This is a genomic window from Nocardia sp. 2TAF39, from assembly GCF_052114905.1.
Classification (GTDB): Bacteria; Actinomycetota; Actinomycetes; order Mycobacteriales; family Mycobacteriaceae; genus Nocardia.
The window spans coordinates 1-57671 of sequence record NZ_JBFRFQ010000031.1 but is presented as its reverse complement, the minus strand read 5'-3'; the positions used below and the strand labels follow the sequence as shown (position 1 = coordinate 57671).

General features: G+C 67.5%; 37 protein-coding genes and 1 pseudogene (1 of these 38 running past the window's edge). 10 read left to right on the top strand and 28 right to left on the bottom strand.

What is annotated here, in order from left to right:
• Positions 1-644, top strand: the final stretch of a protein-coding gene (locus tag AB4Z47_RS19820; RefSeq protein WP_441952728.1) for a M13 family metallopeptidase. 1405 nt of this gene lie to the left of the window's left edge; only the last 644 of its 2049 coding nucleotides appear in the window; the start codon falls outside the window, past its left edge; the stop codon is at positions 642-644.
• 124 nt (positions 645-768) lie between these two features.
• On the opposite strand, the gene AB4Z47_RS19815 is transcribed toward AB4Z47_RS19820, so the two are convergent.
• On the bottom strand, positions 769-1647 hold the full coding sequence (locus tag AB4Z47_RS19815) for a type IV toxin-antitoxin system AbiEi family antitoxin domain-containing protein (RefSeq protein ID WP_441952726.1): 879 nt from the start codon (positions 1645-1647) through the stop codon (positions 769-771).
• A 257-nt stretch (positions 1648-1904) separates the two neighbouring features.
• Here AB4Z47_RS19815 and AB4Z47_RS19810 point away from each other — a divergent pair, with 257 nt between their 5' ends.
• The 3 genes from AB4Z47_RS19810 to AB4Z47_RS19800 all read left to right on the top strand — a co-directional run bounded on the left by AB4Z47_RS19810 (position 1905) and on the right by AB4Z47_RS19800 (position 3800).
• Positions 1905-2222, top strand: coding sequence for a hypothetical protein (locus AB4Z47_RS19810; RefSeq protein WP_441952724.1), 318 nt, complete (start codon positions 1905-1907; stop codon positions 2220-2222).
• A gap of 142 nt (positions 2223-2364) precedes the next feature.
• The gene (locus tag AB4Z47_RS19805) at positions 2365-2805 is read left to right on the top strand and encodes a nuclear transport factor 2 family protein (protein WP_441952722.1); all 441 of its coding nucleotides are present in this window, start codon (positions 2365-2367) and stop codon (positions 2803-2805) included.
• A 188-nt stretch (positions 2806-2993) separates the two neighbouring features.
• Positions 2994-3800 carry an ABC transporter substrate-binding protein gene (locus AB4Z47_RS19800; protein ID WP_441952720.1) on the top strand — a complete coding sequence of 269 codons (807 nt, stop codon included), beginning with the start codon at positions 2994-2996 and terminating at the stop codon, positions 3798-3800.
• A gap of 13 nt (positions 3801-3813) precedes the next feature.
• On the opposite strand, the gene AB4Z47_RS19795 is transcribed toward AB4Z47_RS19800, so the two are convergent.
• The 15 genes from AB4Z47_RS19795 to AB4Z47_RS19725 all read right to left on the bottom strand — a co-directional run bounded on the left by AB4Z47_RS19795 (position 3814) and on the right by AB4Z47_RS19725 (position 37044).
• Positions 3814-5601: an MFS transporter gene (locus AB4Z47_RS19795; protein WP_441952718.1), complete on the bottom strand. Its 1788-nt coding sequence runs from the start codon at positions 5599-5601 to the stop codon at positions 3814-3816.
• Positions 5602-5677: 76 nt separating this feature from the next.
• The gene (locus AB4Z47_RS19790) at positions 5678-6442 is read right to left on the bottom strand and encodes an ABC transporter permease (protein ID WP_441952716.1); all 765 of its coding nucleotides are present in this window, start codon (positions 6440-6442) and stop codon (positions 5678-5680) included.
• On the bottom strand, positions 6439-7254 hold the full coding sequence (locus AB4Z47_RS19785; protein ID WP_441952714.1) for an ABC transporter permease: 816 nt from the start codon (positions 7252-7254) through the stop codon (positions 6439-6441). The genes AB4Z47_RS19790 and AB4Z47_RS19785 overlap by 4 nt, the downstream gene beginning before the upstream one ends.
• The gene (locus AB4Z47_RS19780; protein WP_441952713.1) at positions 7251-8213 is read right to left on the bottom strand and encodes an ATP-binding cassette domain-containing protein; all 963 of its coding nucleotides are present in this window, start codon (positions 8211-8213) and stop codon (positions 7251-7253) included. The genes AB4Z47_RS19785 and AB4Z47_RS19780 overlap by 4 nt, the downstream gene beginning before the upstream one ends.
• Before the next feature lie 58 nt (positions 8214-8271).
• Positions 8272-11325 carry a nocobactin polyketide synthase NbtC gene (gene nbtC, locus AB4Z47_RS19775; RefSeq protein WP_441952711.1) on the bottom strand — a complete coding sequence of 1018 codons (3054 nt, stop codon included), beginning with the start codon at positions 11323-11325 and terminating at the stop codon, positions 8272-8274.
• Positions 11318-12640, bottom strand: a complete 1323-nt coding sequence (locus AB4Z47_RS19770) for a polyketide synthase (RefSeq protein ID WP_441952709.1) — start codon at positions 12638-12640, stop codon at positions 11318-11320. The genes nbtC and AB4Z47_RS19770 overlap by 8 nt, the downstream gene beginning before the upstream one ends.
• Positions 12637-13395 (bottom strand): thioesterase II family protein, encoded by a 759-nt coding sequence (locus AB4Z47_RS19765; protein WP_441952778.1) that lies wholly within the window; start codon positions 13393-13395, stop codon positions 12637-12639. The genes AB4Z47_RS19770 and AB4Z47_RS19765 overlap by 4 nt, the downstream gene beginning before the upstream one ends.
• A 19-nt stretch (positions 13396-13414) precedes the next feature.
• A complete protein-coding gene (locus AB4Z47_RS19760; RefSeq protein ID WP_441952776.1) occupies positions 13415-19585 on the bottom strand; it encodes an amino acid adenylation domain-containing protein in 6171 nt (2056 codons plus the stop codon).
• A 44-nt stretch (positions 19586-19629) separates the two neighbouring features.
• A complete protein-coding gene (locus AB4Z47_RS19755; protein WP_441952708.1) occupies positions 19630-23088 on the bottom strand; it encodes an amino acid adenylation domain-containing protein in 3459 nt (1152 codons plus the stop codon).
• A gap of 228 nt (positions 23089-23316) precedes the next feature.
• On the bottom strand, positions 23317-27705 hold the full coding sequence (locus tag AB4Z47_RS19750) for an AMP-binding protein (protein ID WP_441952706.1): 4389 nt from the start codon (positions 27703-27705) through the stop codon (positions 23317-23319).
• Positions 27702-29396, bottom strand: a complete 1695-nt coding sequence (locus tag AB4Z47_RS19745) for a condensation domain-containing protein (protein ID WP_441952704.1) — start codon at positions 29394-29396, stop codon at positions 27702-27704. The genes AB4Z47_RS19750 and AB4Z47_RS19745 overlap by 4 nt, the downstream gene beginning before the upstream one ends.
• Before the next feature lie 45 nt (positions 29397-29441).
• Positions 29442-30458: an ABC transporter substrate-binding protein gene (locus AB4Z47_RS19740; RefSeq protein ID WP_441952702.1), complete on the bottom strand. Its 1017-nt coding sequence runs from the start codon at positions 30456-30458 to the stop codon at positions 29442-29444.
• Positions 30455-34684, bottom strand: coding sequence for an amino acid adenylation domain-containing protein (locus tag AB4Z47_RS19735; protein WP_441952700.1), 4230 nt, complete (start codon positions 34682-34684; stop codon positions 30455-30457). Before AB4Z47_RS19735 ends, AB4Z47_RS19740 begins: the two co-directional genes overlap by 4 nt.
• An 81-nt stretch (positions 34685-34765) precedes the next feature.
• Complete coding sequence (locus AB4Z47_RS19730; protein ID WP_441952699.1) at positions 34766-35707, bottom strand: methionyl-tRNA formyltransferase; 942 nt, start codon at positions 35705-35707, stop codon at positions 34766-34768.
• A gap of 50 nt (positions 35708-35757) precedes the next feature.
• Positions 35758-37044 carry a SidA/IucD/PvdA family monooxygenase gene (locus AB4Z47_RS19725; RefSeq protein WP_441952698.1) on the bottom strand — a complete coding sequence of 429 codons (1287 nt, stop codon included), beginning with the start codon at positions 37042-37044 and terminating at the stop codon, positions 35758-35760.
• Between the two features lie 195 nt (positions 37045-37239).
• Here AB4Z47_RS19725 and AB4Z47_RS19720 point away from each other — a divergent pair, with 195 nt between their 5' ends.
• Both AB4Z47_RS19720 and AB4Z47_RS19715 read left to right on the top strand, forming a co-directional pair.
• Positions 37240-37710 carry a hypothetical protein gene (locus AB4Z47_RS19720; RefSeq protein WP_441952696.1) on the top strand — a complete coding sequence of 157 codons (471 nt, stop codon included), beginning with the start codon at positions 37240-37242 and terminating at the stop codon, positions 37708-37710.
• A gap of 115 nt (positions 37711-37825) precedes the next feature.
• Positions 37826-38527 (top strand): siderophore-interacting protein, encoded by a 702-nt coding sequence (locus AB4Z47_RS19715; RefSeq protein WP_441952695.1) that lies wholly within the window; start codon positions 37826-37828, stop codon positions 38525-38527.
• A 4-nt stretch (positions 38528-38531) separates the two neighbouring features.
• Here AB4Z47_RS19715 and AB4Z47_RS19710 read toward each other — a convergent pair whose 3' ends face one another.
• Both AB4Z47_RS19710 and AB4Z47_RS19705 read right to left on the bottom strand, forming a co-directional pair.
• Entirely contained in the window at positions 38532-40268 is a 1737-nt protein-coding gene (locus AB4Z47_RS19710; protein WP_441952694.1) for an ABC transporter ATP-binding protein, read from the bottom strand.
• Positions 40265-42118: an ABC transporter ATP-binding protein gene (locus tag AB4Z47_RS19705; protein ID WP_441952692.1), complete on the bottom strand. Its 1854-nt coding sequence runs from the start codon at positions 42116-42118 to the stop codon at positions 40265-40267. The genes AB4Z47_RS19710 and AB4Z47_RS19705 overlap by 4 nt, the downstream gene beginning before the upstream one ends.
• Before the next feature lie 160 nt (positions 42119-42278).
• On the opposite strand from AB4Z47_RS19705, the gene AB4Z47_RS19700 reads away from it, so the two are divergent.
• The 4 genes from AB4Z47_RS19700 to AB4Z47_RS19685 all read left to right on the top strand — a co-directional run bounded on the left by AB4Z47_RS19700 (position 42279) and on the right by AB4Z47_RS19685 (position 47828).
• Entirely contained in the window at positions 42279-42731 is a 453-nt protein-coding gene (locus AB4Z47_RS19700) for a TIGR03667 family PPOX class F420-dependent oxidoreductase (RefSeq protein ID WP_441952690.1), read from the top strand.
• 170 nt (positions 42732-42901) lie between these two features.
• A complete protein-coding gene (locus AB4Z47_RS19695; protein WP_441952688.1) occupies positions 42902-43831 on the top strand; it encodes an RluA family pseudouridine synthase in 930 nt (309 codons plus the stop codon).
• Between the two features lie 169 nt (positions 43832-44000).
• Positions 44001-44744 (top strand): CPBP family intramembrane glutamic endopeptidase, encoded by a 744-nt coding sequence (locus tag AB4Z47_RS19690; RefSeq protein ID WP_441952686.1) that lies wholly within the window; start codon positions 44001-44003, stop codon positions 44742-44744.
• A 540-nt stretch (positions 44745-45284) separates the two neighbouring features.
• Positions 45285-47828 (top strand): helix-turn-helix domain-containing protein, encoded by a 2544-nt coding sequence (locus AB4Z47_RS19685; protein WP_441952684.1) that lies wholly within the window; start codon positions 45285-45287, stop codon positions 47826-47828.
• Between the two features lie 244 nt (positions 47829-48072).
• Here AB4Z47_RS19685 and AB4Z47_RS19680 read toward each other — a convergent pair whose 3' ends face one another.
• The 10 genes and pseudogenes from AB4Z47_RS19680 to AB4Z47_RS19635 form a co-directional block, all read right to left on the bottom strand.
• Complete coding sequence (locus AB4Z47_RS19680) at positions 48073-50274, bottom strand: MMPL family transporter (RefSeq protein WP_441952682.1); 2202 nt, start codon at positions 50272-50274, stop codon at positions 48073-48075.
• 42 nt (positions 50275-50316) lie between these two features.
• A complete protein-coding gene (locus tag AB4Z47_RS19675; RefSeq protein ID WP_441952680.1) occupies positions 50317-50787 on the bottom strand; it encodes an EXLDI protein in 471 nt (156 codons plus the stop codon).
• Positions 50788-51238: 451 nt separating this feature from the next.
• Positions 51239-52051, bottom strand: a complete 813-nt coding sequence (locus tag AB4Z47_RS19670; protein ID WP_441952678.1) for a phosphatase — start codon at positions 52049-52051, stop codon at positions 51239-51241.
• A 419-nt stretch (positions 52052-52470) separates the two neighbouring features.
• On the bottom strand, positions 52471-52920 hold the full coding sequence (locus tag AB4Z47_RS19665; protein ID WP_441952676.1) for a type II toxin-antitoxin system VapC family toxin: 450 nt from the start codon (positions 52918-52920) through the stop codon (positions 52471-52473).
• A complete protein-coding gene (locus AB4Z47_RS19660; RefSeq protein WP_441952674.1) occupies positions 52917-53141 on the bottom strand; it encodes a ribbon-helix-helix protein, CopG family in 225 nt (74 codons plus the stop codon). Before AB4Z47_RS19660 ends, AB4Z47_RS19665 begins: the two co-directional genes overlap by 4 nt.
• A 127-nt stretch (positions 53142-53268) precedes the next feature.
• Positions 53269-54090 (bottom strand): YceI family protein, encoded by an 822-nt coding sequence (locus AB4Z47_RS19655; RefSeq protein WP_441952672.1) that lies wholly within the window; start codon positions 54088-54090, stop codon positions 53269-53271.
• The gene (locus AB4Z47_RS19650; RefSeq protein WP_441952775.1) at positions 54090-55079 is read right to left on the bottom strand and encodes an MSCRAMM family protein; all 990 of its coding nucleotides are present in this window, start codon (positions 55077-55079) and stop codon (positions 54090-54092) included. The genes AB4Z47_RS19655 and AB4Z47_RS19650 overlap by 1 nt, the downstream gene beginning before the upstream one ends.
• Positions 55080-55145: 66 nt before the next feature.
• Positions 55146-56639 (bottom strand): annotated as a pseudogene (locus tag AB4Z47_RS19645) (MDR family MFS transporter); the annotation flags it as partial.
• A gap of 37 nt (positions 56640-56676) precedes the next feature.
• On the bottom strand, positions 56677-57174 hold the full coding sequence (locus AB4Z47_RS19640) for a MarR family winged helix-turn-helix transcriptional regulator (RefSeq protein WP_441952670.1): 498 nt from the start codon (positions 57172-57174) through the stop codon (positions 56677-56679).
• 350 nt (positions 57175-57524) lie between these two features.
• Positions 57525-57671: small ribosomal subunit protein uS17 (locus AB4Z47_RS19635; RefSeq protein WP_441952773.1), on the bottom strand; the 147-nt coding region annotated here is incomplete at its 5' end.

Here is a 57671-nt window from a genome sequence, read left to right as displayed (position 1 = left end):
AGTCCGAATGGGGAATGTCACCGCAGACGGTGAATGCCTACTACTCGGCGACCTCCAACCAGATCGTGTTCCCCGCCGCCTATCTCCAGTCGCCGTTCTTCGACAAGGATGCGGAGCCCGCCGTCAACTTCGGCGCGGTCGGATCCACCATCGGCCACGAGATCGGCCACGGCTTCGATGACCAGGGCTCCAAATACGACGGCGACGGCAACCGCCGCGATTGGTGGACTCCCGAAGACCGAGCCGCTTTCGACGCCAAAACCAAACAGCTCATCGACCAGTTCAACGTGCTGGTGCCCGAGGGGCTCGACCCGAGCCAGCACGTCAACGGCGAACTCACCGTCGGCGAGAACCTTGCCGACCTGCGCGGACTGCAGATCACATTGGCCGCCTTCCGCATTGCGGAGAAGCGCCGCGGGATCGACAACCCCGACTATCACACGATGTTCCTGTCCTGGGCCCGTAGCTGGCGCGAGAAGCAGACCAAGGAACTCACCGTCCGCTATCTCGCCGGCGACACCCATTCCCCGGCCGAATTCCGCTGCAACCAAGTCGTTCGAAATCTCGCGGAGTTCTACGACACCTTCGAGGTGAAGGAAGGCGACAAACTCTTCATGCCCCGAGACCAACGCGTCACGCTGTAATCTGCGGCGATCCACAGCGGTTCGAAGGTGCTGTAGCCCGGCCACACCGGCCGGGCTACAGCCTTGATTCCCCGCCGAGCGGAGTCACATGGTGGCTGAGCAAAGAGCCGCAGCCGACAGTTCGCTACGTTCGATCGATCGCGCGGCGGATGGGCGCGGTGAAGTGGTGCGGGTGGTGGTAGACGTCGGCCGCCGTGGCGTGATAGATGGTCCAGCCTTCGGTGCTGAGCCAGTCGTGGCAGGGGTTGTCACGGAGCGCGGCGGCCTCCCTCGAATGCCGTGCGGCGCTGTCGTATTCCAGGCCGATTCGCCAGCGCCGCCAGCCCAGGTCGATGCGGCGGAGTCCGTTCCGGGTCGGCACCACGACTTGCGGTTCCGGCGGTGGCAGCCCCGCGTCGATGCAGCACAGCCGGGTGCGCGACTCCATGGGTGACTCGGCGCGGCCGTCGGCCAGCGCGATCAGCTGGGCAGCCTGTCGGCGGCCGCGACGTCCGGTGTGCTTTTCGAGCTCGACGGTGAGCGCGGGGAACGAGAGTCCCATGCGCAGCGCGGCATCCAGTGTTGCCAGCGCGTCCATTCGGGTCAGGGTGCGAGCGACATCCACCGCCGTACGGACGGCATTCGTGGTCGCCGTGCCATGTACCAGCTGCAATTCCTGCGGATCCACTCGATCGCGGTGCACGACCAGGCGATGGGAGCGCGACGCCTGCACGCCGAGCACGTCCGTCGGCTGATTCGCCAGGACGGAGAACCCGTGCAATTCGGCGGCGGTGTTGTAGGCCGCGGCGAGCGATGTCGTCCCTATCGACAGCCGTGCGGCCTCGACGCGCAACGCGGGTGATAGTGGGGTCGCCGACTCGCGGTACACGCTATGGAAGACCCGCACCCACTCACCGCGATCGAGCCGAGCGCGCAGCTCGGCTCGCGTGTACTCGCGCAATGCCTGCCGCGCGGTGAACACACCGAACTGCTTGCTCCGCACCTGGTCCAAACCAACTCGCATGAGCTCAGCATGATCCGGCCGCCACCCCTTGCCCCGGCACCGACCTGGCACTTTGCCACCCCTGTGCATAACACGCAGGGTGTGGATCTCCGACGAACGCGGCGACATGGCGACCCCCGACCGGCCTTGGGCTCAGGAGGTCGATGCAACAGCTCGATGAGAGTCGAGGTGTTGCACCGACCATCTGAATCCGCCTGCGCCCGGGTCGACTCCGCTCACGGTGTCTGGAGCAGGCCGGTCACCAGAGCGCGGAGGCCGTGGACGTAGGTGTCCTGGCTGGCGAGGGTGAGGTAGCGGGGCCCGAGGGAGGCCAGACGGGGGAAGGTTTCGGCGTCCAAGTCTGCGAAGACCTGCGCGCGGAAAGTGGGGCGGTTTTCGGCGGCGCGGCGGGCGGATCGGTGACGAATGATCAGATCGAGGAGGAGTCGATGGTGCGACTGACCCCGGGCACGGCGTACGTCGTGCCGCGCGGCCGGTGGCACCGCATCGAACTCGACGAGCCCTCCGACCTCATGTCGATCGGCGTGCGCGACGGCAGCCGCCGGGATCCGGTCGCCACCCCGACCGCACGCTGATCGGCTCCGATTCCCGCATATGCCTTGATTTCCGCACACCGGATCGGGATGCGAACTGGTGTGCGGGAAGTCGTGGATACCGTGGAAAGCGATGTCAGATTACCGCCGGTCTCGGTCGGTGTGCGCTGGGCAGACTGGCTGCATGACGCGATCCACCACAGATCCGATGACCGTGTTGACCGGGATGTACGCGGCCGAGGCGGAATACCTGGCAGCGGGCGGTCCGGGCAGTGCCTCGTTCGAGTTGCTCGCACCTTTCTTCGCCCCCTGCGTGGTGTTGAATCAGGCAGACGGGCTGCCCTACGGCGGAACCTGGCGCGGTCACGAAGGCATGGAACGCTTCTTCCTCGCCATGAGTCGCACCTGGGAATCGTTCGACCTGCTGGAACAACATTTCCTGGCGACGGGCGAAACCAGCGTGGTGCACACCCGCGTGCACGCCCGCGCACGCACGACGGGCCGCGAACTCACCTTCCCCATCCTGCAGACGATCACCGTCACCAACGGCCGCATCGGCGAGGTGCATCCCTTCTACTGGGACACAGCGGCGATCGCGGAGGTGTGTGGCCTTCCAGAGGATTAGGCTGGCCCCTGCTCCCGCGAGGAGTCGGCCGCGACGGTCTCGGCGAGAAGGGTCTGGCGGTGAAGTCTTTTCTGTCTCGTTCGGCGGCGCTCGTAGTAATTGTCGGCGCAGCGCTGGTCGCGGTCGCCGCCTGCACTTTGCCGACCAGGAACTCAACAGACAGATATGAAGCCGTCACGGTCGGTCACATGTTCGGCACGACTACTGTCGACAAGTTGCCGAAAAAGGTCGTCACCCTCGGCAATCAGTGGACGGACAACGCGCTGGCGCTGGGAGTGGCCCCGGTCGGCTTCATCGCGCCGCCGCCCGGCGCCGCCGCACCATGGGCACCCGCGACACTCGAATCGGCGAAAACCGTGGACACGAGCGGCAAGCTGACCGACCAGATCGCGGCATTGCATCCCGACCTGATCCTGGTGGACGGCTTCATCGCCGACCGCAAGACCTACGACGAGCTCTCGGGCATAGCCCCTACCGTTCCCGCCCTCAGCACGGAAGCGCCTTGGCAGGACCAAGTGCGGATGCTGGGCAGAGTCCTGCACAAGCAGGATGCCGCCGACACACTGATCAGCGATGTGGACAAGACGATCGCCGCAATCACCCAGGCCGCCCCGACGCTGCACGGCAAAACCTTCGTCACCACCTGGCTGGCCAGCGACGCCCAGCTCATCGTGCTGGCGGCGCCGAACCACAACCCGACCCTGTTCACCCGGCTCGGCCTGCGCACCCCCGAACACCTCGACGCACTCCCCATGTCCCTCCCGCCGGACCAGGTCGGCGAACTCGACGCGGACCTACTCCTGGCCGGCTACTCCCCCGGATTGGACGAAAAGTACCGCATGCTCCCCGGATACCCCGAGCTACCGGCAGCGCAGAAGAACTCGGTCATCTTTCTCACCACTCAGGAGCTCAGCGGGATAGCTCAGCCGACCGCCTTATCCGTCCCCTACCTACTCGAAAAGCTGACACCCGCCCTCGCCAACGCGGCGAAGTAGCGGGACTTTCTGGTCAGCGGGCGGGAACCGGGGCAGCGTGCTCGACGAGTTCATCGGCCGCGGCGAGTTCGGCCCGCTCGTCGTGCACATACTTGTCGCCCGCGAAGTAGGAAGCGGCGGCGGCCAGGAACATCATGACCGCGGCGGCAACGAACACGACGATCAGACCGGAGTGGAACGGCCCGGTGAGCAAGTGCGGGAAGAACTCCTGTCCGGTGAGGGTGTCGGCCTTGACGCCCGGCTCGGCCAGCGCGCCGGTGGGGCCGAGCAATTCCTGGATGGGATCGAAGCCGAGGAAGGCGGCGAACATACTGGCCACAGGTGGCATTCCGGCCACACCCGCGGCTGCTTCCGCGGAAACACCCTGGGCGCGTAAGCCGGAGTCGAGTGCTGACGGAAGGCTCGCGGCGAGGCCGACGACCATGAGGGAGAAGAAGATCCCCATGGATAGCGCGTTGCCGCCGTTGAACAGCGTGCCGCGCATGCCAGATGCGGCTCCGCGTTGCGCGGCGGGGACGCTGGACATGATGGCCGCGGTGTTCGGCGAGAAGAACAGGCCGCTGCCGATGCCGTTGACCAGGATGATCGCGGCGAACACCCAGTACTCGAAGTCGACGGGCAGAACCAGGAGCAGCAGGAACGTCACGGCCGATAGCAGGGCGCCGCCGGTGGTGAACAGGCGAGAGCCGTATCGATCGGACAACCAGCCCGAGAGGGGTCCGGCGGCAAGAAATCCCACGGTCAACGGCAGCAGATAGATCCCTGCCCACAGCGGTGTCGACTCGAAGTCGTAGCCGTGCAGCGGCAGCCAGATGCCTTGCAGCCAGATGATCAGCATGAACTGCATGCCGCCGCGACCGATGGAGACCATCAGGTTCGCGAAATTGCCGAGACCGAAGGCGCGGTTGCCGAACAGCGCGAGGTCGAACATCGGGTCGGCGACCTTGGTCTCGACCACACAGAAGGCGACGAGCAGCGCGAATCCGCCGACCACCGAGGCGAGCACCCATGGGCTGGACCATCCGGTGGCGTGCCCGCCGTAGGGCTGGATGCCATAGGTGATGCCGGTGAGCAGGGCGGTCAGCCCGAGACCGAAGGTGACGGTGCCCACCCAGTCCACCTTGCCCGCGGTCCGCACCCCCACTTCGTGCAGGAAGCGATAGGACCAGACCGCGCCGAGGATGCCGATCGGAACACTCACCCAGAACACGGCGCGCCAGTCCCATTCCGACAGCACACCGCCGATCAGCAGACCGAGGAACGAACCCGCCACGGCGGCCACCATATTGATGCCGAGCGCGGTTCCCCGCTGGTTCGACGGGAACGCGTCGGTGAGGATCGCCGAGGAGTTGGCCATCAGCATGGCGCCGCCGACGCCTTGGACAATCCGCCAGACGATGATCCACATGGCCCCCGCTCCGGCGTGCCACGGATCGAAGGACAGCGCGATTGCGCAGATCGCGAACACCGCGAACCCCAGATTGTAGATCCGCACGCGGCCGAAGATGTCGCCGAGCCTGCCGAACATCACCACCAGCACGGCGGTGGTGAGCAGGTAACCCATCAGCATCCACAGCAGATAGCCGACGTTGCTCGAATCGAGTGGATTCAGTCCGATACCCCGGAAGATCGCGGGCAGCGAGATGAGAACGATCGAGGAATTGATCGCGGTGAGCAGGACTCCGAGAGTCGTATTCGTCAGGACGATCCACTTGTAGCGGGGATGGTCGCGGTCATAGCGCAACCGACGGCGGATGGTCCGGACGTCGCTCAGATCGAGATCGGTGGATGCATTCGTCACGACAGCCCTTCGCAGAAGTTACCTCTGCGAACTATATAATTAGCCGATATAACGATCAAATGGGTGCCCGATCCGATCAGCTCTCGGCTGCCTTCCGGTATCCACGCACCGCGAGCAGCCCGAAGGCGGCCACCAGCAGCACCGACCACGCCACGGTCTGCAGCAGCGGCGCGGCAATGGGGCCGCCGCTGGTGAACCCGCGCATCGCCTCGATGGCGCAGCTCATGGGTTGGCCCCGCACAACCGGCTGCAGCCAGCCCGGGTAGTTCGACACCGGGGCGAATCCGGAATTGAAGAACATGCCGACCAGCACCACGGCCGCGAAGATCTGCGCCACCTGATTGCCGATCCGGCTGACCCCGACCATGATCACCATCGGAGTGAACCCCGCGATGACGATCACCGGAACCGCGAGCGCGCCGAGCACGCCGAGCACGCCCTGCTGGAATCGCAGCCCGAGCAGCACGCCGACCACCATCACCACGACGGTCGCGGCCAGCGCGCGGGCACATTCGGCGAGCAGCCGACCGACCAGCCCCGCCGACCGGTGGATGGGCAGCACCCAGAATCGCCGCAGCAGCCCGCTCTGCCGCTCGCCGAACAACGAGATGCCGGTCCCCATCGCGCCGTACATCGCGCCGGAGACGGCGATCATCGGGACGAAACCGTATATGGGCTCGTCCCCGCTCGCCACCAGCAGCGATTTACCCAGCACCAGGTCGTAGAGCAGTAGAAGCAGGATCGGCAATACCAGTGTGGTGGTCAGCACCTCCTGCTGCCTGCTCCATCGCCGCAACAAACGCCCGGTCTCCACCAGGCTCTGATCGATCAGTGCGATCACCGACGCCGCCTTTCCACCCGAAGTCCCAGCAGCGCGGCGGCGGCGAGGAGGCCGATCACCCACAGACCCGCGATGCCGAATGCCGAACCCGTCTCGCCGTCGGCCAGTTCCCGCAGCGCGGCGGCGACCTGGGACACCGGCTGATTCCTGGCGAACGGCTGAATCCACCCCGGAAATCCCTCCGCGGGAACGAAACCTGTGGAGGTCATCATGAGCAGTAGCTGCGGCACGAACAGCACGGTCCCACCGAGCTCCGGATTCCCGGTCGCGGTGCCGAGTGCGTCCGAAGCGATCACAATGGTCGCACCGAACGCGAGCGTCAGCACGACGAAGGCGAGGGCCGAGCCGAGCCCGTGGAAACGAAAGCCGAACAGCGTGCCGACGGTCAGCGCACCGGCGAGTGCTACGCAGGCGCGCACCAGATTCGCCGACATCCGGGCGGCGGCAGGAACCCACGGCAGCACCGGCATAGAGCGCAGCCGGGTACCCATGCCACCGACCACCTCGCGCCCCGCCCGGTCGGCGGCGAACATCGACGCGAAGAACATCGACTGGATCGCGATGAGCGGCAGGAGATATTGGGCGTAGTCGAGTCCGGTCGCCTCCATCGACCGGCGCAACGGCACGAAGACGCAGACGAAGAAGAACATCGGCGCGGTGAACGCCAGGATCAGATCACCCTCGCGCAATGCGGCCCGGACGCTGCGCTCGCTCAACGCGGTCCACTGCAGCGCAGGCGGAACCAGGAGCACGGCATTCTGGTTCGGCGCTGCGCCGGCCGAGTCTATTGTTCGCACGCTGCGCTCACTCATGCCGAGACCTCGGTGGCCGGTTTGGTGAGCTCGATGAACACCTCGTCGAGCGAGGGTCTGCGCAGGGCGATATCGATAAGTTCGATACCCGCGTCGTTGATCCGGCGCAGTGCCTCGGCCAAGGTGACCGCGCCGTCCGGGGCGGGCAGCGACACCCGGTCACCCGATTCGGCGACCGTGATCTCGCCGAGCCCGGACAGCAGCGACGCGACCGCGGACACGTCCGCCGCCTCCACCGGCACCACCTCGCAGCAGCTGACGCCGGTGCGCGCCTTGAGCTGATCTGCGCTCCCCTGCGCGATCACCGTGCCTTTGTCGATGACGATGATGTTGTCGCTCAGGACATCCGCTTCTTCCAGATACTGGGTGGTGAGGAGAATGGTCACCCCCTGCTCCTTGAGCGAGCGCACCAGCGACCACAGACTTTGCCTGCTCACCGGGTCCAGACCGGTGGTCGGCTCGTCGAGGAACACCACCCGCGGCGGACGCACCAGCCCGCAGGCGATATCGATGCGGCGACGCATGCCGCCGGAGTACTGACCGACCCGGCGATCGGCGGCACCGGACAGCTCGAACTGCTCGAGCAGCTCTTCCGCCCTGGTGTGTGCTTGCTTGCGGCGCAACCCCATCAGCCTGCCGAACAGCACGAGATTCTCCCGGCCGGTCAGCATCTCGTCCAGCGCGGCGTACTGGCCGGTGAGCATGATCGAGCCGCGTACCGCCGCCGCCTCGGTCACCACGTCGTACCCGGCCACAACGGCACGACCCGCGTCGGGTTTCACGAGGGTCGACAGGACCGAGACGGTGGTGGTCTTACCTGCCCCGTTCGGACCGAGCACCCCGAGCACGGTGCCCGATCGCGCGGTGAAGCTGATGCCACGAAGCGCCTTCACCTCGCCGAACGACTTCTCGACGGACTCGACGACGATCGCCTGGTCCGCACCTGATCCCACTGCCATGCTCTCCGTTCTGGTGATCCGAATTCCCTTGGGGTACTTCGATTTGTCCGACGATCGGCTAGCGACCGAGCAACGAGACGACCTCGTCCAGCGACGCGCCGCCGAGAATGGCGGTCACCGGCAGGTCCCGCTGCAGCTCGGACTCGATGCGCTTGCGCAGATCGAGGGCCTGTAGCGAATCGAGGCCGAGCGCGACCAGCGGCGTCGCGCCGTCGATCGTTTCGGCGGTGTCCATGCCCATCACCTCACGCAGTGCGAAACGTACTCGATCGGCGGTGTTCTCGCCGGACGGTTCCGGCGCGGGCGCAGGCCCCGGCGCGACCGGCTCGGTAGCGGGCCGCGCCGCGACCTCCGGCGCCTCGGTCTTCAGCCGCTCGAACAGCGGTGTCAGACCGTATATCCCGCTCAGCGACCGCAGCGTCGACCAATCCATCGCCGCGACGATTCGATTGGCCGGTTCCGTGCGCAGGCCCAACTCGATGGCGCGCGCGGGATCCATCGGCGGCATGCTGGCTCCATCGGTGCGCGCCAGCGCGTCCTCCCGACCGGCGCCGACTTCGGGCCACAGCCCCCACTGCACGGACGTGCAGGCGATCCCCTCGGCGCGCAGGCGGATCGCTGCCGCGTCGAGCATCCGGTTCAGCGCACCGTAGATCATGTTGCCCCGGCCGCCGAGGGTGGCGGTCAGCGACGAGAACAGCACCACCCGGCCGTCGTCAGTGCGCGGGACGAGCCGCACGACGTGGTCGAGCCCGATGATCTTCGGTGCCGCCGCGGCCCGCACCGCCACCGCACCGGCCTCGTCAGCCACCGCGTAATTCACCGCCGCATGCACGATCAGGGTCGCGGGACGGGTCCGGTACTCATCGGCCAGCGCGCGAACCTGATCCTCTTCGGTGATGTCGCAGGCGCGAACCACGATCTCGGCGCCGCCCGGACCGCGCATCCGCTCGATGCGCGCCCGCGCTTCAGCATCCCCCCCGGACCTGCTGATCAGCGTGATGCGCCCTGCCCCGTTGCGGGCGAAGTGGTCGCAGAACTCCAGTCCGAGTTTGCCGGTACCACCGATGATGACGACCTCGCGCAGTTCGGCTGCGCGCAACGGCTCGCCGAGGTCGTCTTCATCCGCGACGAGCCGCTTCACGTGGACTCCGCCCGCACGGCAGGCGATCTCCGGTTCGGCCACGAGGTGCAGCGCGCCGACGAGCGCCTTCGCCGACTCGGCGACCGCATCGCCCGGACCGAGATCGACATGACGGAAGGCTGTTCCGCGATGTTCGGTGGCCAGCGCGCGGAAACCGGCCTGCGCCGCGGCATGGAACGCGTCGGGAACCTCGCCCGCACCGATCTGCTCACCGCCCGTGGTCACCAGCCAGAGATCAGCGACGCCATCGAGCTCCGGCAACCAGGCACGGTCACCGAGGAATTCGGCCAGCTCGGCGACCGCGGACGCGGTGTCACCGTCCGGCGAACGCGACAGCAGCACCGCGACGGTATCCGCCGCACCCTGCGCCGGATCGACCACCTTCGCACCGTGGCGCGGGGCCGCGGCGCGTACCGCGTCGGCCAGTTCGGTGCACCGACCAGTGGGATCGACCAACGCGAGGGTGCGCGGCTTGACCAGCTTGCGACGATCCAGCCGCACCCACTCCTCGACCAAACGCTGCGGAGCGGCGAGCCGGCGACCGCCGCCCCCTGGTGCGGCCAGCTCCGGGTGGTAGTCGAACCGCGCCCAGAGCTTCTTCGAGTTCATCTGGGTGTTGGGGAAATCCAGCAGTGGCAGGCGAATCGGTTCGTCGCCGGCCCCCGCGCGCAGAGCCTCCCACGGATAGTTCTGGTCGTGCACCGCGACGGTTGCCAGGTTGCGGGTGAATTCGCGCAGGTTCTCCGCTGTACGTCGGGAGGTTCCGACGGTCTGGTAGTCCCGCGGCGGGGCAAGGGTGCTCAGGTTCTCCTGAACCGCGAGCATGAGCGTGGGATGGTCGGCGATCTCGACGAAGGTATCGACGCCGCGCTCGGCCGCGGCCGCGATGGCCAGGTCGAAGCGCACCTTGTTGCGCAGGTTCCAGTACCAGTAGTCGCCCACCGGCAGGTCGGGGGTGATCGGAGCGCCGAGTGCCGCACCGATGCAATCGATCTCGGTCGGCTGGAAGACCGGGTTGTCCAGCTCGCCGACCAGGCTGTCGCACAGTTCGGTGCGGAATTTGCTGACGTAGGAGGTGTGCGCCGGATACGAGACCCGGATCTCCTTGGCGAACTTGCCGTTCTGGTTGAGTGTCGCGACGACTTCGGTCACCATCTCCCGTTCGCCGGAGATGGCAAGCACGTGTGCTGAGTTGACCACCGAAAGTTCGGCCCAGCCGGAGTTGCGGGCCAGCAACCGTTCGCACTCCTCGCGGTCGACGCCGACCACGGCCATCGAGTACGAGTCGGCGAATCCCCGCTCGCGCGAAACGGTGTCGACCAGGTTGGCGCGCAGCGTCACCACGCGGACACCGTCGGCCAGCCCCATGACGCCGGAGACGCACGCGGCGGCGATTTCACCCTGGCTGTGGCCGATGGTGACGGCCGGGGCGACGCCCGCCGCTCGCCACATCGCGGCCAGCCCGATCATCTGCACGAACAGCGCGGGCTGCACGATACGCACATCGTCGGTGGTGCCGCCCTCGTCGAGCAGATAGGCCAGCGGCGAGATTCGGTACAGCTCCTGGAAGAGCGCCTCGCATTCGTCCACTGCGGCCCGGTAGACCGGTGAATGCTTGTAGTGCAGGCTGCCCATGCCCGGCCGCTGGCTGCCTTGTCCGGGAAAGACATAGCCGACCTTGCGCGCCGTCGCGGGGTTGGCACCGCGCAGCACCGCGGGATGCGAGTCGCCCGCCGCGGTTGCCCGCAGCGCGGCGACGAGTTCGTCGTGGCCGGTGACCATGGCCAGCGCCCGCATGCGCCGCGGCACCCTGGTCCGGAAGAGCATGTCGGCGACCTGCTGCGGCATGATGCCCGGCCTGGCCTCCAGGTATGCCACGAGCGCCGCGGCCTCGCGGCGCAGCGAGTCCTCGGTGTCCGAGGACAGCAGGATCGGAATGCTCCCGTCGGGCAGCAGGTACCTAGACATGAATTTCCTCTTCCAGAACAGGCATGGCGATCACCGCGTGCGCATTGGTGCCCGCGACACCGAAGGACGAGACGGCCCCGTAGCGGACCCCGTCGATCGGCGCCCAGTCGTCGAGCCGCTCGGCCAGGCGCAGACCCGAGCCGTCCCAGTCCACCGCCTGGTTCGGGTTGTCGGCGAACCTGGTCGGCGGGATCTTGCCGTGCAGCCCGCTCAGCAGCACCTTGATCAGACCGAGCATGCCGGAGGCTGCCTGCGCGTGCCCGAGATTGGACTTGACCGACCCGAGTCGTGCGCCGTGCTGACCGGTGCCGTAAACCCGCTGTAGCGCTTCCAGTTCCAGCGGATCACCGACCGCGGTGCCGGTGCCGTGCCCCTCCACCAGACCGACCAGCTCGGCATCGATACCCGCCGCCGCGACTGTGCCGCGAATGAGCCGCTCTTGAGCGGCGCTGCTCGGCACAGCGATCGACACACCCCCGCCGTTGTGGTTGACCCTGGTGGCCAGGACCTGACCGTAGATCCGGTGACCCAACCGCCGCGCCCGCGACTGTCGTTCCAGAACTACGACTCCCGCCCCCTCGCCCCAGAGGGTGCCGGTCGCGTCGTCGGAGTACGGCTTGCACTGCCCGTCGGTGGACAGCGCGTTGTTTTTCGAGAACTCGAAGAAGCCTGCGGGCGAACCCATCACACACACACCGCCGGCCAGAGCCCATTCACACTCGTCCGCGCGTATCGCGTTGGCGGCCAAGTGCACCGCGGACAGCGCGGAGGCGCACGCGGTATCCACACTCATCGACGGCCCGGTCAAACCCAGACAGTGCGAGATCCTTCCCGCCGCCGCGGCCATTGCCGCACCGGTAACCCGATAGCCGCTGTGCTCGTTCACCTCGGCACCGCGTGGACCGTATTCGGTGAACGAAACGCCCAGATAGCAGCCGACTTCCTCGCCCGCGAGCGCACCCGGATTGATCCCGGCATTCTCCAGCGCGCGCCAGGCCACCCGCAGCGCCACCCGCTGCTGCGGGTCCATCGCCACCGCCTCCCGCGGCGTGATGCCGAAGAAGGCCGGATCGAAATCCGCTGCGCCGGTGAGGAATCCACCCGCGTCACGGACGGCGCGCCAGCCGTCTATCTGCGACAGTGACAGGATTCGCTCGATCGGCCAGCCACGGTCGCGCGGGAGTGGCCCGATCAGATCGTGGGATCCGGCGATCGCCGCCCAGTAGTCGGCCGGTGTCTCGACGCCGCCTGGTGCCTCGACAGCCATACCGGCGATGACGACGGGATCCGCCGTGTCGTGGTCACACGTGCTCATCGAGCCACCGCCGCCTGCTCCGCCGTCAGCAGCTCGGCGATTCCGGATACGTTGTCGTGCAGGTAGAAATGCCCGCCGTCGAACATCGTCACCTCGAGGTCGCGGTCGGTGTGCCGCTGCCATTCGTACAGCTGGCCGACGGTGACATGCTCGTCGTCGCTGCCGCCCATGGCGTGAATGGTGGTGCGTAGCACCACGTCGTCCGGGCACGAATAGGCGTCGAAAGCGCGGTAGTCGGCCTTGAGCACGGGCAACGTCATGCGCATCAAGTCCCGGTTCGCCATTACGTCGGCGCCGGTGCCGTTGAGGCCGACCAGATGATCGAGCAGTTGCTCGTCTTCGGTGGGGTGCGGCGGCAGGTCGGCGACCAGCCAGGGCGCGACCGCGCCGGACACGCCGAGCAACCGGATCGGAATGCCCGCGTCTTCGGCGAGCCTGCCGAACTCGAAGGCGACCAGCGCGCCCATGCTGTGGCCGAAGATGGTCAGCGGCGCACCGCGGTGCAGTCCCGATCGGGTGAACTCGTCGAACGCGCCCGCCGCGAGCTCGGGGAGCGTCTCCATCGCGGCCTCCTGCGCGCGATCCTGCCGACCCGGGTACTGGAACAAGATGACATCGAAATCCGTGCTGAGCGCCTTGGAGAACGGCCGGTAGATCGACGCGCCGCCGCCCGCATGCGGGAAGATCAGCAGCGGCGCCGGATTCTCGGCTCGCGATCGATGGAACTTCCGGATCCAACCTGGTGTATTCACAATCTCTCCTAGATCGCCTCGGTCACTGCCACATCCGGCGCATCACCAACATCGCCTGGTCCTCGTCGTCGAGCACCGGCGCGGCGCCGATCGGTCGATCGGCGTCCTCGGCGATCACACGCAGGGTGTTGTGGAAGGCGGCTTCGATGATTTCGGCTTCGCCCTCGTCGAATGCGTCCGCGGCGTAGAAGATCATCACTTGCACGCCGTCGCCGGGCAGCAGTGAGTTCGCCGGGAAAACCATGAGCAGCAGGGCATTGTCGGTGGCGCCGCCGCCTTCGAACGAGACCAGGTCGAGTCCGCCTTCGGCGAGCAGCCGAGCCAGCTCGTCGCGCCCCGGCGGGTAGGACTGCAGGACGAACATGCTGTCGAACAGCTTGCGCGCGCCCGCGGCCCGCATCGCGGAGGTGAGCCGGTACTGGTGGTGCTCCATCAGTTCCAGCCTGCGGCGCTGCAGCTCGGTCAGCCGAGCACGCCAGGTATCGGTGGGCTCCACGGCGATCGCGACCGGAATCGTGTTGACGAAACAGCCGATCGCGGTCTCGACGTCGTCCAGGTCGGCGGGCCGGCCCGAGACCACCTCGCCGAAGACCACCGACTCGTTACCGGTGACGCAGTGCAGCACGCTCGCCCACGCCAACTGGCACACCAGGCTGAACGTGGTGCCAACCGACGCGGCCAGTTCGTTCAGCCGTTGCACCACCTCCGCGTCGACGGTGAACGCACGCGATGCGGGGACTCCGCCCTCGCCGGGCGTCCGGTTCGGTGCGACGACGCACGGCTGCGCGGCACTGACGTAGCCGTCCCAGGCGGCCTCGGTGGCCTGCTCGCGCTGCTTGGTCAAGGCGAGGAAGCGCGCGAAAGTCTCCGGCTTGCCCAGCGGTTCCGCCTTTCCGCCGCTGAAGTAGTCGGCGAAGATCTCGCGCGGCAGCAACTGCCCGGACCAGCCGTCGGTCAGTATGTGGTGCAGCGTCAACATCAGCAGGTGTCGGTCTCCTGGCAGGTGGATCACCACCGTGCGGATGAGCGGCCCGTGCGCCAGGTCGAACGGTACGGCCAGATCCGCGTCGAAATAGTCGCGTACCAGCGCCTGCGCGTCCGCTGCGGTTGAATAGTCGAGCTCGCGCAACTCGATCGGCACGTGTTCGGTGACGATGCCGTAGGGCTGGCCCGCGGACGACACCGAGACGACAATGCGCAGGTTCGGATATCTGTTCAGCACGGTGTCCAGCGACCGGGCCAGGCGCGGCAGGTCGAGTTCGCCGCGGACCGTGATCATGGTCTGCACCGTGTACAAGTCGCGGCCGGCCGTGCTCAGCGCGGTGAAGTACAGGCCGGCCTGCATCGGCGCCAGCGGGTATACGTCCTGGTATGCGCCGTAGCGTGCGCGCCAGCGATCCAGATCCGACTGGGTGAGGCCGTCGGCGAGGACATCGCTGGGCGTCAGCTGCCGGATCGGGTTGTCCCGCACCGCGTCCGCCAGCTCGCGCAATGCGGAGACCCACGACTCGGCCAGCTCGCGCACCGCGTCCTCGGTGATCGGGCCGGACGGAAATCGGAACGAGGCGCGCAGCACCTGGGTGTCGTCGTCGATCAATGTCACGGTGTTGATGTCGAGCAGCGCCGGCGCGGGCATCGTCGCGTCGGCGTGACCACCGAGGTAGCCGAATTCCGGTGCGGCGACCCAGTCGTGTAACAAGCCCGCGGCGTCCGGCACCGCGAAGCGACCCATGTAGTTGAAGCTCAGTTGCGGTGCCGCATACTGCGCAAGGACCTTTCGAGTCTCGGGGTTGAGCCGGCGCAGCAGCCCCCAGCCGATACCGGATTCCGGCACCGCCAGCAGTTGTTCCTTGACTGCCTTCACCGCGCCGACCATCTCGGGCTCGCCGTCCAGCTCCAGCGCGACGGGGTACGCGGCGGTGAACCAACCCACCGTGTTGGCCAGATCCACACCGGCGAAAAGGTTCTCGGCGCGGCCGTGCCGCTCCATGGTGAGCGAGACTGTCGCGGCGTCGTTGCTCCTGGCCCGGCGGAACCGATGCGTGGCGACGGCGAGCGCCGCCACCTGGATGTCCAGGAAGTCGCAGCCGAACATCTGCGCGGCGGTGGTCATCAGATATCGGGTATCGGCGGCGGCCAATTCGGCGGAGATCTCGTGCACGGTGGCGACGGTGTCGACCGCGCTGTCGAACGCGCGTGCACCGAGCAGCGGATCGGAATGCCGGGCGATCGCCTGCCAGGACGGGAGTTCGGCGACCACTTGCTCCGACTGCGCAAGCCGCACCAGGTTGGTGTTCCATGTCTGCACCGAAGTGCTCCGGCCCGCATGCGGATACGCTTCACCAGCCCACAGCTGGCGCAGGTCGTCGTTGATGATGCGCCATGAGACGCCGTCCACCACCATGTGGTGCAACACGAGCAGCAAACGGCCGACACAGTGATCGTCAGTGCGCACCCAAGCGGCGCCGACCATGTTGCCTGCGGCGGGATCCAATTCGGCGCTCAGCTTCCGCAGCTGCTCCCGCAGTGCTGGTTCGGCCTCCTGATCCCATGCGGCTCTGGCGATTTCGATTTCGGCCAGCACCGGGTAGCTGATCGGTTCGTCCGCGGACGGCACATAGTAGGCCGGCACACCGTCCGGACCGTCGGCGATGCGGGCACGCAGCAGCGGGTGCCGGTCGACGATCTGCTCGAGCACCGTCTGGAGCCGCTCGAACGAGCTGTCCACCGGAGTGACCACCGCAGTCGCCTGGCTGTAGGCGGAGTAGTCGGCGCTCTGCTCGACGAGCAGGGTGGCGATCGGATTGAGCGGAATCCAGCCGGTCCCGTCGCCGGTCTCGGTCAGCGCGGGTGCGGCGACCGCGTCCAGCGACTCCGTGGCCGCGGCGATCGCAGCTATGGTGCGCGCCTCGAACAGCGCGCTGGTTGTGATCAGGAACCCGCCCTTCTTCAGCGCCGATGCGATCCGGATGGCGGTGATGGAATCGCCGCCGAGCGCGAGGAAATCGTCCTCGGCCGCCAGCTCGGTGCGGTCGGTGATACCGAGCACCTGCCGGATCGCCTCGGCCACCGCGTGCTCGGTGCCCTCGCGCAGCGCGCGGCCCTGTCCGGTGCTGCCGACCGGATCCGGCACCGGCAGCGCCTTGCGATCCAGCTTGCCGTTCGCGGTCAGTGGCAGCGCGGCCAGTTTCACCAGGAAGGACGGGATCATGTAGTGGGGCAGTCGCACGGCGAGCTGCGCCTTGACCGTCTCGGTGTTCTCGGCCTCGGTACCGGCAGCGAGCGACGATCCCGGCTCGGCCACGTAGTAGGCGACCAGCGCGGTATCGGCTTCGCGGTGGACCGCGATGGCGGCGGCCGACGCGATGCCGGGCACCTGACGCAGCACCGAACCGACCTCGCCGAGTTCGATACGGTGACCGCGGATCTTGACCTGGTCGTCGGCCCGCCCCAGGTATTCCAGGCTGCCGCTGGGGTGCCAGCGCACGATGTCGCCGGTGCGGTACATGCGTGCGCCGGGCTCGTCGGCGAAGGGGCAGGCGACGAAGGTGGCCGAACTCAGCCCCTGCCTGCGGTGGTAGCCCTGGGCGAGCTGTACACCGCCGAGGTACAACTCGCCGGTGACCCCGGGCGGCACCTGACGCAGCTGCTCGTCGAGCACGTAGACGGTCGAATTCCATTCCGGCAGGCCGATCAGCGCCGACCGGAACTCCTCCGGCCTGGCGAGCGCGTCCGCGAAGTTCTCATGGGTCAGGTCCATCGCGGCCTCGGTCGGGCCGTACAGGCCGAGCACCGTGCCGCCGAAGACCCGGCTCGCCTCCTCCACCAGGGGCGGCGGCACTGCCTCACCACCGAGGTAGACGAACCGCATGGACCGCAGCCGGGCCGGATCGGGCCCTGCGTCGAGAAAGGCGCGCACCACGCTCGGCACCAGCGACACCTGAGTAATACGGTGCCGATGGATGATCTCGGCGAGGGCCTCCACGTCGGCCTGCCACCAGTCCGGCGGCGGCAGCACCGTGGCCGAGCCGGTACACAGCGCGTTCACCAGCTCGAACACCGAGACGTCGAAGCCGATCGGCGCCTTCTGCAGAATCCGCTCCGCGCCGAAGCCGAGGTAGTCGCGCATCCACTGCACGTGGTTGGCGACCGCGCGGTGATTGATCACCACACCCTTCGGCCTGCCCGTCGTGCCCGAGGTGTAGAGCAGATAGGCGGCGTCCAGTGGATGGATCGGACGGGCGAGCTCGTCGGCGCGCAGCGGCGAATCATCATGACGGGTAAGCTCGTCGATGATCTCCGGTGCGTCCAGATCGATCACCGCGATGCCGTCGACCGCCGTCGTGGCCGCGTCCCGCACCGCGGAGACGGCGCGGACCAACAGGGCGGGCTCGGCGTCGCCGAGCATGTACTCGATGCGGTCGGCCGGATAGCTGGGGTCCACCGGCACGTAGACCGCGCCGGCCCGCAGCACTGCGGCGAACACCACGGGCAGCCGCTCGCTGCGCTCGGCGTAGACGCCGACCCGGTCGCCGTTGCGGACGCCGTGATCGATGAGCAGCCTGGCGAACCTGTTGACTCGCGCGTCGAATTCGGCGTAGCTCAGCTCGATGTCGCCGAACACCACGGCGGTGCGGTCCGGGTAGGTCGCGGCCGAGTGCCGGATCATCGCGTCGGCGGTGTCCCGCTCGATCGGCACGACATCGCCGCGCGACCAGGCCCGCACCGCAGTGTCGTCGGCCGGGGACAGCACCAGCAGCCGGTGGACCGGCAGCTCGACGGCGGCGTCGGCCAGGGTCCGGTCGATGTAGTCGTGCAGCCGCCCGATGGTCGCGGCGTCGAAAAGGTCGGTGCGGTAGGTGATCTGCACGTCGACGCGGTCGGCGTGCATGAACGCCTCGACCGCGACGGGCAGCAGCGCGGCACCGTGGTCGGCCAACTGCCAGCTGGTGACCGCGTCGGACAGCTGTGGACCTTCGATCTTCTCATGCAGGAACAGCACCATGGTGTCGAACAGCCGCGACCCGACATTGCCCGTCGCCTTGTTCACCGCGCGTACCAGGGCCTCCTGCGGGAAATGCTTGTGCCGGAATGCTTCCGTGGCCACCGCGCGCACATGCTCGATCAGTTCGCCGAACGTGCGCGCGCTGTCGCGCCGGGTACTGTCGTTCTCGCGCACGCTGTTGCCGCCGCGGGCTCCGGTGAACCGCAGCGGCAGCATGTTGCTGAAGTTTCCGATCAGCAGCTCCATGCCCGACTCTTCACGGTTGGCGACCGTGGTGCCGACGACGATCTCGGACTGCCCGGTGATCCGGCGCAGCGCGACGTAGTACGCGGCCAGGAACACCGCGAACGGCGTCGCGCTCGAACGCCCGCTCAGCGCACGCAGATTCGCGTCGGCGGCGGGGCTGAGCAGCCGGTCCAGCCGGGCGCCGCGCTCGGTGACGGTGGCCGGCCGCCGGTTGTACGGCAGCGGGAGTTCGGGCACCTCGCCGTCGAATTGCGCGGCCCAGAAGGCCTCGTCGGCGGCATGGTCCTGCTCGGCGAACAGGTCCTGCTCCCACTCGGCGAAATCGGCGACCTGTAAACGCGGCTGCTCCACCCGGATCGAACCGGCAAGCGCCTCCCGGTAGAACCGCTCCACGTCCCGCGACAGCGCGGGCAGCGTCATGCCGTCCCAGGCGATGTGCTGGATCACCATGACGACGACCAGGCTGCGCGGATCGACGCGCACGAAGCTCAGCCGCATCGAGGACTCGTGCGACAGGTCGAAGGTCTCGTGCGCGGCGGCGGCGACCAGCGCGTCCAGCTCACGCCGCGCCTGCTGCGCGGGCAGCTCGGTGAGATCGACCGCACACACACGCGGCGGCAGTTCGGCATGGATGAGCTGGTAGGGCTCGCCCTGCTCGTCGTTGTGGTAGGTGGTGCGCAACACCTCGTGCCGCTGCGCAAGCGCGAGGAAGGCCCGGCGCAGCGCGTCGTCGACCACCTCGCCCTCGAAGGTGAGCGCGAGGCAGAGGTTGTAGGCGGTGCTGTCCGGTGCGATCTGCTGATGCGCCCACACGTAGCGCTGCCCGAAAGACAGGGCGGCGCGGGTCGGATCCCGGCGCACCGGCATCGCGGGCACCGCGGCGAGCCCTTCCTGCGCGAGCCGGGCTCGCATCGCTTCCTGTAGATCTTCCAGCGATCGCATCTGCGTCAAACCAATCCTTGTGCTGACAGAACTCGGGCGGGCGCTCAGACCGCCGCGGGCTCCGGGACGCTCACCTGCGCGAGCTCGAGCAGAATCCGGCACACTCGCTCCAGCCGGGCCGGATCCTCCTCCGCGGCACGCAGACCGTCGACGATCCCGCGCACGGTTCGGCCCTCGAAGACGCCGGTGACGCCGAAACCGGACACCGCGAGCAGGCCGCGGATCCGGCCGGTGAGCGTGGTCGCCAGAATCGAGTTACCGCCCGCCTCGAAGAAGTCGGTGGCGACGCCGATCCGGTCGATGCCGAGCACCTGTGCGGCGACGAACTCGACTGCCGCCTCCACCTCGTCGGCGGGCGGCACATAGGCAATCCGGGCCGCCGCATCGTCCGCGCCCAGCCTGCGCCGGATAGCGGCCCGGTCCAGCTTGCCGTTGGCGGTCAGCGGGATATCGGCCAGCACCTCGATCACGTCGGGAATCATGTAGCCGGGCAACAGCTCTCGCAGCGCGGCGGCGACGCCGTCGGCGGTCACCTCGGCGCCCGCCCGGATCGCGGCGGCCAGCCTGCCCGCGTCGGTGCGCAGCGCGACCGCATCGTCCACGCCGGGCAGCTCTGCCAGCGCCGATTCCACCTCGCCGAGCTCGACCCGGTAGCCACGGATCTTCACCTGGTGGTCGGCCCGCCCGAGGAAGTCGACCGTGCCGTCCGGAAGGTAGCGCGCCGAATCGCCGGTGCGGTACCAGCGCACGCCGTCCAGCTCGACGAATCGGTCGGCGGTCCGCTCCGGATCGCCGCGGTAGCCGTCGGCCACGCCGGCGCCACCGATCCACAATTCGCCGGGCACCCAATCCGGGCAGTCCTCGCCGCGCCCGTTGACCACGCGCAGTCGCACATTGGCCAGCGGGGTGCCGTAGGGCACGTCACCCCGCTCGGCCGGGAAGTCCTCGCTCACCTCGCACACCGTGGAGTGGATCGCGGTCTCGGTGGTGCCGCCGAGGCCGATGAAGCGCAGGCCCGGCACTACGGCCCGCATCCGCCGCGCCAGCTGGGTTTTCACCCGGTCGCCACCGGTCAGCACGATGCGCAGGGAACGCAGCTGCTCCGGCGGCGCGGTGTCGGCCAGCATGCCGATCAGGCCGGGCGCGCAGTTCAGCACCGTCACCCCGGTCTCGGCGATCAACCCGGCCCATGCCGCGGCGTCACGCTCGGTGTCGGCGTCCACGCAGACCAGCGCGCCGCCGTGGGACAGCGGGGCGAAGATGTCGTAGACGGACAGGTCGAAGCCGAGCGCGGAAAGCCCGATGGTGCGGTCGTCGGCGCCGATGCCGAAACGGGTGTCGATAGCGTCGATCGTGTTGGCCGCGGCGCGATGGCTCACCTCGACGCCCTTGGGCTCGCCGGTGGAGCCGGAGGTGAACAGGACGTACGCCACCTCATTCGGATCGGTGTCGTAGGCACGCTCCAGCCTTGGGCCGGCCAGCGCGTCGGCGAGCGTCAGCGTGGTGACGCCGTGGGGCAGTTCCGCGGATTCGTCCACCAGCGCCACGGAGACCGCGCCGCACAGCAGGATTCGGTCCCGGCGGGCGCTCGGCTGGTCGGTGCCGATGGGCAGATAGGCGGCGCCGGCGGCGAGCACGCCCAACACCGCGGGCAGCTGCCGGTGGCCCTTGGACACGATGACGGCGACCGTGTCGCCGGGGCGAACGCCCGCCTCGGTCAGCGCGTGCCCGACCGCCAGCGCCTGGTCCGCCAGTTCGCCGTAGCCGCTCGTGCCGCCGTCACGCCAGCGCAGCGCGGTCCGCTCCGGCCGGCTGCGTGCCAGTTCGAAGAAGGTGCCGTGCAGGGTGCGCACGCCGAGCTCGACGGCGGTGTCATTCGCGGCAGCGCGCACCGCCCGCTGCGCGGCGGGCAGGTCGATGCTCAGGTCTGCCGTCCAGTCGGCATCCGGCTCGATCAGCGCGTCCAGCGCGCGGCGGAACTGCTCGAACATGGCCTCGGCGACGCCCGCCGGTAGCGCGTCGCGGCGGATGTCCCAGTTCACCAGCAGACCGCCCGCGAGCTCGACCACCTGGGCGTCGAGATCCACCTGCGGGCCCTGCGACAGAATCCACACCGGCTCGCCGAAAATGCGAGTCACCCGCTCGGAGAACAGCTCACCGAGGTCCAGACCCGAGGTGAACACCACCGAAGGCGTCACCGGGGCACCGCGCACCCGACCGAGGTCGCGCAGCACATCCAGGCCCTCGTAGCTGGAGTGCGCCGCACAGGTGTGCAATTCCCGCTGGAGCCGCTTGGCCCGCGCCACGATAGGCTCCTTCTGGCTCGCGTCCACGTCGACCAGCACCGAGTTGGTGAAATCGCCGACCACCCGGTCGATGTCGTCGTGCAGCGGTTCCCGGTCGAACAGCGGCACGTTGAGCAGGAAGCGCTGCTGCGTCGACCAACGGGCGATGACCTCGCCGAAAACGGTCGCCAGAGTGACCGCGGGGGTCACGCCGTTGCCGTGGGCGTTCGCGTGCAACCGCGCCTTGGCCGCGGCGTCGAACCAGTGATGCAGCCGGATGCTGCGGGACGGGTCCTGGCGCTCGTTCTCCGGCACCACCGGCAGCGACGGAATGTCCGGCAGGCTGCCGATCTTGTTCTCCCACCACCGTGCGTCGGCCGAATTGTCCGGCGCGGTGCGCTCTTTCGCCACCAAGTACTCGCGGAAAGTGACGCCGATGGGTGTGAGCGACTCGTCGTCCGCCTCGTACAACGCGGCCAGATCGTCGAGAATTCTGCGGTAGCTCTGGGCGTCCGCCGCGACCATGTCGACGTCGAGGTGCAGCCGGTGCCTACCGTCCGGCAACACGGTGACGGCGATGTCGACCACCTGTCCTGCCGCGACGTCCATGCGCTGGTGGCTCTTGTTCTGCCGGATCCGCTCCAACTCGGTGTCGATCGCGGCGCCGTCGAAACCGGTGCGCAGATCGTTGGCATGGAAGACCGGTACCACCGGCTCGGGCAGGATTCGCTGGGCGCCGCTGTCCAGGAACTGGGCTCGCAGCATCGCGTGCCTGCGCACCAGCCGCTGGGTCGCGCGCCGCATCCGCTCGAGTTCCAATCCCGTGCCGTCGAATTCGACGTACAGGTGCGCGGCGACCCCGCCGAGCCGCTGATCCTGCCTGCGGCCGACCCAGTAGGCGTGCTGCATGGTGGCGAGCGCGAATTCGTCGGAGACCATGTCCGATTCGCCTGTCGGCGCGGGCACCGCGGGCGCGGCTGCCGCGGGCTCGGCCGGCCGGCTGCCGGCGAGCAGCCGCGCCCACGCCTCGACGGTCGGCTCCAGCGCGAGACCCGAGCTGCGCACGTCATAACCCTGTTTGCGCCACGTGGCCGCCAGACGCATGAGCATCATCGAGTGCATGCCCAGGCTGACCAGATCGTCGTCGTAGCCGATTGATTCGGGGGATACGCCCAGATCCGCCGCAACGATGTCGCGGACTTCCGCCTTGCCGAGCATCGGACTCCTCACAGCCAACGAACAGCCCCACCAGGGGCAATAGGCAAGCCTTGCCTAACATTCATGGGATCGTAACGCATCGAACGCCCGCGAAGGCAGAATGTGGGTTGCCTAACCTATCTTCGAATTTTCCGACCGGACGTCCGCGCCTCTCCCCCGCGGCCACCGTCCAGCACATGCGGACCCGGCGCGGATGTCACACCGGGTCGCGGCCACATCCCGACCCGCTCAGCGCGCCATCGCCGCGGGCCGGTCGGCGAAGCCGGCCAGCAGCTCCGCCCACCGTGCGGCCCGCTCGTCGGCCTCGTCCGCGCGGAGCACCGCCGAATTGATGTCGAATCGAGCCACCAGCGACGGCCCGTCCGCGCTCGGCAGCACGGCGGTCGACACATCGATGGTGAATCGCAGCGGCAGCTCCGGGTGCACCGCCCAGCCGAACTCGGTGGCGAATTCCGCCATCGGAACCGGCGACCATGGCCCGGGAGCGACTTCGAGCAGGTCGAACCGTCCGAGATGGTTCAGCCGTAGCTGGCCGCGCGCCGCAAAGGTGCGCTCGGCCAGCGGCGGCCTGCCCACTTCCGGGACCCACTCGACCACGTCCGGCAGCGACACCGACACGGTTTCCTCCACCGTGAACCAGCCGACCTGCCGGGTGTCGTCCTCGGCGGCACGGCCGTGCGACTCCCTGGTCACCGCTACTCGGCCGGTGTCGTCGGCGGTATCGGCGACCGTGTGCGCGCAGGCGAGAATCAGCAGATCCTCCAGCGGAACCCGACTTTCGGCGCAGCGCCGCAGCAAACGCTCGGTGCACTCGGCACCGAGCTCGACCACCCGTGCGAGCGCGTCCGCTGCTCGGTCCAGCCCCGGATCGGTGAGACGGCCACGTAGCGGGACACCGAGCACCGGCAGCGCGACCCTCGGCACGCAGTCCGGATCCGCCGCGGACCTTGTCTCGTTGATCGGTGGTTTGCCCTCTGCCAGCCTGCGCAGATCGTCGCCGAGGATGAGCCACGACACGACGTCGACGGCGAGATGATGAATCGACAGCAGCAACCGCTTCTCCGGGACCCCCTCGGCGCCTGCCCCTTCCAGCAGCGTCGCCGACACCATGTGCCCTGCCTCCGGGTTCAGCCGCTCGACCGTCTCGGCGAGCAGACTCGCCGGACCCGCCGAATCGGCCACGGCCATCGTGACCAACGGCGCGGCCACCGATGGATCCTCGACGATCAGCACAGGGGTACCGTCCGCCCGGGCGGCGAGCCGGGAACGCAGCGTCGGATGAGCGAGGGCGAGCGCGCTCAACCGATCCACGACCGCCCCGATAGTGGCCTCCTGCGGCAGCGAAAGCACCTGGCTCTGCGCTAGATACCGGAAGTTGCCGTGTTCGAGAATCTCCTGTGCCAGCGAAGTGAGCTCGATAATCGTGCCCGCCGGCACCATGTCGGCTGTCGTGTCGGCATCATCGAGCCGACCGAGTTCGTCCAGCCGCGTGGCCAATTCACGCAGATCCGCCGCCACGAGCAGATCGCGGGCAGCCACCCGATAGCCCACACCGCGCAGCCGCGACACCAGGTCGATCACGCCGATGCTGTCCACTCCGAGATCGACGAGGCTGTCCAGCATGCCGATCCTGCGCGCCGTGCCCGACTCGGCCTGCTCGCCGATCGCCTCGATCAGCCCGAGCAGCATGCGCTCGGTCTCGGTCGCGGGCTCGACCGCGGCGGCAGCGCAGGCCGCTCTGGTGAGCAACTGGGTAGCGATCTGCGCGTCGAGCTTGTCGTTGCGGTTCAACGGAATCTCGTCGACGAGCACGATTCGGGTCGGGATGAGGAACTGCGGCAGCCGCCGCGCCAGCGCCGAGCGGATGTCCGAGACCGATCGATCGCCGACCACCAGCGCGCCGAGCCGGGTCCTGCCGTTCTCTACGAAGGCCAGTGCCGCTGCTTGCCGCACGCCGTCCACTTCGCGCAAGACCACCGTCGCCTCGTCCGGCTCGACCCGATAACCGTTGATCTTGACCTGGCTGTCGATCCTGCCCTGGTAGATCACCGTTTGCTCCAGCGTGCGGCGCACCAGGTCGCCGGTGCGGTAACGCCTTCCGCGCGGACCGGCGACGAACGCCGCGGCCGTGGTCCCCGGCCTGCCGAGATAGCCGATCGCCAACTGGGCGCCGGAGAGATAGAGCTCACCCTGACCACCGGGCGGCACCGGACGCATCCGGTGATCGAGCACCTCGGCGGTCATCGCGTCGAACGGCCCGCCGATGGTGGGCGCGCGATGCTCGTGCACATCGGCCATCAGCGCCTCCACCGTGGTCTCGGTGGGCCCGTAGAAGTTGACGACCCGGGTGCCGTCGAGACCGCGCAGCCGCGTCCACGTGTGCTGGCTGATCGCCTCGCCACCGAGCGCGAGCACGGTCAGCGGGCAGTGCTCGCGGCCGTCTCGCTCGGCGAACAGTCCTGCGGGGATCAACCGGCTCAGCATGGACGGTGAGGTGTCGAAGATATCGATATCGTGCCGCGCGATCGCCTCGACGATCTGCTCGGCATCGGTGCGCACCGAATCGCCGAGCAGCACAACGGTATGCCCGCTGAGCAGTGCCACGGTCGGCTGCCACGCCGCGTCGAAGCCGGTCGACCAACCGTGACCGATCCGCAGCCGCCGCCCGAGTCGCGCGGCGGCGGGCTCGAAGATCCGGCGGCGGTGGTTCGACCAGTGGTTGAGCAGCGCCCGATGCGCCACCACAACGCCTTTCGGCCTTCCGGTGGTGCCGGAGGTGTAGACGACGTAGAACGGGCTCTCCGGTGTCGCGGGCCGTGCGGACGGCTCCGGACCATCCCGGTGCGCACCGAGCACACGTAGACCCCCTTCGCCGTCCGGAACCGCATGCAGCACGTCGACGCCCGTCGCGCGCACCGCATCCAGCGCCTCGGCCAGCGACTCGTCGCCGAGCACCACCCGTACGTCGGCGGTTTCCAACAGGTAGCCGAGCCGTTCGACCGGCGTCGCCGGATCGACGTGCACGCACAGTCCGCCAGCGCGCCCGATCGCGAAAGGCGCCTGCAACACCCGTCGGTCCCGTGGCAGTACGACGGCGACCGCCGCACCCTGCGGTAGCGCGAGCGTGCCAAGGTTCGCAGCCAGCTCCCGCACCGCGGCGCCGAACTGGGCGAAGGTCTGCGGGCCCTCGGCGTCGATCACGGCGACCGCATCGGCCGCCCGGTCGACCGCGGCAAGCAGCGCGTCCGGCACGTTCTGCTGGCCGTCGAGGTCCGAATTATAGGAAATCAGTGGAGCAGCAGGGGATTTCGCGCGCAGCGCGGACGGCTCGTCGTCGAGCAGTATGTCGACGTCGCAGTAGCGCCGTGCCTCGATGAGCCTGCGCAACACCACGAGCATGCGCAGTGCGAGCCGGTCCGGATCGAACCGGGCGGTCAGGTCCGGCCGGATCTCCACGCGGCTGATCAACTCACCGTTCTCGACAATCGGCACCATGGTGAGGGGGTAGTGGCTCGGCGAGTCGATGCGGCGCGCGATGAGCCGGGCGCCCCCGCCCATCTCCATCGTCCCGGTCATCGCACCTACCGGCACGTTCTCGAAGACCAGCAGCGTGTCGAACAGCTGCCCGCCCCCCGCCGACCGGGTGATCTCGGCCATACCCAGATACTCGTGAGTACGCAGCTGCGCCACCTGACGCTGCAAGTGCGCAGCCACCTGCCCTGGTTCCCGCTCGTCGACGCGGACCCGCACCGGAATCGTCGCCACCAAGGCGCCGACCAGATGTTCGGCGCCCGGCAGTGTCGCGTCGCGGCCCGAGGTGGTCTGACCGAACACCACGTCGTCCCGTCCTGTCAGTCCGGACAGGATCCTGGCCCAGGTCAGCTGGAGCAGCGTGTTCAACGTCAGGCCGCGGGCGCGGGCCCACGCGGCCACCGCCTCGGTTTCCGGCCTGCCGAAGCGGGCCTCGCCCACCACAGGCAGATCTGGATCGGCGGGCGGCACGATCATCGGCATCGGCGCGAGTTCCGCCAGCGCGTCGCGCCACGCCCGCTGCGCTGCCTCGGAGTTCTTGGCGGCCAGCCAGGCCGCGTGATCGCGCAGCGGCAGCGGAGTCGGCAGTGCCGTTCCCTCGCCGCGGTGCAGTGCGATCAGGTCGGCGAACATCAACGGGATGGACCAGCCGTCCACCACCAGATGGTGTGCGGTACAGATCAATTCGTAGTCGCGCTCGCCGATCCGCGCGGCGGTGACCCGGAACAGTGGCCCGCTGTCCAGGTCGATCCGACGCCTGCCCTCGTCGGAGTAGATGCGCCGGGCCGCGGCGACCGGATCGTCGGCCCGCCGCAGATCGACTTCGTGCCAGCCGATGCGACCAGCGGTGGTGATGACCAAAACCGGATGCGGCAGATCATCGCTCACCACGCTCGCCCCCAGCTGCGGATATCGTTGCAGCAGTTGGTCGAATGCCGCGCGCAGGGTAGCGAGGTCGATCAGGTTCTCCACCCGCACCGAGAAGGTCACCAGGTACGGATCGATGCCGCGGGAGGTCGTGCTCACCGAGTACAGCCCACGTTGTAGCGGAGACAACGCGATGACGTCGAGCAGTTCGATACTCACTTGGCGCCGAACTTTCTGCCGAGCGCGCTCAGCGTGGCAGCGTCGAGGCCGGAGGCGCTCATCGGTGCCACCTCGGCTGCGGCGGCGGGTTGCACGGGAGCCGCAGCGCCTGCGGCACGATCCAGCTCGGCGGCCAGCTCGTGTAGCACCGGAAAACCGAAGACGGTCTGCACTTCCACCGCATGGCCCCGCTCGCCGAGCAGGGTGACCAGACGCAGCGCGGCGATGCTGTCACCGCCCAGCGAGAAGAAGGTGTCTTCGCGGCCGATCTCGTCGTCTTCGTCGAATTCCAAGATCTGCCGAATGGCGTCGGTGAGCAGCTGTTCGGTCGCAGTGATCGGTGCGCCACCCCGGCCGGGCAGTCCGAACATGTCATCGGTCGACGGCGCGGCGAACAGCGCGAAACCGCCGCTCGTCGCGGGCAGGACGGCATCGAGGTCCGCCGCCCACGCATGGCACTGCGCCCCGAATCGCGCCACGAACTCATCGATCTCGCGCAGGCCGGCCACTACGGCGGGGAAGTCGATACGTACCCGCGCTCCCTCGGCGGAAACAGCGACGTCGAAGACGAGGTCTACCCCGGCAGGCCGCGCCGTGCGTCGCGCCAGCTCGCGCACCGTACATCCGCTCGGCGCCTGCTCATCCGACGCGTCGGGATAAACCCGGACCAGCACGGGGAACAACGAATTGCCCGCCGAGGAACCGGTGCCACCGAGCAGATGGGTGAGCCGCTCGATCCTGGCGTTGCGATGCTCGTGCGCTTGCGCGGCGGTTTCGGCCGCGGCTGAAATCATCTGGCGCGCGCTGCGCCCGCCCGGCGCGGCGATCCGCAGTACCAGATGGTTGGCGAAGTTGCCAATGGTGTGCTCGGCAGGCTCGGTTCGCGCCGGATACACCAAGCCGACCGGAATGTCGTCGCCGAGTCCCGCGTCGGCGAGGATCGCCGACACCAGGGCCGCGAACACCGCCGCGTGATCCGCGTCCGGGTCGGCGTCCAGCAGTGCGGCGACGGTATCGGCCGTCAGCCGCAGCTCGCGCTGGGCGTCGCCGGAGCTCCGATCCGACACCGGCGTCGGCCGCAACGGCAGATCGGCGAGCCGCTCGGTCCAGTAGGCCAGGTCGGCGTCGGTGGCCGCGGTCGCCACCAGGTCCTTCAGCTGCGCGGGGACGAACTCGCGATACTGCGCCGACTCCACCCGCTCGGCACCCGTGCCACCCGCGAACAGCGCGCGCACCAACAGCTCCAACGCCCTGTCATCGGCGGCGACCGGGTGCACGGTGACCGAGAGAACGTGCTGCGCGGGAAGTCGGTAGAGCCGCAGCCGCACCGGGAGGTCCCGTACCACATCGAAGCGTGCATCGGCATCGGTGCGCAAGCGGGCGTCGAGTTGGGCGGGCTCGAGCTCGCTGACCTCGAGCACTCGGTCCGGTACCGGCACCACCTGCTGGTACGGGATCCGCCGATCAGCCGGATAGACGGTGCGCAGGATCTCGTGGTCGGTCAGCACCACGACGGCAGCCCGCTCCATTGCGGCGACGTCGAGGTCACCGGAAATCTCCAGCGCGAGAAAGAGATTCACGGCGGGCACCTGACGCAGCCTTTCCGGCAGCAGCGCGGCCTGCTGCGTCAACGACAGCGGTACGCCGCGCGCGCTCGATGTCCGAGCGGGCTGCACGAGTGAGTTTGGCATTGCGGGTCCTTTCGAGCAGAGATCTTGCGCATCGAACCGTCACGCCTACTTGGCGGCGGCCGCCAGCGCGGGGTCGAGCTTGTCGAGCAGGTAGGGCACCGACAGCGCCGTCGGCGAGTTGATCGCGCTGATCGTCACTACGTCGACCAAGGCGAAGCTGCCGGCGCGCGCCGAAGGGAGTTCGGCGAATCCGGGCAGCTGTTTGAACTTGTCCTCGAGGCCGGTCATGGCGCCGCAGGTCAGCAGGTTCGAGTCCAGATCGCCGAGCCGCTCCGGCGAGAGCGCCAGCCGCCCGCCGAGCGGGGCCTCCTTGGCGATGTGCTCGGGGATGCTCAGGCCGAGCTGATCGAACAGCGCGGCCGAGCCATCCTTCGGATCGGCCAGCACCATCAACTGAGTCGCCGCGGTCAGCATGCAGGTGAGGAAGGTTTTGCCGCGCAGACCCGGGTAGCGCTGCGCGACCGCGGCGACCTTGCCCTGCACCTCCGAGATGACCCTGGTCGCGTCGGATTCTTTGCCGAGCACGTTGCCGAGGGCGTTGAGTTCGTCCACCCAGTTGTCGATCTGCGCGCCGATGGTGACCGGACCGATGGTGGGCGCCAGCTTGCCCAGCTTCTCGTACATCGCCTTGTCCACCTGGATGCCGGGCACCAGGATCAGGTCGGGCTCCAGTGCGGCGATCTGCTCGACGATGTCACCGGAGAGGCTGAGGGGCTTGGACTGCTTCAGCGACTCCGGCTCCCACGGCGCGATCCCACCGGTGACGCCGAGGGTGTTGTCGATGTGGCCCACTGGCCGTACACCGAGCGCCTGGGTAGCGTCGAGCCACTGGTTTCCCAGCGCGACAATCCGCTCCGGGCGACCGACCACCGTCGTCTCACCGAAAGAGTGCTTGATGGTGACGGACCGGGCCTCGCCGTCGGTGTCGGTGGCGGGGTCGGACGAACCGCACGCCACCGCACCGCCTGCGAGGCCGACGGCCAGCACTACCGCGCCGAGCCTGGTCATCAAACCCCGCCCTGGGCGGCGATTCCGCGGCACCGTTCGCAGACCCACATTCATTCGTAGCTCCTTATCGAGTTCAGGACCCACGACCCGCGGGTCTCCAAGACAAGCCACCCCTCCGGATCCCACCGCGCGTGGTCTCCGGTTCGGAACAGCCGGCCGCCGGGGACGAACGGATCGGCGACGAAACGATCCGCCGCGCAGGCGTCCTGATGCCCGGACGCGAGGCCGGCGCCGCCGACATACACCGCACCGCGCACGCCGGGCGCCACCGGCTGCAACATGTCGTCGAGCACGAGCACCCTGGCGCCGGGTACGGGCCGGGCCCGCCGAGTCCCGTCCAGCGGGCCGCGCGCGGCGACCCCGGCGTACTCCGGCACGTGGTAGCCGAAGGCAAGGACCGAGCTCGCCGACATCCCCGCGGCAATGTCAGGAAGGGTTGCACACCAATCGATTCCGACCACATCCCAGCGACGCACGCTGGACGCGTCGCCGACAGCCGCTGTCATACCGATGAATGCGGGCGGTTCGACCGCAACGTGCGCCACCGCATGCGCGGCGATCAGCGCGGCGAGCGCAACCGGGTCCCGACGCTGCGCATCGGTGGGGACGAGCAGCGTCGCGCCGTCCGCCACAGCGGCCAATAGCTCGACACACATCCGCACGCTCCCCCACACCGCGTCGACCAACTGGGTCTCGACGCAACCGCGCGCCGGGTCGGGGCGGCCTCGATGATCGGCGGCCACGGCGCGCCGATCGGCGACCGCCGCTGCCAGGGCGGCGGAACTCAGCACGATCGTCTGCGCGCCCGGTTCGGGCAGGACCAGCGGTTCGGCGTGCCGGACGGCCGCGTCGAGTGCGGTGAGCAGCCATCCGGGAACCGCCCGCGCCTGCTCGCCCGCCCCGCCGAGCCATGCGGCCAGCACGCCGTAGGTCAGCTTCTCGTCGCCGTGGCGCACCGCGACGCGATCCGGTGGAAAGCCCCGGGCGCGGCCCAGTAGCGCGGCAAGCGTCGGCACCTCGGTGAGTTCCACCCCGGTGGACCACTCGGAGACGACGCGCCACTTCTCGGAGCCCGACAGGGCAGGAACTCGGGTCGAACGGCCCAGCCGCGCCGACCGGGACTCGATCAACGCGGCGAGACCGGCGACGCTCGGGCTGCCGAACAGCACTCGGACGTCGAGTTCCACCCCGAACTCCTCCCGAATCCATGCCACCAGGCGATGGGCGAGCAGCGAGTGGCCGCCCAGGTCGAAGAAGGAGTCGTCGGCGCCGATCCGGTCGAGACCGAGGATCCGCCCGTACTGCTCGGCGAGCCGGATCTCGTTGGCGGAACCGGGCTCCCGGAAGGTGCGTGTCGCGCCCCGGACCGGCTGGGGTAGCGCCTTCCGATCCAGCTTGCCGTGCGCGGTCAGCGGAATCGCGTCGAGCACGGCGTAGGCCGCGGGCAGCATGTAGTCCGGCAGTACCGCGGCGGCATGCACACGCACCTGCTCGAGGTCGACCGCCGCGCCATCGGCGGGAACCACGTAGGCCGCCAGCATGGTGCCGATCGCGGCGTCCGACGTCGCGACGACAACGCAGTGGGCGACCGCGGGATGACCCGAGATCGCGGCCTCCACCTCGCCGAGTTCGACCCGGTACCCGCGTACCTTCACCTGTTCGTCGGCGCGGCCGACGAATTCGAGCACACCGTCGGCATCCCGACGAGCCAGATCGCCGGTGCGGTAGAGCCGCTGCCCGAGCAGGAACGGGTCGGCGACGAACCGCTCCGCGGTGAGCCCCGGCCGATTCAGATAGCCGCGAGCCAATTGCCTTCCACCCAAGTAGATTTCACCGACGACGCCGGAGGGAACCAGTTGCAGGCGATCGTCGAGCAGGTAGACATAGACATTCCGATTCGGCACGCCGATCGGCACAATGCGCGTGCCCTGTGGCCCCTCCACCGTCAGGTGCGTGGCGGAGACGACGGCCTCGGTGGGGCCGTAGTGGTTGCGTAATTCGGCGTCGAACACGCCGGCGAAGCGATCGGCGACCTCGCCGAGCAGAGCCTCACCACCGACCGGCACGTGCCGCAGCGCTCGCCACTCGCTCACCTCCGGCAGCATCAGGAAGGTGCTCAACGTCGAAGGCACCATGTGCAACACCGTCACCTTGTACCTGGCGATCAGCTCGGCGACGTAGGGGATGTCGTGAAACGCATCGGGTTTCGGAATCACCAGCCGGGCACCGACGGTCAATGTGACGAAAAGGTCCAGCAGCGAGGCATCGAAGCTGACCGGCGCCGACTGCAACAGCCGATCGTGCGCGCTCATCCCCCACTCGGCCGCGAAACCCGCAAGGTGCTCGGTCAGCGCCGCGTGTGAAACGGGCACGCCCTTCGGCCTTCCGGTCGTTCCCGATGTGTAGACCAGATAGGCCAGGTTGTCGGGGCGAAGTGGCCGCACCCGTTCCGCGTCCGTCGGTGGATGCTCGGGCAACGGGGCCGCGATCTCCTCCGCAGCGGCCAGTTCCACTCGGCCGAGCACCAACCGGGGGCGGGCATCGCGATCGATATCGGAGATCCGCTCGTCGGAGTTGGCTGGATCGACCGGCAGATATGCGGCGCCGGCGGCGAGCACGCCGAGCACTGCGACCACGAACTCCACCGAGGTGGGCAACCTCAGCGCGACGATGTCTTCCGCGCCGATACCCTGATCGATCAGCCAGTGCGCCAACCGATTCGCGCGGCGATCCAATGCTCGGTAGGTCAGCTCCACATCAGGTGTGCCGTCGGACCCCGGGGCTACGACGGCAACCACGTCCGGCGTCGCGGTGATCCGGCGTCGCACCAACTCCACCACGGTGGTCGGCGGCGCATCGACCAGCTCACCGTGCGAGAGCGCAAGCAGGCGCGCGCGATTGCGGTCGCCGAAGAGATCCAGTTCGCCGACCGCGCGGGAGGGATCGGCCACCGCGCTGGTGAGGAGCGTCAGGAAGTGCTCGAGCAACTGGTCGACGAGAGCCTGCGTCAGTTTATCTGCCTGATATTCAGCCTCCAGATGAACACCGCGCTGGTCGAGCACGACGGTGAGGCGCAGCGGGAGTTGCGCCTCCGTGTTACCGAATTCAACTGCGGCACAGTCGATCCCGTCGAACTCGAAGCCGCGTATTCCCTCCCGCGCCCCGAATCCGACGCGGACGAGTTCCTCCAGCCCGTCGCGGCCCGCGGCTCGGTCCGGGTTGGTCTCCCGCACCACGCGGTCGATGCCGACACCCTGATTTGTGAAGGCCGCCGTACAGTCCGCCGCGACCGCCGCGACGAAATCGGCGAACGAATCGGCGGGCCGCAGCCGAGCCCGCATCAGCAGCGTATTGCCGAAGTAGCCGACCACGGAGATCGCCGAGGGGCCGCGATTGGACACCGGAACCGCGACGAGGAAGTCTGTCGTCGCGGTGTAGCGGTGGATCACCGCGTAGTAGGCGGCAAGCAGCGTCGCGAACGGAGTGACGTCGTAATCGCTGGTGAAACTCACTACTCGGTCGACGAGGCCGGCAGGCACGTCGAGCCTCCTGTGTCCGGTCTGCCGCGCGCTCGCACCGCCGGCGGAAGGCCTGCCGGGCAGTTCCAGCGCGTGCGGCAGCGGACGCAGTGTGTGCAGCCAGTAGTCGATCGCGACGGGATCGCTCTCCACATCTCCGCCGCCGTGTACGGCGACATCCACGAATTGGGCGGGGTCCGCGGGCAGGGGCATGCCGTTGTATGCAGCGTCGAGCTCCGCGCGAACGATGCTCCAGGAATCGTCGTCCCAGCATATTGTGTGGACCACCAGGACGAGGACGAACTCGGCCGCGCCGGTGCGAATCAGCATGAGGCGCAAAGGAGCCTCGGCGGTCAGGTCGAATGGCCGGCCCAGTGCGCGCCTGGCCAGCACCTCGACCCGCCGCTCCCGACTGGCCTCGGCGAGGTCGGCCAGATCGTGTTCCTGCCAGTAGCCAGGCAGATCGCGTCCGCGGACCTGATACGGCTCACCGTCCGCGTCGGCTCCGTATGTGGTGTGCAGAATGTCATGCCGCGCCACCACATGTTCGACCGCGGAGCGCAACCGGGGCGCGTCCAGTGCACCGGTCAGACGGAAGGCCAGGCAGACGTTGAGCGTGACGTCCTCGGGGTCCCGGGTCTGCACGAACCAAGCCCTGCGCTGTCCGGCGGACAGCGGCGCGCGTTCGGCATCCGCGGAAAAGATCGTGTCGTCTGAATTCTCGGCATCCGGACGATGCGCGTCGTTGGCTATTGTCGACATGATTCCTTCGGCCCCCGGGTTGATCGTTGCTTCCCCCGACGCCGCGACATGCGATCAAGCGCTTGTGGCGGGGCGCCGGAGTTATTCCCGCGAATCCGTGAGATAGCCTCCGCGCCCGAAGAATTCGGCGCCTTCGTGCTCGACGCCGTCTGCGGTGCGCACCCTGGTGACGAGGAGGGCGTTGTTCTCACCTCGGAACGCCTGCGGCCCGCACACCACGGCCCCGCCGCCCTCCTGCACGATCACCCGCCCCGCGGTACCGCCATAGCGCGCGTCGGAAACCCGCGCGGCGAGCACCTCGATCCGCTCGCCACGGTAGTAGCTGAACGCCCGCGGATAGGGATCGGAAAGCGCCCGCACGAACCGCTCGAGGTCGACCGCCGAGGTTTGCCAGTCGATTCGGCTGTCCCGCTCGGATCGCTTATGGAAGTACGTCCTGCGTGCCTTGTCCTGCGGCCGCCAGACCGCGGTGCCGGTTTCCAGCGCGTGCAACGCCTCGTGCACCGCACCGGGGATCAATTCCATTCCGGCGAGCACCAACTCGGTTCCGGTGGCTTTCGGGCCGATCGGCAGCGAGTGCTGCACCAGAATGTCGCCGGTGTCCAGTTGCTCGTCCATTCGGTGCACGGTGAGCCCGAACTCGGTCGCGCCGCTGATCAGCGCCCACAGCACCGGCGAGAATCCGGTGAACTCGGGCAGCAGCGAATCGTGCAGGTTGAGCGTGCCGTGCGGGGGCATGTTGTACAGCTCCGGCGGCATCCAGGTGTACCAGCTGTTCACCACGATGACGTCCGGCTCGGCCCGCTTGACCAGATCGATGGTCTCCGCGTCTGCCCGCTCGGTCAGGTGCACCGGGATGCCGTGCGCGGTGGCCAGTTCCTCGACCGAATCCGACCAGATGGCCTTATAGGACTGAGCACTCGCCGGATGGGTCACCGCTAGCACCACCGCGTGGTCCGAATCAATCAGGGCCTGCAGGGTTTTCCGCCCCCAGGTCTGGAAACCGAACGACACGATGCGCATGAACCGAACCTCACCCTCGACGAGCTCTAGCCTAGTAAGGCTAGCCTAGCCTAGCTTAACTCTCGTCCGACCTCAGCATATGACAATGTGGCGGAACGCATGAACCCCGAGGACAGCACCCGATCCGAAAGTTCGCCGAGACAGCTGAGATTCGGAAAACCCGGACCCTGCGCGAGACCAGCCAGATTCGGCAGGTAGAGCTTCGAGTCGAGCCCGGATACCGCGAGATCGTGGTCGATCGCGGATTCGATCCTGGACTGAGTGATCGGCCCGCCGACGGCCAGTTCCAGCAGATCGGCGGCGTCGGCGTCGAACAGCTCCAGAAACCACAGCGGCTGACCACCGGTCGCGTCGACAACCAGGTCGAAGGCGTGCACCTGATCTGGGCGCAACTCGTTGCGCAGCGTCAGCGCTACGCTGTCCCCCTGGTCGATCACCCGGACCACCCGCCCCTGCAGGTGATGTACCCGGCTGTCACCGAGCAGCGTCTCCTGCACACGTACCGAGAACACGCCGCGGTCGGTACGTCGCACCACATCTCGGCGCTCGTCCGGACTCAGTGCCCGCCACTTGGCCGGGTCGCTGTAGAGCGAATTCTCGAAGAAACTCTCGCCGCGCGTGTAGATGGTGGCGGCGGGCGAGATCACCGAAATGGTCAGCACGTCGTGCCGCACCAGTTCGTCCATCGCCGAACCCGCCGTCTCACCACCGCCGATCACCGCCGCTCGCGACGAGGCGGGCAGCTTGCGCTTGCCCGCCAGATCCCAGAACTCGGCGATGCTCAGCACTTTCGGGTGTGTCGCCAGCGCACGGTCGCTGCGGCCGGGCCCGGTGACCATCAGTCGGTCCGCATCCAACTCGCTGACCACCCCGTCGGCATCGGCGACCGAGACCAACCACCCGTCGGCAGCCGGCGAGATCTTGCACACGGCACCGAGCACCAGTTCGACATCAGCTTTGTGCGCAACCCACTGCAGATACTTGGCCCACACGTGATGATGCGGGCTCGGCCTGCCACGGTCCACCCATTCGGCGTATGTGCCCCGTTCGATCAGGAAAGACGTCCAGCTGAACGCCGTCATCGCCTCGTTGATCGCCCGGTTGTGGCCGCGCGCCCACGTCGAGCGATAAGGGAAGCCGACGTCTTTCTCCGGGCTGGTGCCGAGGCGATGTTGCCCGTCGGTCCAGCCACCACTCGGCAACCAATTCCCGCCGACCGCATGGGATTCCACCACCGTCACGCGGGGCGCGGGCAGACCGAGCGAACGCAGCACATGCGCTTTGGCCGCGACCGCCATGGCCTTCGGTCCCGCGCCGACCACCAGAAGTCTGTCCATCGGTACTCCCAACTCTGCAATCCAGCCACTGCGCGGCTATCCCTACCGGGAATCAGCCGCACAGACCCGAGGCGCGATGCCGGCCGAGCGGTCAGGCCGAAATCGCGCACCCGTGTTTGCATAGGCTTACCTTATATTGCTTACCGGTGCCAGTCCGCGGGACCGACCCGCCCCCTCCGAACGATTGGATCGCACATGTTCACCCATAAGGCCAGCGCTGCCGCCGCGGCGTTCGCGCTCACCGCCGCCACCCTCGTGGGATTCGCCGGCGCCGCGACCGCCACCCCCTCGGCCACTCTGCCCGGCATTCAGCTCGCCGCGGCCCCGGCACCCGCGGAACTGCAGGCAAAACTGGGACTCCTGCTCAACAAGGGCGCTGCACGCGCCGACCGGGCCGCCGAGTTGGAGGTCGGCGAGGCGGGCCTGCCCATCATCGATCAGGTCTCCTCCCTCATCGCGACCCTGCCCGGTTACCAGTGGTCGATCGTCGGCCCGGTCAACGTACGGGGCGACTACCTGACCGCCGAGCTGAAGACAGTGGCGACGGGCTACGATGACATGCCACTGGTCGACTTGTCCTGGCGGCAGATCGACGGCAAATGGAAGCTGTCGCGCGAATCGCTGTGCACCATCGCAGGCTTCGCCGCACTGCCCTGCAACGTGTAGTTCATTCGCCGACACAGCGCCGATGGCCTCGAGATTCTCGAGGCCATCGTGGTTTTCCGCCTGATGCCACCGGGGATACCCGCGCGAGCGAGATCCTTAGGCTAGCCTTAGCTACATGGGAAGAGGATTCGAAGGCTTGATGTTGAAGGCGTGGCGGGCCGATGACTATCGGCTGACCGTCACCTCGACCGAGCAGATCACCGACAAGTTCATCCGGCTCGGCTTCAGCGCGGCTGGCCTGCTCGCCGACCACGCGATGCATCCGACGCAATGGGTCCGGCTGTGGATTCCCAACGGCGAGAAGGAGCACCAGCGCGGCTACACCCTCGTCGACCCCGATCCCGAGAACGACCGCTTCTGGATCGAATTCGCTCTGCACAACGGGCCCGCCGCGGAATGGGCCCGCAATGCAAAGGTAGGCGACGAGATCGACGCCTCGGTGCTCGGATCGGACTTCCAGCTGCCGGAGACCACGCACGCCGAATACCTGATCTTCGGCGATACCGCCTCTTTGCCCGCGATCAACTCCCTGCTCGACGCGATCGGCGACACCCCGGCGCGCGCCTGGCTGGAGTGGCAGTACGAATCCGACCAGACTCTCCCGGTCCGCAACAAGCCGCACCACCAGGTCACCTGGCTGCAGCGCATCGACGACGGCCGACTGATGCGCGAGCAGGCGCAGAAAATCGAATGCCCTCACGATGCCTTCGCCTGGGTGGCCTGCGACGGGCACACCACGCGCTCGATCGTGAAGACCCTCAAGACCACGCACGCGCTGCCGAAGTCCGCGATCAAGGCACGCGCCTACTGGAAGTAGGCGGCTACACCGGCTCGGGCTCCAGCCGCCAGCCGGCGGCGCGGGAGCGCTCATTCCAGAAGTCGGCGTAGCGGCCGCCTAGCGCGAGCAGCTCTGCGTGGGTGCCGCGCTCGATGATACGGCCGCCATCCAGGAACAGGATTTGATCCGCGTGCGCGATGGTCGTCAGCCGATGCGCAACCACGATCACCGTCTTGTCCCTGGTCAATTCGTGCACGCCACGCACGACCACCGCCTCGGTGTGCGGATCGAGCGCACTGGTCGCCTCGTCGAGCAGCACGATCGGCGCGTCCTGGAGCAGCGCGCGGGCGATCGAAACCCGCTGCCGCTCACCGCCGGACAGCGCCGCGCCACCCTCGCCGACCACGCTGTCGTAGCCATCGGGCAGCCGCCGCACGATCTCGTCCACCCTGGCCGCCTCGGCGACGCGGCGCACCTCTTCGTCGGTGGCGTCCGGTCTGCCGATGCGAATGTTGTCCGCGACCGAGCGATTGAACAGGTAGACGTTCTGGAACACCAGGGAGAGCTGGTTGAGCAGGCTCGCGGAGGGTTGGTCGCGCACATCGTGCCCGGCGACCTCGACCCGGCCGGACTCGACGTCGTAGAACCGCGCGGCCAGCCGCAGCAGCGTGGTCTTGCCCGCACCACTCGGACCGACGATCGCGGTGGTGGTGCCCGCGGGAACGGTGAACGACAGGTCCGAGAGCGTCGGCTCGCCCGGCCGGTAACCGAAGCTCACCCGGTCGAAGACGACTGTCGGGGCGCCTGGCGTGACCGGGCCACTCGTCTCGGGCAGGACGGGTTCGGCGAGCAGCCCGGTGATCCGCTCCGCCGCGGCGCTCGCTCCGCGCAGCGCCATGCCGAGCTGTGCGGCCTGGTTCAGCGGTTCGATGAACCGCGCGCTCACCGCGATCAACGCGATCGCCGACGCGGCCGAGACGGCGCCGTCGGTCACCCGGCTCACCGCCACGTACACCAGCACCAGGAACACCGCCTGCACGAACAGCGCGAAAACGATCAATCCCGGGACCGCACCGAATACCGCCTTGGTGATGGCCGAACGCTGTCGCGCGAGCGCCGAATCCAGTGCCCGGTTGCCAGGGCCCACCGCACCGAAGGCGCGAAGCACCGGCTGCGCCTGTGCGAATTCCACCACCCGTGAATCGGCTTCGCCGGCCGCCGCGTGCATCCTGGCGTCGGAGCGGGTATATGAGCGGTTCGCCGCGAGGTTGACCAGGTACAGCACCGGCGCCGCGAGCAGCATGGTGAGCGCGATCCGCCAGTCCACGAACAGCATGCCGACGGCAACGCCCAGCGGCACGATGACACTGGTCAGCGCCTTGGCAAGCAAATAGGCGAGAAGCCCCTGCACCTCGCGTACGTTCTCCACGACCACGCGGCCGAGCGGGCCCGCGTCGCGGGTCTCGAACCAGCCGAGCGGCAGCGCGTTCAACTGATCGCCGAGCCGGGTCTGCAGTCCCTGCTGCATGCCGACGCCGATCCGCAGACCGGTCACGGCGGCCCGGTATCCGAAGACGATCACGCCGCCCACCGCGAGCGCCAACCCGAGCGTCCACAACCAGGCACGCTCGAGATCGCGGTCGAACAGGGCCTCCAGCACCGGGACGAGCAGCAGGTAGGCCGCCGCCTGGCAGAGCGCCTGGATGACGATGGCAGCCAGCAGTTTCGATGACAACGGGGCGAGTTCGTCCGGAACCAGCCCGAAAACCTTGCGAATCATCGTGTTTCCTCCAGATCGACCAGCGCCATGTCGCCGAGCGCGGACTCGTTGATCTCCCACAGCCGCTGGTAAGTGCCGCCCGCGGCGCGCAGGCTCGCGTGATCGCCCTGTTCCACCAGGAAGCCGTTTTCCAGCACCAGGATTCGGTCGACACCTGTGATGGTGTGCAGCCGGTGTGCGATGACCAGTACAGTGCGCCCGGCCACCAGTGCGGCGAGCGCGTCCTGCACCGCCGCCTCCGATTCCGGGTCGGCGAAGGCTGTCGCCTCGTCCAGCACCAGCACCGGGGTATCGGCGAGCAGCGCGCGGGCAATCGAAAGCCGCTGCGCCTCGCCGCCGGACATCGTCGCGTCCACGCCGATCTCGGAGTCGTAGCCGCGTGGCAGCGCCATGATCCGGTCGTGGATCTGGGCCGCCCTGGCAGCCCGCTCGACCGCCTGCGCGTCCGCTTCGCGCCGGCCGAGCAGCAGGTTGTCCCGGATCGTGCCACGGATCAGCCGCACATCCTGGAAGACGAATCCGACCGCGCTGTAGAGCTCTTCGGTGCCGAAATCGCGAATGTCGCGCCCGCCGATGGTGATCCGGCCAGAGTCGACGTCGTAGAACCGCGGCAGCAGCTTGGCCAGCGTCGATTTGCCCGAGCCACTCGGACCGACCAGCGCGGTAATGGTGCCGGGCCGCAGTTCCAGGTCGATGCCGTGCAGCACTTGATGGTCGGCGCGATAGCCGAAGCCGACGCCCTCGAACCGCACGACACCGGGCTCGGCGGGGGCGGGCGGCGCGGCTTCGCCCGGCGCGCCCGCTCTGAGCTCAGGCGTCTGCTGCAGCTCGTGCAGCCGCTGCGCCGCGGCGCCCGCCGTGCGCACTGCCTGTGTGCTGTAACCCAGACCGAGCAGCGAGCTGCCCAAACCCAACCCGACCAGCACGAAGGGCAGCACATCCAGCGGTGCGACCCAGTCCAGGCCCACGGCGGCGAGTCCGCCCGTCACCACGACCAGCATCACGAAGACCGGGGCGACCACGAGGTCGGAAGCCGACTGGATGCCGATGACGGGCGTCTTGAGCCGGTCCAGGCTGCGCGCCTGGCCGTCCACCGACTCCTGATACGCGCTGTGCGCCTTGCCCGCCTGGCCGAAGGCCCGCACCACCTGGATGCCGTCGACGAACTCGATGGTGGCCTGTTGGGTGCGCCGCTCCCAGCGGGTGTACACCGCGAGCCGGTCCCTGCCTTCCTGGTCCATCATGCGGCTGAACAGCACCGCGTAGGCGATCAACGGCAGCAGCAGCAGCACCGTCAGCCGCCAGTCGATGGTGACCAGGTAGGCCAGGGTGACCAGCGGCACCGTCACCGCGCCGACGAACTCCAGCCGCGCGTGCGCGATCAGATAGTGCAACGCCTCGACATCGTCCTGCAGGTATTTCTTCACCTCCCCCGAGGTGCGCTCGCCGAACCAGCCGAGCGGCACCCTGGTCAGCTTGGCCGCCAGCGCGCGGCGCACGGTGAGCTGGTAACCGGCGTCGATCAGGTGCGACCAGGTCAGCGCGACGGCCTGGAGCAGGCCCCGGACCACGAGCACGCCGACCGCGATACCGAGCAGCCGCCACACCCGATCGGTGTCCACCGGCACCGCGAGCAGCTCCCGACACGCCTCGACGATCAGCGCGAACGGTACGACGGTGCACACCGAGGCGACTGCCACGATGAGGCTCGCGATCGTCAGTGTGCCGCGTACCGGGGCGAGGATCTCCCTGCGCGCCAGCGCCTCCTGTTGCTTGCGTTGCTTCGCCACTGCCTTCGGCGGCCGATTCCCGGTCTCCGCCGCCGGTAGCGACGTGACTTCCACCGTCATCTGCCTCGCCTCTCCACCATCGAATAGTCCCTCGAAAGATAGGTTAGGCTAAGTTGCCTTCGAACAGTGGGGGACACCCGCACGAGCCAATTCCCCCATACCGGTTCGGCTTTTGCGCATCGAGCGGAATCGCCCCGAGCGCCGCGGCGTTGCCCCTGTCATGACCACAACGGCATCCGATCGATCCGCTGCCCCAGTCGTAGACACCGGGACCGAGTTCGGCGCGAAAGTCACCGAGCGACTGAACCGCGAATCCGTCCTCTGGTTGACCACCGTCGGACCCACCGGGACACCGCAGCCCAACCCCGTCTGGTTCCAGTGGCGCGACGGCGAATTCCTGATCTTCAGCCAGCCCGGAAAGCCGAAGGTGCGCAATATCCTGCGCAATCCCCAGGTCGCGCTGAATCTCAACAGCACAACCACCGGCGGCGACGTCGTCGTACTCACCGGCACGGCACGGATCGACGAACAGCGGCCGACCGCAGACGAACTCGCCTCCTACACAAGGAAATACGCCGAGGGTCTGCTCTCCATCAACATGACCGAGGAGCAGTTCTACGCCGAGTACTCGGTGGTCCTGCGTATCACCCCGGATCGGCTGCGCGGGTTCTGATCGATCGCGTTCACGCCGCCCTCCACCACCGCGTGCCGCCAACGCACCGCTCACGACGGCCGGACTCCACCTGAGAATCACGGGCCCGTGAGCCGCTGTTTTCCGATCCGTCCACGAGACCGCGGCCTCGCGCGGATCGCCCGCGACGTCCCGGACTAGGGTCGGTACCGATGAGAAGGCGGCAGCAACCGCCGTTGCCGAAGCGGCACGGCTTGGATCCGGCTCGGCTGCGATTGCCGGAGCACGGCGCCTGGGCGACCATTCGCGACCACTTGGTCGAGCGGCTGCCCCGGGTGCCGACCGCGCGGATCGATGAACTGCTGCGCGCGGGCGGCATCGTCGACCTCGACGGTCCGATCGCGCCCGACGCTCCGTACGTGCCGGGCGGTGCGGTCTGGTTCCACCGGGATCTGCCCGAGGAGACGACGGTGCCGTTCGACATTACTGTCGTGCACCGTGACGACGATCTGCTGGTGGTCGACAAACCGCACTTCCTGGCCACCATCCCGCGCGGCAAACACATTCTGCAGACCGCGCTGGTACGGCTGCGCCGGGAATTCGACCTGCCCGATCTGGTCCCGGCCCATCGGCTGGATCGCGTCACGGCAGGCTTGGTGCTGTTCGTCGTCGATCCGGCCCGGCGTGGCGCCTACCAAACCATGTTCCACAAGCGCACGGTCCGCAAGGAGTACGAGGCGATCGCTCCGTTCGATCCCGGACTGACGCTGCCGCGCGTAGTGCGCAGCCGGATCATCAAGGAGAAGCAGGTGCTCGCGGCCCAAGAGGTGCCGGGCGAACCCAACGCGGAGACCGAGGTCGATCTGCTCGAGCACCGCGACGGGCTCGGTCGCTACCGACTGCGCCCGCACACCGGCCGCACCCACCAGCTACGCCTGCATATGAACGGCCTCGGCATCCCGATCCTCGGGGACGACTTCTATCCCGTGCTCACCGACAAGCCGGTCGACGATTTCACCCGGCCGTTGCAACTGCTGGCCACGTCGCTCGAATTCACCGACCCGGTCAGCCGTACGCCGCGCCGCTTCGAAACCACCCGCACACTGCAGGCCTGGACCGATCCGGAAGGGTGGGCCGGCTGACGACACTCGGGTCAACCGGCCCTGGCGCGGGACGCGGTGGCTGGGCCACGCCCCGTCCCCGCACGGCTCATACCTCGACCGACTCGGATGCACGGAGAAATGTGACCCATCTGGCTGCGGAACACCACGGCGCCCGGCGTACCTGCCGCCGATCCGTAGACTGATCGCGATGTCTCAGCACGATTCCGTAGCTCCGCCCCACCCCCACCATAAAATTCACGCGTACATCGACGTGGCCGTCGTCGTGATCGTCCTGGCAGGCACCAATCTGATCGCACACTTCACGACCGCATGGGCGAGCATTGTCACGGTGCCGATCGCCGCCGTCGCGCTGCTCGCGCTCGTGCGCAGGCGCGGTCTCGGCTGGTCGGAGTTGGGGCTCTCACCTCGGCACTGGCGACGCGGTTCGCACTACGCACTCGGCGCGGTGGCGGTAGTTCTCGCGGCAGTGGCGATCGGGGCGGCACTGCCCGCCACCCGTCCGTTCTTCCTGGCCGACCGCTATGCGACCATCTCCGGCGCGTTGATCGCCTCGATGATCGTCATCCCATTGCAGACGGTGATCCCCGAGGAGCTCGCCTTCCGCGGTGTGCTGCATGGCACACTCGACCGGGCGTACGGTGCACGCGGTGTCTTCGCTGCGGGCTCCCTGTTGTTCGGCATGTGGCACATCGCGTCCTCACTCGGACTCACCTCGGGCAACCACGGCCTTTCGGGATTCGTCGGCGGCGGGATTGCCGGGCAGGTCATCGGGATTCTGCTCGCGGTGCTCGCGACGGCCGCGGCGGGCGTGGTGTTCACCTGGCTACGCCGCCGCAGCGGCAGCCTGCTGGCCCCGATCGCGCTGCACTGGTCGCTCAATGGCGCTGGCGCGCTGGCGGCAGCGGTCGTCTGGCACACCACACTGACCTGATCCGACACCCACGCTGGCCATGGCCTTCAGCGCAGTGCTGTCGCCGCACCAGCCCGCCGACCACGATCCCGCCGCGTGATCGACGAACAACACGGGACCACTGGTGGCAGCGATCGTCTGGCATACCACACCGACGCGGGGCGCACTTCGGGGCGCCTCAGGATATGGCGTCGACCTTCCCGTCGGCCGCATTCGACCGTGCCGACGAATCACTCGCCCGCCAGGGACTCCCTCGATATTCGCTGTTGCGCGACCTTTCCATCCGGAGCCGACGGGGGTTCCGGACGCGGTTCATGCGCGAGCCGGAGTGAAATAATCGAACCAATTCTCGACACCGAACACGAACGGCAGAAAGCGCCGCTCAGCCGGATTTTTCGGCCGCACGGGGAATTTCGGCGGCCCGGCGTGTCGCCGTTGCTCCCGAGCACATGACATTGACCTCGGGCAGAGGTCGGTTTAGTCTCACTCGGATCACACATATGTTCGAGCGACTCATGTCTCCACCGATCGGCATGACACCTGCTCTTGGGAAGGCTCGCGATGTCCGACGAATTGTCGCACGGTAGTTCCGAGATCGCCGCGCTGGCACAGCAAGTCGAGACCGCGCGCGGCAAACTGCCCCTGCAATACGACCCGGCGCTGTTGCAAGTGTTGTCCGAACGCGAAATCGCCGCGGAACGCGAGCTCGCGGAATGGATTCGCGCGCAACGGCGCAAACAGCAGCGCAGCGAGATCGAAGCGGAACTGGCAGCCGAGAAACGCGACCGCAAGTCGGCGGCAGCCCTGCGCCGCTCCGACGATGCCGACGCCCGCTGGCATCGACGTGCGCTGGCGGCACGGCGGCGAGTGTCCAGCGCCGACGCGCGACTGGCGCAGCTCTACCGGCGAGCCGAATGGTCGTCGCGCGCGCTGATCGCCGTCGTCGTGCTCGGCATGGTGTGGGCCGGGGTCAACGTGCAGCACAACCTGGTGCCCAGCGGCGACATGTCGGATCCGCTGTACTGGTTGAGCTACGGCATCGAGGCGATGATCTCGATACCGATCATCACCATCATGGTCGTGGCGACGACAGCCGCACGGTGGGGCCGGGAACTGGCGCGCGGCAAGGTGATCTTCTTCGAGACCGCGCTACTTGGCACGACCATCGCACTCAACGCGGGACCGCACCTCGCCGCGGGCGATCTCGGCCGCGCCGGCGAGTACGCGATCGCTCCGGTGATGGTCGGCGTCGTGATCTGGCTGCACGCGTGGGTATCCGCGCGATACGCGGTACTGATCGATGGGGCGCCGGTGGTCGAGCGCGACCCGCAGACAATTCGGATCGAAGCGGAGCGCGCCCCGAAAGCAACGTTGGACAGTGGCCGCTATCGGCCCCTCGACGGAAAGGACGATTCGGCGAACGTCGGCCGATTTCGGTGCGATGGAAATACAGACGCGGTGCATGTGAGCAGTGGTCGCGCGGCAGATCACGATGCTTCCGGAGCGCGGGTTCATCGGCCCGAAGCCCGGGACGTTCAGTATTCCGTGCACGACAACACCACCGTCCACCCCAGTGTGGCTCCCACCACGGCGGCTTTCACTCGCACCGACACCTGGCGCGAGTCGGCCGCCACCTGGATAGCGACGAATCAGCCCGGCGGGGCGCCGGCCGACGATGCGTTGCCGTCGCGACCCAACGGCAACGCAGTCGATCTGCCGATCAACGGACGGGCCAAGTCATCGACCAACATTCACGCGGTCAACGGTCACCACGCGGTCAACGGTCACCACACCATCAACGGTCACCACACCATCAACGGTCACCACACCATCAACACTCACCATGCGGTCAACGGTGACACTGACAGCGGTCACCATCCGGTCAGCGGCCCGCATCTCACACCGACGAACCATACGAACCGCGAAGTCCCCCAGACGTCGATCACTTCTGGCCGCGCCGCCGAATCATCGAGTGACGGACTCGCGGTAGCACCGCATGCTGACGGCCCTACATTCCCGCAGGCCATAACTGACCACCCTGTTGCGAACTCCGCCAACGGCTATTTTCACGACCTTCCGGTCGACCCGCACACGGCCGCTCGGACCACCAACGGACACACCGCACCGCATGCGAAGAACGGAAGCACCGTTCCCGCGGTCATCGACAGCGAGAAGGCGAGGCCGCCCGACGATCACCCCATTTCCTCGCTCGCAAAATACGTCTTCGGCCTTCTGCCCGAGGAACACACCGCCCCCTCGACTGATGACCTGACGACACATTCCTCACCGGCCGAGGTGAAGGCGAAACCATTCAGCCCCATTAGTTCGTCTATGTCCGTCGACCCGGACCACGCACCGGTCGACGCGACGGACAGCGATGAGAAGTCCGGCGCCGGCGCGAACAAGTCCTCTGGGGTTGCCGCGAATACGCCTGCCTCGCAACAGATCTCGATTGACGATGTGCATGACGAATTCGCGGTCCGCGAGCGATCCGCCGCGGCAACCGGCAGGGCGAACCGAAAAACGAACGGCCTTCCGCCACAGCAACTCCCGAGTCTCGAACGTGGTAACCGTCCCACCGATCGAGCTCATCGCGGTGCCGACACCGTCGGGCGCGAGAGCCGCGATACCGTCGAGTCCATCCACATACTGCCCGCGGTGACCACCGGCACCGCCTCCCAGGAGAATGCGAATGCTACGGCGCCGCGGTCAGCACGCGGGAAATCGCCTTCTACCGACCAGGGCGACCGCTCCGCCGACGCGGAGAGTGAACAACTCGTCCTCGAGGAAGCCCCCGAACCCACTCGCCCGAACCTGCGTTCCGAACCGATACCGATCCTCGAGACGGACGAGGACGAGGACGTACCGATCGAGACCGACGAAGCCGACACCGATGACGACGAGATCTCGGCGATCGCACGGGCCATCACCGGCCGGCATCTATCGAATCTGCCGCTCGAGGAAGTCAGGGAGATCCTCGCCCTCGCCGACCAAGGCGGTACCACCCCTGCCATCGCCAACGAGCTCGGAGTCTCCCGCTCCGCGGTCACCCGCGTCCTCGACTCGGCGATCAAGGTCCACCGCCCTTACGCCATCACCGGCTGACCACACGTCCTTCTGACGGCACCGGCACAGCTGACCGCGCCACCAGGCGTCGCCGAAGTCCCAGAGCGAAAAAGTTGGCGCGGCCAGGATCTGAGCGAATAGCTATGGCCATCGTTTCCGAGTAGCCGCAGAATCCTCCGGCCGTGCCTACCAGTTTCCGTGCCGAACGGGCTGTGCCGCGGGAATTCCGAAGGCACAGCCCTGTTCCGGTCTACTCAGCTGCTATCGCCGCTGCTGGGCCGCTTCACTCGGACCGGCTCGTCGTAGCGGTCGAGGTCTGCTCGGCGCCCCGGTAGTAGGTCGCCGGCTCGTCGTGTCGCGCTCCTCGCGCTCCGCCGGACACCGAACCACCCGGCTTCCGGTCACCGTGCCCGGGCCACCACGCCTTGTGTCCGATCATCGCCGTGAGCGCCGGCGTGAAGAACATCGCCATGACGAACGCGGCCATCGCGATACCCACCGAGATGGCGAAGCCCATCTGCGCGAGCACATTGTTCCCGGCCAGCATCATCGACGCGAACGTACCCGCCAGGATCACCCCTGCCGCCGCGATGGTCGGTCCGGTGTGCCGCAGCGCCAGCGCCGCAGCCTGTTTCGGCTCGCTGCCTTCGCGCGCTTCCTCCCGTAGCCGCGCAACCATCAGGATGTTGTAGTCGGTGCCGAGCGCGACCACAAACAGATACATGATCACCGGCAGCGTGAAGATCAGGCCGGACTCGCCGCGGAAGTGCTGGAACACCAGCACGGCGGCGCCCAGCGTGGCGGCGAACCCGAGAAACACCGACGCCATCAGATACCACGGCGCGACCAGACTGCGCAGCAGCAATCCGAGCACGATCATGATCAGGATCGCCGCCACCGGGAACACGATCGAGTAATCGCGCGCCATCGCATCCTGGAAGTCGACGAACACCGAGGTCAACCCGCCGACCGCGGCCGTGACATCCGCGGGTGCCGCCGAGTGCGCGACATCCCGGAGCGGCCCCTTGACAGTATCGAGCGCGGCGTCCGACTCCGGTGCATCGGAGAGCGTCACCACGAAATCGGCAATCGTCCTGTCCGCGGACAACGTCGGCTCCGCCACCTGTCCCACGCCAGGCACCGCGCCCAGCGCGCTGCGGTAGGTGGTGAGCTGATCGACAGTCAATTCGCCACCGCCGGACCGCAGCAGGACATCCGAGGGCTGGGTTGTTCCCGCCGGCATCCCCTTCACCAATTCCTTGCTGTAGACCACGGATTCGGACGTTTCCGAGGTCGAGCCGGAGCTGAGGTCGAAGGTTGGGTGGAAGCCGAAGGCGAGCACACCGAGTGCGACAAGCACACCGCCCGAGACCACGGCGAAGGCGCCGGGCCGTCGGCCGAGCGCATTGCCGACCGCGGCGAAGCGCGCACCCTTCGGCTCGGTTCGCCATGCCTTGGACGGCCAGAACACCTTGGCGCCCAGCAGCGAAACCACCGCTGGCACCAGCGTGAGTCCAGCCAGCAGCGCCACCGCGACCGCGATCGCCAGCGCAGGACCGAGCGCACGGAACATGCCCAGCGTGGACAACACCAGCGCCATGAACGCGATGATCACCGCACCTGCCGCGGAGGTGATGGCCTCACCCACCCGAGTAACGGCGCTGATCATGGCGGTCTTCGGATCCTCACCCGCACGCAGCCGCTCGCGGTAGCGGAACATCAGGAAAAGGATGTAGTCGGTGCCGACGCCGAACAGCACGACCACCAGGATGGCGTTGATCGAAGCATCGATCTGCAGGTCGAATGCCTTGGCCACCACGGCGATCAACCCGCCGACCATGCTGGAGATCGCCCCGATCACGACGATCGGCAGCAGTGCGATCACCGGGCTGCGGAAGATGACCAGCAACAGCACCAGGATCAGCACGATGGTGGCGACGCCGATGATGGCCATGCCCTTCTCGCTGGATTCCTGCTGGTCCAAGACCTGAGCCGCCTGACCGGTGATGCCCGCCTTCAGGCCGGTGCCCGCTACTCGGTTCTTCAGCTCCGCACGCAGCGCCTTGACCGCATCGCTCTGCGTCGTATCGCTCGGATTGGTCACCTTCGTCATCTGCACCGCGATGATTTGGATCAGCCGGTTCTCCGAGGGCGGCGTCGGCTGTATCGCGGTGACGTCCTTGATCTGCGCGCCGAGCAGTTGTGTGCCGATCGACGCGACCGAGGCCGCGTCAGCGTCGGTCAGTGGCGACCCGTCCGCCCGCGCAAACACGATGATCGCCGCGGGCGCTGAACTCTGCGGAAATGCTTTCTGCTGCAATTCCAATGCCTGGATCGACTCGTAATGCGAAGGCAGAAAGGCGGATTGGTCGGTCGTCGATTTCAGTTCCGGTGCCGAGGCCACCACCGCGATGGCGAGGAGCACCCATAAGCCGATCACCTTCCACGGATTGTGGACGACCACGGCGCCAAGTCGTGCGAACATCTGCGGAGAATCCCTTCCCGATTCGTCAATGCTGGGGGCAGTTCAGATTTCGAGGTCCTGAGAGGTCGGGTGCTCGGCCGCGTCGACGACCGTCCGGTAGATGCGCTCCGGGATCCGGCCCTGCAGTTCGGCCGACGAATCCACGATCTCGACCAGGTAGTCACCCCACTCTCGGTCACTGCCACCGAACCCGAACAGGTCCCGCCAGCCCTTCCAGTCGGTCACTACGGCCAGCTCACGCCAATTGAATTCCTGCCGATGCACCACGAACTTGCCTTTGCGGCTCACGAAGACCCGCACCACCTCCATCCCCACCTTGCTGCACTTTCGTGATTCGCCGAGCCGCCTGCCGAAAAAGCGCTGTCTGCGCGCGCCGCCCGGGCCGACCCTCAGCACGATCTCGCGGACGTCGTCCACCCCGCCCGGCTCGGCGGACTCCTTGACGTAGGTTACGCCGCCGACCGGCGCGTCGATCGGGTCCGCGCTCGTCGGGTTGTTCGGATCGGTGGTCATGCCAATTCCCCATTTCAATAAATCAATACGCATTCACGCATGCGTATAGGCCAGCGGTCCCTGCCGGAATCCCGCGGCGCCGGTGTCGATTCGGTGTTGTCGGCGACGCTCCAGCGCCCCGTCCGAATCACTATAAGTAGATGTATACGTATAACGCAACGGTGGGCGGACGGATCCCCGTATCACGCCCCGGCAGGGCAGCGGCTCATGGCCTCATCGCGAGTGATTTCATGTTTCGAACGCCCTCAGCATCGGCTTGCGCGTTGAGCGTGGCCTCTTCGCCCTCCGGCAATCGCAGGGTCCAGGCCAGCTCTTAGTTGCTCTTCTCCAGGAGCCTCGGGCAACGGTCGGCGCCTGGTGGCCGACAGCGGGCGGGTCTCCAGCAGGTCGACGCGGCGTCGACGCCGGCGATCTCGTTCTCGTCAGCTGCGGCCTCGACGTGCCGTCTCAGTCATCCACCGAGCCCCGCACAGTCGAGCAGATAAGTGATCAGCGGCTGGTAATACTCTGGGCGGACTCCGTCGTCGAGCGGAACGGTGACGGCGATCTTGCCCTCGGCCTGTCCGGCGAACAGTGCCGGGTCGTTGCAATCGGCGAATCCGACAGTCTCGATGCCTGCTTCACCTGCCGCACCGGCCCAGCCATGATCGGCTATGGCCAGATCGGGCCAGCGGCGGGGCTCGGCGTCGCGCAACTCCCGAAGTACCGCCTGCATAGGGTGCGGATCATGGGTGTGTTTCAGCCTGTCGTCGGTACCGAGCGCGGCAACCCCTGAGGTATAGACGATTTCGCGACTCTTCGGCCCACCGGGAGTGTCGACCCGATACGTCCACCCGGCGGCAGGTGTCAGCACCGCACATCCCGCCGCGCGCAATGCATCCTCGACAGTTCGATAGAGGCCCATGAGCGTCTCCGGATGCCCGGTCGCCAGGATCACCGTCTCCCGGCGGCGGGCCGCAAGCCCGATCCGCGCGCCCACCGCCTCGAGCGCATCGATAGTCAGGTCCGCGTCGATAGTGTCGGAGCCCCGCAGATGACGGGGGTCGGGGCTGACCCCACACAACCGCGCCATCATGTCCAGAGTCTCAGCGAACGTCCAATCCTTCAGCGCCAGCCCGAACTGATACCCCGGATCCTTCTCCACCATCTTGCGATAGTTCGTCAGATTCCCCTCCCGAGGCGTCGCCACCTCCCCCGCGACCCGTGTCTTCAGCAGATGCTTCCGCAGCAGCACTCGGTCATAGGGTTGGCCAGGTCGAGTCACGTACCCCACCGTTCACACCTCCATGGCCTTCTCCCGCACCTCGATACAAGCCAGCGCGTATAGCGCCCGAGCGCGCTGTCTCTGTCGAGCGCCACGCTCACGGCAAGACCAGCTGAGCCACCGAGCGTAGTCAAAGGGCGCCTCTGCTTCGCCCCGAAGCCACCATTACACGACCCGTCGATGATGTCCGTTGTCCGTCGCGCGGCCGATGAAGCGAGCGCATTGACAGTTCGCTGCTCCCAGGTCTCGGCGGAATGGGCCGCCGAGGGCGCAGGCCGCAGCCTCTACCTCGCCGATGACCAAACGCCCGATACCGCCACGTCGATGAACGCTGCTCCGTCAGCGTGCCCGTCCAGGCCGCGAGGAACCAACCATGCCGCACCCCGCTTGCCAGCGGTCCCGTGGCAAGACCTCCAGAATTACCTGACGGTCGGGCTCCAGTCGTCGGGCAGGACCCGAAAAGCGCGGTAGGTGTTCAGTGGCCGCACCACCCTGAAATCCCGCCGGTCGAGAGTCAGTATCGCATCGGTGTCGAATTCGTTTGCCAACGTGACGCACACCGCGTCAACGATGTCCAGGTCCAAGCCGTCATAGCTCGCGCGGACCTCAACAGCTGTCCGCAACTGCGCCGCATCCACATCAGCGACGACAATTCGCGTAGACGTGATGCGATCGGCGAGCAAGGCGAGGATGCCGTCGGCGACCGTACGACCAGCACGCACGCTCGCGACATGATGCACTTCGGTCAGCGCGAGGGGGCTGACTACCAATGCGCTGGCTTCATCGGCCGCGCGGCGAACAGCGAAATGTTCGGGATCCGAGCGATTGAACAGTGCGAGAATTCCAGAGGTGTCCGCTACAACGATCATGCGGGCCGGTTCATCGCATCACGAATGTCGTCCTTACCGATCGGCCCCCCGAGATCGAACGTCTCATCGTCGGTGAGCAGCGGCGTCTCCCATCGACGATGCCGCATCAGATAGGCCCGTACAGCATCGCGGGTGATTTCGTGCTTGGACCGTCCTTCCACGTCAGCTTGCGCGTTGAGCGCCGCCTCTTCATCCTCCGGGAGCCGCATTGTCCAGGCCATTGAGTTATGATACCACTTGCGATACCAATAGAAACCGGACTGCCCGCCTGAAGACCGTCCACTCAACACACGCGACCTCATGTCGCACGCCCATCAGAACACTGCACCATATTTCGGCGGCACTCGCCTACATTGCGGGTAGCTGCTCGCCTTGTACGACTTCGATGTCGAGGTCGAGTTTGACGGTGGTGCCGACGGCGGCCACTCCCGCGCGCACGACCGCGTTGTAATCGATCGCGAAATCGTTGCGGTGCAGCAGTGTTTCGGCGTGGAACGCGGCACGCACACCACCCCACGGATCCGCTCCGAACCGACCGTAGGTCACCTCGAGATCGACCGAGCGACGCTGCCCGTGCAAGGCCAGCTCACCCGACATCACCCAGGTGTCCCCACCGGTACGACGCAACCCGCTGCCGGTGAAAGTGATCATCGGATAATTGTCGACATCCAAGAACTCCGGCGAACGCAGGTGATTGTCACGCATCGAGATACCGGTATCGATACTCGCCGCCTTGATCTCCGCGTACCCAGTGGACCGCTCGAACGGCTCAGCAATATCGAGCCGCCCACTCACCTCCGCGAATCGCGCCTTGATTCTCGCAATACCCAGATGACGCGCTGCGGCGATCACCGTCGAATGCACCGGATCGATCGTCCACGGCCCCGGCGGCGGCGACACCACCACACCTGCCACCGGCACCAGCACCACCTCACCGAGCACACCGGTCCCTACCGAAGAAATCTGCACGGTCCGCGCCACCGGCCCGAACCCGACCGCAGTGAGCACCGCGGTATGAATACCCGCAGGCAACAGCTCAGTGCCCACCGCGCCGGTCTCGTCGACGACCGCACGGGCGATCTGGTGCCCTTTCATATCGGTCACCGTCAACACCGCGTCCGGCACCGGCCACCCATCCGCGGTGCAAACACGACCGGTCAACCCACTCATCAACGATCCCCGAGCCCGTAACCGAGCCGCACATCGTAGGCGACCTCGCCACCGGACACCGTGACCTGCCCGGTCACCGGCGGATAACCACGAGCAATCACGGTGTACTGCCCTTCGAGCAGATCGGTCACGACATAGCAGCCGTTCTCGTCGGTGCGTGTTATCGCGGTCACCTCACCCGCCGCGTCGAAAACGCTGACCAGCACATCCGGCACCGCCCGGCCGCCGTCGGTCCACGCAGACCCGGCAAGCACCGCCATCGCAGCCAACTCGATGTCATGACGCAACACACCACTGTCCGGCACCGTCAATGTGGTCGCACTGGGACGCATATGCTCAGCGACCGCGACCAAGGTATAGACACCCGACACCACACCGTGACACACGTAGGTGCCGTCGACGCCCGTGACAGCCGCCCCGACCACCTCACCACGCAAATCGGTCAACGTGACGGTCGCACCCGACAACGGCACACCGTGCCCGGCGGTACGGACCACACCCGACAACTCACCGGCACCCACCAAGGTCACATCCAGCCGCTGAGGCCGCGGACCGACCGACACATTGACCGCAGCCGGCTGGTGCCCTATCGCCGACGCGATCAGCACATAGCCACCCACCTCCGGCGCACTGATCGCATAACCACCATCAGCAGCACTGCTCGCCCGCGCGACCTGACGGCCACCCTGGTCGATCAACGTCAACACCGCACCCGGCACCGGACGACCATCCTCACGGTGGACACGACCGCCCAACGCCCCACCGTCGAAGTCCGACCCGGGCAATCCGCCAGTCGACAGACCGGCCTGTGACGACGCATCGACCTGGTACACACGATGACCGTTCTGTGCTACCGACGCATGCCGCCCGACCGATGCGGCCGGCACCGGTTCAGGCTCGGACAACACCCGCTCGGCGCCTTCCCAGAGTTGGTTTTCGTCCCAGCTCGACTCGGCCAATACAGCCAGTTCGGCGTCCAGTGCCGCCATGCCGTCCGTGGCGGTCGGATTGTCCTGCAACGGAGACTTTTTCGTAGTCGGGTCGAGAGCCGGATCGATGTCGATCGTGCGGCGCAGCGGACGGTTCGGGAGCAGCGCGGTCGCAACGAGGGCGACGACCGTCGCGGCCGCGGCGATGAGGAAGATCCGGCCGGTCGCATCACCGTAGGCGGCGCGCACGATCGTGGCTATCGGTGTCGGCAAGGCATTGAGATTGAGGTTGCTGCCACCGGGGGACCTGGTCTGCACACCGAGCTTGGCGAAACCCTCTGCCGAGAGCTCGCTCACCCGGGTAGCCAGTACCGAACCCAGCACCGAGACACCGATCGCGCCACCGAACGTGCGGAAGAAGGCGACGCTGCTGGACGCGGCGCCGATACTGTGCACGCTCACGGTGTTCTGCACGGCCAGAACGAGATTCTGCATCATCATGCCGACGCCGAGCCCGACGATGGTGATGTACGTGCCGACCAGCCACAGATTCGTGGCGTGATCGATCGTCGAGAGCAGCCCGAACCCGACCACCAACAGCGCACCACCGGCGACAACGAACCCCTTCCACTTCCCGAACCTGGTGATCAGCTGTCCGGAGCCGGTCGACGCGACGAGCATGCCCAAGACCAGCGGGATGGTCAGTACGCCCGCCCGGGTCGGCGAGTACCCGCGCGCGGTCTGGAAATACTGGCCCAGGAAGGTGGTGGCACCGAACATGCCGATTCCGACCGCGATCGAGGCGATGATCGCCAGACCGGTGGTGCGTTCGGTAATGATCGGCAGCGGGATGATCGGCGACTCGGCTCGGGACTCGACCCACACGGTCGCGAGCAGCAGCAACACACCCGCGGCGACATACAGGGCCGATTCGCGGGAGAACCACGCGTAGTAGCCCGCCTTCCCGGCGAACGACACCCAGATGAGCAGCACCGACACACCGCCGGTCAGCAGGGCGGCGCCGAGCCAGTCGATCGACACCCCGTCCTTGCGCTCGGTGGGCAGCCGCAAGGTCCGCTGCAACAGCACCAGCGCGATCACCGCCAGGGGCACACACACGAAGAAGCACCAACGCCAGCCCAGCGAGCTGTCGACGATGATGCCACCGAGGATGGGTCCGCCGGACATCGAAACCGCCATCACGGCGCCCATGTAGCCGGAGTAGCGTCCGCGTTCACGCGGCGCGACGATGGAGCCGATGATCGCCACGGCCAGCGCGGTCAATCCGCCCATGCCGATGCCCTGGATGACGCGCGCGACCAACAGCACAGGCACATTTCCCGCGACGCCGGCAATGATCGAGCCGACAACGAAGATGACGATGGCCGACTGGACCAGCAGCTTCTTGTTGAACAGATCGGCGAATTTGCCCCAGATCGGGGTGGACGCGGCATTGGACAGCAGCGCCGCGGTGATGACCCAGGCGTATGCGGTCTGCGATCCCTCCAGCGCGCCGATGATGGTGGGTAGCGCGGTGGAGACGATGGTCGTGCTGAGCAGCGCCGTGAACAACGCCGCCAGCAAACCGACCATCGCTTCGAGGATTTCGCGGTGGGTCATCGCGTACGGGGCGCGCCGGGTCCCCGCCTCGACTGAACTAGACATCTACTTCCTGACTCTCTGTCGAAACCGGCTGGTGCTCGTCCACCGCGGTGTGGTGCGCAACTGCGGCCAGTGAATTCCTGAGCTTCTGAATAACCATGGCGGCCTGCTCGGCTTCGTCCTCGCTCCAGTCGGCGAGAGCGGCCTGCAATCCCCGTGCGCGCGACACGCGGATGCGCTGCAGCAGATCGCGTCCTTCGTCGGTGATTTGGATGAGGGTGGCCCGTCCGTCGCTGGGATCGGCATGGCGGGCAATGTCGCCGGAGGTCACCAGCTCGGCAACATGCCTGCTCAGTGTCGATGGGCTGATACACAGGTCCACGGCCAGATCCACCTGTCGGCACCGCCCTCTGGCCTCGAGGGAGCCCAGCACACCGATACCGCCTGGAAACAGGTGCCCTTCTTCCGGGTGAGAGAGGGCAGCACGGATCGCCCGGCCCATGAAATAGAGCTCCTTTATCAGGCTCTGAGCCGTATCGGGTGACACTGCCATGCCCACTCCCAGCACGAGATTAGTTGCTTGCGGTATGCAACTATACATAGCTTACTTTCGCTAAGCAATTAGACCATCGGCGAAACTTCGGTGGGTCGGCCCGCCATCTGAATACGGCGAAGGCCCGCCTCCCAATCGGGAAGCAGGCCTCTTGTCGACGATCTCGCAAATTCGGAACGTGCCCACCTCTAGACGGCTGGGGCATGCGGACAGGAGCATTGAACGTAGTCGAATGGCGGCCCCGCTTCGCCACGAAGCCACCATTTCACTACCGGCGATGGGCGTGAACGAGCGAAGACCCGCTTCCCGGAACGGGAAGCGGGCCTTCGAGTTTCAGGTTGAGGAGATGCTTACTTGGCCTTCTCCAGCACCTCGACCAACCGCCAGCGCTTGGTGGCCGACAGCGGACGGGTCTCCATCAGCTGAACACGGTCACCGATACCGGCGACCTCGTTCTCGTCGTGCGCCTTCACCTTGGAGGTGGTGCGGATAATCTT

Coding starts and splice junctions, on each gene's coding strand:
- AB4Z47_RS19815 (WP_441952726.1), bottom strand. CDS start 1,647: ATGCGAGTTGGTTTGGACCAGGTGCGGAGCAAGCAGTTCGGTGTGTTC.
- AB4Z47_RS19805 (WP_441952722.1), top strand. CDS start 2,365: ATGACGCGATCCACCACAGATCCGATGACCGTGTTGACCGGGATGTAC.
- AB4Z47_RS19800 (WP_441952720.1), top strand. CDS start 2,994: ATGTTCGGCACGACTACTGTCGACAAGTTGCCGAAAAAGGTCGTCACC.
- AB4Z47_RS19785 (WP_441952714.1), bottom strand. CDS start 7,254: ATGAGTGAGCGCAGCGTGCGAACAATAGACTCGGCCGGCGCAGCGCCG.
- AB4Z47_RS19780 (WP_441952713.1), bottom strand. CDS start 8,213: ATGGCAGTGGGATCAGGTGCGGACCAGGCGATCGTCGTCGAGTCCGTC.
- nbtC (WP_441952711.1), bottom strand. CDS start 11,325: ATGTCTAGGTACCTGCTGCCCGACGGGAGCATTCCGATCCTGCTGTCC.
- AB4Z47_RS19770 (WP_441952709.1), bottom strand. CDS start 12,640: ATGAGCACGTGTGACCACGACACGGCGGATCCCGTCGTCATCGCCGGT.
- AB4Z47_RS19760 (WP_441952776.1), bottom strand. CDS start 19,585: ATGCGATCGCTGGAAGATCTACAGGAAGCGATGCGAGCCCGGCTCGCG.
- AB4Z47_RS19755 (WP_441952708.1), bottom strand. CDS start 23,088: ATGCTCGGCAAGGCGGAAGTCCGCGACATCGTTGCGGCGGATCTGGGC.
- AB4Z47_RS19745 (WP_441952704.1), bottom strand. CDS start 29,396: ATGCCAAACTCACTCGTGCAGCCCGCTCGGACATCGAGCGCGCGCGGC.
- AB4Z47_RS19740 (WP_441952702.1), bottom strand. CDS start 30,458: ATGAATGTGGGTCTGCGAACGGTGCCGCGGAATCGCCGCCCAGGGCGG.
- AB4Z47_RS19735 (WP_441952700.1), bottom strand. CDS start 34,684: ATGTCGACAATAGCCAACGACGCGCATCGTCCGGATGCCGAGAATTCA.
- AB4Z47_RS19730 (WP_441952699.1), bottom strand. CDS start 35,707: ATGCGCATCGTGTCGTTCGGTTTCCAGACCTGGGGGCGGAAAACCCTG.
- AB4Z47_RS19725 (WP_441952698.1), bottom strand. CDS start 37,044: ATGGACAGACTTCTGGTGGTCGGCGCGGGACCGAAGGCCATGGCGGTC.
- AB4Z47_RS19720 (WP_441952696.1), top strand. CDS start 37,240: ATGTTCACCCATAAGGCCAGCGCTGCCGCCGCGGCGTTCGCGCTCACC.
- AB4Z47_RS19715 (WP_441952695.1), top strand. CDS start 37,826: ATGGGAAGAGGATTCGAAGGCTTGATGTTGAAGGCGTGGCGGGCCGAT.
- AB4Z47_RS19710 (WP_441952694.1), bottom strand. CDS start 40,268: ATGATTCGCAAGGTTTTCGGGCTGGTTCCGGACGAACTCGCCCCGTTG.
- AB4Z47_RS19705 (WP_441952692.1), bottom strand. CDS start 42,118: ATGACGGTGGAAGTCACGTCGCTACCGGCGGCGGAGACCGGGAATCGG.
- AB4Z47_RS19700 (WP_441952690.1), top strand. CDS start 42,279: ATGACCACAACGGCATCCGATCGATCCGCTGCCCCAGTCGTAGACACC.
- AB4Z47_RS19695 (WP_441952688.1), top strand. CDS start 42,902: ATGAGAAGGCGGCAGCAACCGCCGTTGCCGAAGCGGCACGGCTTGGAT.
- AB4Z47_RS19690 (WP_441952686.1), top strand. CDS start 44,001: ATGTCTCAGCACGATTCCGTAGCTCCGCCCCACCCCCACCATAAAATT.
- AB4Z47_RS19685 (WP_441952684.1), top strand. CDS start 45,285: ATGTCCGACGAATTGTCGCACGGTAGTTCCGAGATCGCCGCGCTGGCA.
- AB4Z47_RS19680 (WP_441952682.1), bottom strand. CDS start 50,274: ATGTTCGCACGACTTGGCGCCGTGGTCGTCCACAATCCGTGGAAGGTG.
- AB4Z47_RS19675 (WP_441952680.1), bottom strand. CDS start 50,787: ATGACCACCGATCCGAACAACCCGACGAGCGCGGACCCGATCGACGCG.
- AB4Z47_RS19665 (WP_441952676.1), bottom strand. CDS start 52,920: ATGATCGTTGTAGCGGACACCTCTGGAATTCTCGCACTGTTCAATCGC.
- AB4Z47_RS19660 (WP_441952674.1), bottom strand. CDS start 53,141: ATGGCCTGGACAATGCGGCTCCCGGAGGATGAAGAGGCGGCGCTCAAC.
- AB4Z47_RS19655 (WP_441952672.1), bottom strand. CDS start 54,090: ATGAGTGGGTTGACCGGTCGTGTTTGCACCGCGGATGGGTGGCCGGTG.
- AB4Z47_RS19650 (WP_441952775.1), bottom strand. CDS start 55,079: ATGGCGGCACTGGACGCCGAACTGGCTGTATTGGCCGAGTCGAGCTGG.
- AB4Z47_RS19640 (WP_441952670.1), bottom strand. CDS start 57,174: ATGGCAGTGTCACCCGATACGGCTCAGAGCCTGATAAAGGAGCTCTAT.